The organism is Pseudomonas sp. B21-031, assembly GCF_024748985.1.
GTDB lineage: Bacteria > Pseudomonadota > Gammaproteobacteria > Pseudomonadales > Pseudomonadaceae > Aquipseudomonas > Aquipseudomonas kermanshahensis.
On record NZ_CP087181.1, the window covers coordinates 3,433,753 to 3,491,423 of the forward strand.

Below are 57,671 nucleotides of genomic sequence, written 5' to 3' on the forward strand. Positions count from 1 at the left end.
GCAAGCGAAAATGAATTCATTGAATTTATAAAAATTATCGATGAGATAGATGAAGCTTTTAAGCAAGCACAAAGGATGACATCCAACCCTGACAAAAAAAGCAAGCACTTATTAGGCGCCCCCCTCTACCACAGAGACTTAGTGTATCTAACGCCTAGAGCTCAGGAAGCTAGCAAATTTAAACCACAAGCACTTCGCGATCTTGCCACCGTACGTTCCGACATTAGAGCGCTGCAAGCCTCAATCAATCACGCCCCCTATTGAATCAGCTCCGTGCTTCATGAGCGTTGGAGGCAAGCGCATCTTCTCCCACTCAGTCATCAGAAACACTGAGCACCTTGGGCCAGCTTTGAAGGTGGAGGCTGGCCCGTGGTTGCCTGGGCGGCAGTTTCTTTATCGGTCTGGCGCCTGACGCCAGCACGGGGTACAACTGGACCTTTTAGGAGGCCACCATGCTCCGTGTGTTTGAACGACGGCTAGACCCCTTCCCACCCGACGAGGCCCCGCCGCCACCGGTCGGCCTGCTGCGTTTTCTTTGGGCCTGCACGCGCGGCGCGCGTGGTTACGTACTGGCGCTGGCACTGCTAAGCGCCGGTGTATCGATCTACGAAGCCTGGCTGTTTTCCTTTCTCGGCCAGGTCGTTGACCTACTCTCGACCTGGCAAACGGGCGGCGCTGAAGCGGCGCAGGAAAGCCGCGTGCTGTGGGGCATTGGCATCGTACTGCTGACCAGCATCGGGCTGGTGGCGCTGCGCACAATGGTGCAGCACCAGGTACTGGCGATCAATTTGCCGCTGCGGCTGCGCTGGGACTTCCATCGGCTGATGCTGCGGCAAAGCCTTTCTTTCTTTTCTGACGAGTTTTCCGGTCGCGTCACTACCAAGGTGATGCAGACCGCACTGGCCGTGCGCGAAGTGCTGTTCACCCTGATCGAAATCGCCCCCGGCATTGGCGTGTACTTCATCGCCATCATCGCGCTGGCGGGCGGTTTTGCCTTGAAGCTGATGCTGCCGTTCATTGCCTGGGTCGCGCTGTTTGGGCTGGCCTTGCTGTACTTCGTGCCGCGCCTGGGCAAAGTCGGCCAGGAACAGGCCCATGCGCGCTCATCGATGACCGGGCGCATCTCGGACGCCTACACCAACATCACCACCGTGAAGCTGTTTTCGCATTCCAAACGCGAAGCGCACTTTGCGCGGGCAGCGATGGAGGATTTCAAACAGACCGGCTTTCGCCAGATGCGCCTGGTCAGCCAGTTCGAAATCGTCAATCAGGCCTTGGTGGTCGGGTTGATCATCGGCGCTGGCGGCTATGCCCTGTGGCTGTGGCACCAAGGCGAAGTCGGCACCGGTGCGGTGGCAGCGATTACCGCCATGGCCTTGCGCATCAACGGCATGTCGCACTGGATCATGTGGCAGATGACCTCACTGTTCGAGAACATCGGCACCGTGCAGGACGGCATGGCCACCTTGACCCGCGGCCCCAAAGTACAGGACGCGCCGGATGCGGGGGTATTGGTGACGTCGGGCGGCGCGGTGAGCTTCGACAATGTCAGCTTCAACTACAGCGGTGAGCGGCAGGTGCTCGATGGCCTGAGCCTGAACATTCGCGCCGGTGAGAAAGTCGGCTTGGTGGGGCGGTCCGGTGCGGGCAAGTCGACGCTGATCAACCTGCTGCTGCGCTTTTACGACGTGGACCACGGCGCCATTCGCATTGATGGGCAAAACATTGCCCAAGTGACCCAGGACAGCCTGCGCAGCGCCATCGGCATGGTCACGCAAGACACCTCGCTGCTGCACCGCTCGATTCGCGACAACATCGCCTACGGCCGCCCCGACGCGACCGACGCGCAAATCCGCGAGGCCGCCGCCAATGCCCAGGCCGACGGGTTCATCAACCAGCTGAGCGACCGCCAAGGCCACAGCGGCTACGACACGCTGGTGGGTGAGCGCGGCATCAAGCTGTCCGGTGGCCAACGTCAGCGTATTGCCATCGCCCGGGTAATGCTCAAGAACGCCCCGATCCTGCTGCTCGACGAGGCGACCAGTGCGCTGGACTCCGAGGTCGAAGTCGCTATCCAGGAAAGCCTCAATGAGATGATGCACGGCAAGACCGTCATCGCCATCGCCCATCGGCTGTCCACCATCGCTGCCATGGACCGGCTGATCGTGATGGATGAAGGGCGCATCATCGAACAAGGCACCCACGCCGAATTGCTGGCCCGCAACGGCACCTATGCACGGCTTTGGCAGCACCAGAGTGGCGGTTTCTTGGGTGAGGACCAAGGCGTGGCAGAGGCCATGGAGTGAGCCTGCGGGGTGGCAGCCGGTTGCGGCTGCCACCTGCCCTGCGCTGTTTGCATCGGGTCAGCATCGGTTATACTTCTTAATCATTTTTTACCCTTACCGTCGCTGACACACGAGATCGCATGAACACATCCCCTGCACTGCAACCGGGCGCCGACAGCAGCGAGGCCACTGCGCCGACCGACCTGAATGATCTGGTGGGCTACGCCTTGCGCCGCGTGCAGATGAAGGTGTTTCAGCACCTTGTCGAGTGCCTGACGCCCTACGACCTGCGGCCTGCACAGTTTTCTGCGTTGGCCATTATCGCGCAAAACCCAGGCCCTACGCAGGCCGAGCTGGCCAAGGCGTTGAACATCGAGCCGCCCCAAGTGGTGCCGCTGCTCAACAAGCTCGAAGAAGCGGGCCTGGCCCTGCGCGTGCGCAGCAAGGCAGACAAGCGCTCTTATGGCCTGTACCTGAGCAAAGCGGGTGAGAAGCTGCTGAAAACGCTGTATGAGGTAGCTGAAGAGAGTGACCGTGCCGCTACTGCTAATCTGGATGATGACGAGCGGCGGCAGTTGCTTGCCCTGCTGCGCAAGGTCTATTAGGCCCTGTACGTCTGCGCCTTAACGCATCCCCAGTTCGGCATCATCCATCAGCGCCTTGGCCAAGGCGCTTAGATAATGTGAGGCCCAGATCAGCTGCGGGTTGTCGTCCATTACGCCGGCGATGGTCAGGTCTCGCACAACGCCCATCAGTTCTGAGGCTTGCTCACGGGCGTCTTGGCAAGGGATACCGGGCTCGATGCAGAACAGCGGCTGGGTCTTTTTTCGCCCTGGTAGAACTTGGTCTTGCCGACCGTGGTTGGGGCTTTTGCAATGTCCGTGGTCATTGTTCACTCTCTTCGAAGTTTTACAGCCGGGCCTCTTCGCAGCGGTCATGCGCGGTCCTGGTAGGAGCAGCCTTGTGCTGCGAAGAGGCCGGTGGCAGCCCTGAAGATTCCCGGTTTGGTCACCGGCCTCTTCGCAGCACAAGGCTGCTCCTACACTGGAATGCGTAAGCCGGGAGGATCAAACAACGCGTTAGCTGTGGCTTAGTGCTGAGTCCGTGGCTGATGCGCCGGCATCTGCACCTGGATCAACGCCGACTCCAGCAGCACACGCAGTGCCTCCAGCTCATGCATCGTCGCCATCATCAAGATCGACACGGGCGATTTGGGCTGGCTGCCTGGATGAGGGTGCCTTCGAGGCAATGGTAGTTGTGGGGTGGATCGGGGACTATTTTTAGCATCACTTAATCCTTTCATGGTGCCGCCACCTGCCTGCTGTCAAACAGAAGGGTGGCAGCTGTACGTGGGTTGACAGACCGGCGGATTAAGCAAAGTTCCGGCGCACGCAAGCGTGCCCGCACGTACAGCCGCCATTGAAGCGAGCAATATGCTTAATACCGTCGCGGCCTGTCAAAGCCGATCGCTGTTTTCAGCGACACGCCGAGACTAGAGCGCTGCCTGAACAGCCGCAACGGAAAAAAGGCGGCAGGAGTATGTTTGGGAAATGCCCTACAAGGAAGGGGTTAAATCTGATTTTCTCTCTCCGAAGTTTCACAGCGGGGCCTCTTCGCAGCGGTCATGCGCGGTCTGGGTAGGAGCAGCCTTGTGCTGCGAAGAGGCCGGTGGCAGCCCTGAAGATTCCCGGTTTGCTCACGGGCCTCTTCGCAGCACAAGGCTGCTCCTACACCAAAATGCGTAAGCCTGTTACAGGTCATCCACAAACGGCAGCGGCAGTTCGGCCAGTTGCAGGCACTGCAACCGGTACTCAAAACGCAACCACAGGTGGTCAAAGAAGTACGCCGCCGTCTGGCGTTTGCGCCGATAGAACGGTTGGTCCGACTGCAACAACGCCAAGCGTGCCGCCCGGGCCCAGGCATGGCCGAGCAACACCATCGCTAACGCTTGCAGGAAGTCACCCGCTGCCCGGTAGGCATATTCCCTGTCATCATGCCGCACAAGCCCACGCACCCAAGCGCGTAATCCGTCACTGGCGACGTGCAACTGCTGCGCCCAACGCCTGCCTTCGGCGTCACTCGCCAAGCCCGCATCTTCCAGCACGTGGTCGAGCAGCGCTTCCAGCGCCTCACCACGGTCGCCCAACACCTTGCGCACGAGCAGGTCGTTGGCCTGAATCTCGTTGGTGCCCTCGTAGATCATGGCCACGCGGCTGTCGCGCACGGTCTGCTCAATGCCCGATTCGGTGACGTAGCCGTAACCGCCAAACACCTGCAACGCGTCACTGGCCAGCTGAAACCCTTGTTCGGTGAAAAAGGCTTTGACCACGGGCGTGAGCAAGCCGATGCGGGCCTCCAGGGTGTGACGGGCCGCCCCTTGCGACTGCTCGGCAAGGTCGAGCAGATGGGCACTCCAATAGCCGATGGCGCGCATGCCTTCGGTCAGCGCCCGAGACTGCCACAACACCTGACGCACGGCCGGGTGGAAGGCCACCGGGTCCGCTGCGGCAGCTTGAGCACCTTCAGGGCGCACCACCGCACGCATTTGCACACGCGCCTGCGCATAAACCAAGGCACGCTGCCCGGCGCTTTCGGCATGGGCCAAGCCCTGCAGCCCGACGTAGGTGCGGGCACTGTTCATCATCACGAACAACGCAGCCAAGCCGCAATGGGGCTCGCCGATGAGCCAGCCTTGCGCCTGGTCAAAGCTGAGGCTGCAAGTGGCGCTGGCGTGAATGCCCATCTTGTGTTCGATGCCAGTGCAATGAACGCCGTTGGGCTGGCCTTGCTCAGTTAACTTGGGAACCAGGAACAACGACAGACCACGGCTGCCTGCAGGCGCATCGGGCAGCCGGGCAAGCACCAGGTGCACGATATTGTCGGTGAGGTTGTGCTCGCCCCCCGAAATGAACACTTTGTTACCCGTCAGCCGATAAGCCCCCGCTTCAGCCACCCGCGCCTGCGTGCGTAGCAGCCCCACATCGCTGCCGGCCTGGGGTTCGGTCAGGCACATGGTGGGCAGGCATTCACCGCTGACGATCTTGCCCAGCCAGGCCTGGCGCAGCTCGGCAGAGCCAAACGTGCGCAGGCACTCGTAGGCACCATGGGCGATGCCGCTGTACATGGCCCAGCCATGGTTACAGGCGTAGATCACTTCGTGCAGCGCAGCCCCGAGCAGCAGCGGCAGGCCCTGGCCGCCGTGCTCCACTGCGCAGGTCAACCCTGGCCAGCCGCCTTCCACGTAACGCTGGTAGGCCTGGCGGAAACCTTTCGGGGTGGTCACTTTGCCGGCGTGGAAGCTACAGCCTTCGCGGTCGCCACTCATGTTCAACGGCAGCAACTGGTGTTCTGCAAAGCGCGCGCCCTCCTCCAGCAGTTGGTGAGCCAGGGCGCTGTCGACGCCGGCGAATCGCTCGGATTCAGCCCAGGCCGCAGGCGCTTGCAGCCAGTGATCGATCACGAAACGGATGTCTTGCAGCGGAGCGCGATAGGTAGACACGTGAACCTCCTTTTCAGGTCTTGGCCAGTGGGTTTTCCAACAGCAAGGCCATGCCCTGGCCACCGCCGACGCAGGCCGATACAACGCCATAGCGCTGGCCACTGGCGCGCAATTGCCGCGCAACGCTGATCACCAGGCGCAGGCCAGTTGCGGCCAGCGGGTGGCCAAGGGCGATAGCGCCGCCACAGGCATTCAGCCGTTCTGGCGCAATGCCCAGCGATTGCTGCACCGCTACAATCTGCGCGCCCTGGGCTTCGTTGATTTCAAAGCAGGCGATGGCGTCCAGCGCCAGGCCTGCACGCTCCAGCAGCAAGCGAATGGCCGGCACAGGGCCTAGCCCCATCAGCTCAGGCGCCACGCCCACCACACTGCTGGCCCGCAACCAGGCCATAGGCGTGCGCCCAGCCAGCTGGTCTGCCGAACACATCAGCACCGCCGCTGCGCCATCCACCACCGCACAGCTATTGCCCGCGGTTTGCACCCCCTGCGGGTAAATCGGGGGCAGTTGCTGCAAACGCTCGAACGCAGTCGCGCGCGGGTGGCTGTCTTCGGAGACGGCTTCAACGCCACGCGGCAGGCGAATGCCGCGTGGCTGCAAGCCGGGCGCTTCGAACACTTCATTGCCAACACTGACGCACTCGTCGGCAAACCACCCTCGCGCCCGCGCAGCCATGGCCCGCGCGAAGCTCTGGGCCGCCCAGGTGTCTACTGCCGCCCGGGGGATGTGACAGTGCCGGGCGATGTTCTCGGCGGTCTGGATCATGCTGATGCCAACAGCGGGGTCGAACAGGGCTTCCCAGAGAAAGTCCTTGAAGCCGACTTCGCCGCCCAAGCGAAAACCGCCACGGTGGGTGTAGGCCACGATCGGATTGCGTGACATCGACTCCGCCGCCACACACAACACCGTGCCCGCCTCCCCCGCCTGGATTTGCTCACCCGCCTGGCGCAGCAATTCAAAACCGGTCGCGCAGATGCGTTGCACCATCAGCGCCGGCACCGCCTGGTCGACGCCACAGTACAGCCCGATATGCCGGGGCAGCATGTAGGCGTCGAAGTCGGCCTGGGCCATGGAGCCAGCCAATACGCTGTCGACAGCACGCCCCTCCAGCCCGGCGCGCTGCAACACTGCGCGGCCGGCCTTGATGCCCAGGTCGGTCGGCGAGACCAACCCGAATGCGCCATTGAGATCGACCCACGGGGTGCGGATGCCATCGAGCAACGCGGTCGCCGCAAAGGCGCGGAATTGCCCCCGCGCTGTCATGGCGCGTCTACACGTAACGGCCCCGGCCCGGCGTACAGGCTGTCGATCAGGCCCTGGCGCAGTTGCAGGACCGCACGCTGGTTGATCGAGCCTTTGTCGGTGATCTCGCCGCGGTCGATGGACGGCGCTTCATCGGCCAGGCCCGCGAACTGGATAAAGCTGGCGTTGCCCGTGGCGCCTCGGTTGAGGCTGGCCAACAGGCTCGACAGCCAGTCCCGCACGGCAGGCGATCCCAGCACCTGGGCATCACTGGCCTGGTCGCCAAGCCCGGCCAACTGCCGGCACTCTGGCAACCGCGGGAAGATCAGCAAGCCCAGGCATTCGCGGTCCGGGCCCAGTACCACGACGTCTAGCACATACGGGGCACCCTGCAGGATTACCTGGGTGCGCATGGGCCCGACGCTAACGAACACCCCGGAGGACAACTTGAAGTCCTCGGCAATACGCCCGTCGAACATCAGCCCAAGCTGCGGGTTGTCGGGGTCGCACAGGCGCACGGCATCACCGCTGCGGTAGAACCCTTCATCGTCGAACGCCGCTTCGGTTTGCTGGGATGAGCGCCAGTACCCCGGCATCACATGCGGCCCGCGAAACCTCGCTTCGAGTTTGCCGTCCACCGGCACCAGCTTGACCTCGCAGCCCGGGGCCGGCAGGCCGATGTAGCCGGCGACCGACAGCGGCCCAGTGGTGAATGTGCACGACGGCGAGGTCTCGGTCATGCCCAACCCCGCCATCATGCGGATGCGTTCGCCACAATGGGCCACGGCCACCGCGTCAAGCCGGTCCCAGATGGCCTGTGACAACCCGGCGCCGGCAAAAAAGAACAGCTTCATGCGTTGGAAAAAGCGTTCGCACAGGCTGCTGTCCTGCTCCAGCGCCTTGACCAGTTCTTCCCAGCCCTTGGGCACGGTCAGGTACGCCGTGGGGGAAATGTCCTTGAGGTTGTGCAGCGTCTGGGCAAAGCCTTGCGGCGTCGGCTTGCCATCGTCGATATACAGCGTGCCGCCGTTGTACAGCACGATGCCGACATTGTGGCTGCCGCCAAAGGTGTGGTTCCACGGCAGCCAGTCGACCAGCACCGGTGGCACTTCGGCGAATTCCGGAAAGGTCTGCAACAGCATCTGCTGGTTGGCGCAGAGCATGCCCTGGGTGGTGACCACAGCCTTGGGCAGCTTGGTGGAGCCGGACGTGAACAGGAACTTGGCCAGGCTTTGTGGGCGCAACGCGGCAAACGCTTGGTCGGCGCAAGGGTGTGCGGCGGTGGCCAGCAGTTCGGCGAACGGCGTGCTGGCCCGGCCTGGCAGTTCGCCCTCGCCCAGCACCAGTGTCACCGAGGGCTCGAACACCGCATCGATGGCTCTGCCATAGGCAGCGTCGGCCGCGAACACCAGGCCCGGTTGCAGGGTCTGGACGATATGGCGCAGCTTGCCAAAATCCTGAGACAGCAGTGAATAGGCCGGCGACACCGGGCAATACGGGATGCCGGCATACAGCGCGGCCGAGGCCAGTTGCACATGTTCAAGGTCGTTGCCCGAGAGGATCACCAGCGGGCGTTCGGCGCTCAGGCCTTGATCCAGTAACCAGGTGGCGATGCATCGAACACGCTGCAACATGGCGGCGTAAGTAATGTACTGCCACTCGCCATCGGCACCACGGCGGGCAACGAACGTTTGCTCGCCACGCTGTTCGGCCCAATGCAGCAAGCGCTCCATCAGCCGTGCCGGGTAAGCAGCAAGTGGTTCCACAGGGTCCAGGTAAAGGATGTCGCCTTGTTGGCGCACCTGTACCTGAGGCTGCCCGATCTTGACGGCGCGCAAGGGCGCACGCTGGGCAACGGAGAGGGTTTCGCAGACCATGAAGGCTACCTCTGCCTTAGTGCACCCGAGGGCCGAGAGGCCCCCAGGTGCATTCGCTATTGTTGTTGTGAGTGCGTGGGTTAGATCGGGTAGTGCCGGGCGCCCTGCTGCACGGTGACCCAGCGCAGCTGGGTAAAGGCGTCAATGGCCGCCGTGCTGCCGAAGCTGCCGTAGCCACTGGCCTTGACCCCGCCAAAAGGCATCTGCGCCTCGTCATGCACGGTCGGGCCATTGATGTGGCAGATGCCCGACTCCAGGCGCTGGGCAAGGGCCAGGGCGCGCTGGGTGTCACGGCTGAAAATCGCCGCGCTCAGGCCAAACTCGGAGTCGTTGGCCAGGGCCAGCAGCGCTTCGTCACCGCTGGCGCGCAGCACCACCGCGACGGGGCCGAACGACTCTTCGCGGTACAGCTTCATGTCGGCGTTGACCTGGTCGAGCAGCACCGGCTGCATAACGCTGCCCGTGCGCTCACCGCCCGCCACCAGGGTCGCGCCCTTGCTGACGGCGTCATCGACCAGCGCCTGTATGCGCTCACCGGCCCCGGCATCGATCAATGAACCCAGCGGCGCATCGGTTTGCGCAGGGTCCGCTGCGCGCAAGCTGCGGACTTTTTCACCGAGCTTGGCGACAAACGCATCGGCCACGGCCTGGTCGACGATCAGCCGCTCGGTGGACATGCAGATCTGGCCCTGGTTGAAGTAGGCACCAAACGCTGCGGCATCGACCGCAGCATCCAGGTCAGCATCGGCCAGCACCAGGAACGGCGCCTTGCCGCCCAGTTCGAGCACCGCGGGCTTCAAGTGACGCGCCGCCAGTTGCCCGACGATACGCCCCACGTGGGTAGACCCGGTGAAGTTCACCCGGCGCACCGCTGGGTGCGCGATCAGCCGTTCGACCACCGCCGGCGCATCGTGCGGGGCGTTGCTGATCACGTTGACCACGCCATCCCCCAAACCGGCCGCCTGCAACACCTGGCCGATCAGGCCATGTACCGCTGGGCTGGCTTCGGAGGCCTTGAGGACTACGGTGTTACCGCACGCCAAGGGCATGGCGATGGCGCGTGTGGCCAGAATCACCGGTGCATTCCACGGCGCGATGCCCAGCACCACGCCGCAAGGTTGGCGCAGGGCCATGGCAAAGCTGCCGGGCACGTCGGAGGGGATGACGCTGCCCTGGATCTGGGTGGTCATCGACGCTGCTTCGCGCAGGATGTTGGCCGCCAGCATTACGTTGAAACCGTACCAGTTGGCCTTGGCCCCCGTTTCCCCGGCCATGGCCAGGAATTCGTCACGCCGCGCGTCCAGCGCATCCGCCGCCTTCAGCAAGCGCGCGCGGCGCTCGCCTGGCCCCAGCGCAGCCCACGCGGGGAACGCCGCCTGGGCCGCTTCGACCGCCGCATCGGCGTCGGCCAGGGTGGCCGCAGCCACCACCGACACCACCTCGCCGCTGACCGGATGGCGACGCTCGAACGTGCCGCCGTCGCTGGCCGCACGGGCCTTACCGCCAATTAACAATGGCACCTCGAACATCGGGCATTCCTCTTTTCTGATTATTCGGGAATGAACGCCAAGATCACTCAGCGCTTGTAGGCTTGCAGGCCAGGCTTGATGCTCTTGTCGTCAAGGAACTGCTTCAAGCCCTGCGCACGCCCGTGCTCCGGGTCACGCAGTTGCGCCTGGTCGAGCTTGGCGTACAGGTAGTCTTCGTTCTGCTCCCAGGTCAACTCGCGGCAGCGCTTGAAGCCGTTTTTGGCGGCGCGCAGCACCACCGGGTTTTTGTCCAGCAGGTCCTGGGCCAGCAGTACCACTTCATCACGCAGTTGCGCCAACGGCACGCTTTTGTTGACCAGGCCCATTTGCGCGGCTTTCTGCCCGTCGAAGGTCTTGCCAGTCATGATGTAGTACAGCGATTCACGGTGGCCCACGGTGTCTGCCATGGCTTTGCTGACCAGGTTGCCCGGTGGGATGCCCCAGTTGATTTCAGACAGGCCGAAGGTGGCCTCATCGGCGCAGATGGCCAGGTCGCAAGCGACCAGCGGGCTGAAGCCGCCGCCGAAGCACCAGCCGTTGACCATGGCGATGGTTGGCTTGCTGTAGAAGCGCAGCAGCTTCCACTGCCATTCGGAGGCATCGCGGCGGATGCGCTCTTGAAGAATCTCCGGGCCGGCGTCCACCTCGCGGAAGTACTCCTTCAGGTCCATGCCGGCGGTCCAGGCGCTGCCTTCGCCGGTCAATACCAGCACACGGGCGTCGGCGTCCTGCTCGACGGTTTCCAGCACATCGCGCATTTCACGGTTGAGCGTAGGGCTCATGGCATTGCGCTTTTCAGGACGGTTGAAGCTGACCCAGGCGATGCCTTGCTCGACGGTGACTTTCACGGTCTGCCAGCGGTTATCGTATTGGCCCATCACACACCTCTTGTACTGATTGTTCGTTGTGGTTGGCCGAACATTAGCTCGGCCAATTAGTTAAGTCAATTAACCATTAACTAAATTATCTATTTAACTTCAAAGGCGTCGTAGACGACAGCATTGCCCAAGCGCATGGCACTGCCGACGCCCACCGTGCGGTTGAGCCAGCCGTACTGAGGGGCCGAGGTTTCAAAGCGCATCGTGATGCGGAACTGGTACAGGCTGGGGTCGACTTCCTCGCCGGCGGCGACTTTTTTCATCACCTCGGGCGGGCCGAAGCGGTAGCCTTCGGTACGCAGGTAGATCAACGCGCCGTCGTCGGTCTGCAGCAGGTAACGGGTGTCGATGATGGCGACGCCCTCGGGGGTGACCACCTGCCAGTCCGCGCCATTGTTGAGGATGGTGCCCTTGAGCCGGGGGCCCTCGAAATGCCCACCCGTGATGGGGATGATTCGCCGTTTGCCCTGCCCGCTGGTGGCGCCCAATTCCCAGATCGGTGCCACCAGGTCAACGCTGAAGCGCGCCAGCGGCTCGAGCTTGAGCGGCGGCGGTTCATAGCTGGCGGCCTGGGCCAGTGCGGCGCAGCTGCTCAAGCACAGGGCGATAAGCCCTTTACGCAGGTTCATGGCGCCACCCCTTGCGAAGCCGCGGCCTCGGTGTGCGGTGCACGCCGCCCCAGCAGCGCCATCGCCGCCACAGCCGCTACCACCAGGCCCGGCGAAGCGGCCAGCAACAAGCCCCCTACCCCGGCGCCAGCGGCGAGAATCTGCCCTGCCGCCAAGGGCCCGGCCATCGACCCCAGCCGGCCCACGGCCACCGACGCGCCCACCCCCGTGGCGCGCACGTGTGTCGGGTACAGCGTGGGGGCCAAGGCATACAGCACCAACTGGCCGCCGATGGCGCAATAGCCGGCGGTAAAACCGGCCAGCAGGATCAAACCGAAGGTGGTGGACAGGCCCAGCCCCGCCAGGGAAGCGAGCATGCCGGCGTAGGCGATCAACACCGCACGCCCAGCGTGCCCACGGTCCATCATGCGCCCGGTCAGGAATGACCCTGCCGCGCCGCCCAAGTTGAACAGGATTTGCACCGCGCCGGCCTGCGGCCGCGAATAGCCCTGGCCGATCAGCAGCGAGGGCAGCCAGTTCAGCAGCATGTACAGCACGGTCAGGGTGAAGAAGCATGCCAGCCACAGCAGCAGCGTGCGGCTCGCCCGACCAGGGCCGAACAGTTGCGCTGCCAGCCCGTTCTGCGTGCCGCTGGCGGCGGCCTGGGCGCGAAACGCCTGGGACTCCGGCAGCCAGACCATCAGCACGAAGGCAATCGCAATGGGCGCAAAACCGCCCACGTAGAACACCGTGCGCCAGCCCTCGCCCAGGCCCGCCATGCCAATCACCGAAGCGATGGCGCCACCCAGCGGTACGCCGCAGTAAGTCAGGCTGACCGCCGTGCTGCGCAGGCGCTCGTGCGCGGCTTCACTGGCCATGGCGATAAGGATCGGCAGCGCCGCGCCCAGCCCCAGCCCGGTCATCAGCCGCGCCACCAGCAGCGATGGGTAGTCCCAGGCATGCGCGGTGGCCAACGAGAACCCCCCGAACAGCAACACGGCCAGGATCAGGATGCGTTTGCGCCCCATGCGGTCCGCCAGCCAGCCGCCGACGAAGGCGCCCGGCAACAGGCCGAGCAAGCCGGCACTGAACACCCAACCCAGCATGGCGGGGGTCAAGGCGAATTCCTTGGCCATGTGGGGCGCGGCAATGCCGGTGGCTTGCAGGTCGAGCCCTTCAAGCAGCGCGACGAGAAAACACAGGCCGATCGTCAGTACCGGCCGGTGCGATGGTGCGATTGAACCACTCATGTGCAGCCCTCTTGTTGTTATGCGAATAGAAGTCAGAGCCTGAAGGTCGCACGTACCGACACCAGCGAGGCGTCGTCGCCCCCGGCATCGCGGATGGCGGCGCCTATGTCGTAGTACTTCAGGTCCAGGTCGAGCGTCAGGTTAGGCGTCGCCAACCAGCGGGTATTGACGCGGTAGATGGTGCCCACGTGTCGGCCGGTGTCGCGGGTGTTGGCGAGGATGCTCATGCCAGGCATGTATACGCCGTCATGGGTGTTCTGTTTCCACACCTCGAAGATACCGGGTTCGAAACGCAGGGTGCGCCAAGGTGAAAAGCCAAAGGTTGGGCCAATGACAATGATGTTGCTCAAGGTGGTCAGGCTGGCCTCGCCGTACACGCCGTTGCGCGGGTACAACGGGTCGAAGGTACCGACTTTGCCATCGCCCAGGTCGCTGTCACCGCTGGCCGCGTCCAGGCGCATGGCCAGGCGTGGGGCCCAGGGGTGGTTGAAGGTGTAGCCGGTGTCGCTGGACACCGCCCAGGCACGAATGGAGGCGTTGCCCAAGTGCCCACTCTGGCCGGCCAGGTCCCAACTCCAGTCGAGGGCCTGGTAACGGCCGAACAGGCGGGTACCGAATGTGTAGCGTTGTTCATCACCGGTTTCACCCGCCAGGGCACGGTCGTCGGTTTCCAGGCCAAAGGCGAACAGGTCGATGTTCCAGGCCTGGGTCAACGGTAGGGTGCCGTACAGGCCATAGAACTTGACCCCGTTGTTACTGCCGTCATCCCAGCTGTCCTCGCCGGTCTTCACCGGCCGTACCGCAAAGGCATCGAGCTTGCGCCCGTCCTTGAGGTTGAGGCTGGCGCGCAGGCCGTCGAAGGTCTGGCGGATGTTGGGGGAGTCGCGGTAGGTAACGAACACCTGGTTGCCGAACGCCATCTCCTGGCGGCCGACACGGGCCGTGTAGCGCCCGCCGTCAATGTCATGGTTCAGGTCGATAAAGGCCTGACGCACTTCGTTGCGGCTTTCGTCGTTCGGTGAGTACAGGTCCTTGCCGAACGCGCGAGTGTTCTCGACTTGCACAAAGGCACGCAGTGCGTCGTCGAACAGGTGCAGGTCGGCGTGGGCTTGCAGGCGCTGCATCAGGTAGGAATCGTCTTTGATCCCGCGCAGGCCGAAGAAGGGTTTGTCCAGTGAATCGGCGCGATAGCGCGCTTCCGCGCCCAGTTGCAGCCATGCGCTTTCGGACAGGCGATGGTAACGCAGGCCATCGAAAGGATCGCGGGCTTTAGCGGGGTCATCCAGAAAGCGGTAATCCTCGACCCAGCGCGGCGCGCCAGGCCGCCCTGGGCGGCTGTCTTCCAGGGGGCTCGCCGCTTGTGAAAGCTGGGCGATTGATAACAGCGCCAGGGACAGACATGCCCCCGTCAGCGGCTTAGTCATCAGAATATCCTTTCTTGTTGTTGTGAAAATGGATAACTCTGTTAACGATTATTTTGTTTAACGATGATGCCGTCAATAGCCGTCAGCGCTTATCGCATACAGCGAGGCGCGATCACTGTTCGCTGATCGAACAGTTTTTAAACCCGCTATTTAGGCGCATTGCCTGGATGAGCCCGGACAGAAGCGTTTCAGCCTGGATCGTCGCCGGCGTTCATTCCTTGACAAGATAATTAAATAAAAAAATTATGTAGTGCATCCAACCCACAATAATAAAGAGAATCCCATGATCCCCTCCAAGCCCTTGCTCGCTTTCAGCCTGCTGCTGCTCGGCGCCAGCCAAGCGTTCGCCGCCCCAACCGTTAAACAACCCAACATTTTGCTCGTGGTCGCGGATGACCTGGGGTTTTCCGACCTGTCTGCGCTGGGCAGCGAGATCGCTACCCCGCACCTGGACAAGCTGCTGGCCGATGGGCGTCTGATGCTTGACTTCCATGCCTCACCCAGCTGCTCGCCGACCCGCGCCATGCTGATGTCCGGCAACGACCCGCACCTGTCCGGGGTGGGCATGATGGCCGAGTCGCGTGGGCGCCTGCCGGCGGGCAGCGAGGTGCAACCGGGGTATGAAGGGGTGCTGGGCGCCAATGTGGCCACGCTCGCCGAGTTGTTGCGCGATGCCGGTTATCGCACCTACATCGCTGGCAAGTGGCACCTGGGCATGACGCCCGCGCAGCAGCCGCAAAACCGCGGCTTCGACCAGGCGTACGTGTTGCTCGAAGGCGGCGCGGCGCACTTCAAGCAAACCAACATGGGCCTGCTGCCAAACTACAGCTGGAGCTTTCGCCACAACGGCGAGCCAGTGGAACTGCCCAACGACTTCTACTCGACCCGCTGGTTCACTGACCGCCTGATCGACGTCATCGACCAGGGCAAGGCAAGCCAAAAGCCCTTCTTCGCCTTCGCCGCCTACACCGCACCGCACTGGCCGCTGCAAGCGCCCGACGCGTACCTGGCGCAGTACCGTGGCCGCTATGACCAAGGCTACGAACAGATCGCGCGCGAGCGGCTGCAGCGCCAGCGCAAGGCCGGGCTGGTGCCTGCGGACTTCCCGATGGAGCCACAACTCGAAGGTGTGCCCAGCTGGGCGTCGCTGACCCCGGAGCAACGGCAACAGTCAGCACGCACCATGGAGGTGTATGCCGCGATGGTGGCGGCACTGGACGCCGAGGTGGGCCGCCTGGTGGACCACCTGCGTGAAACCGGCGAGCTGGACAACACCCTGGTGTTGTTCATGTCTGACAATGGCCCGGAAAACGCCAACCGCGTCGACCCGGAATGGATCAAACGCAATTTCGATAACCGCCTGGACAACTACGGCCGGCCTGATTCGTTCCTGATGATCGGCTCGGCATGGGCCCAGGTCAGCGCCCTGCCCAGCCGCCGCTACAAAATGACCACCTACCAGGGTGGCATCCGCGTACCGGCCTTCGTCCACTACCCGGCCACGATAAAACCCGGGCGCAGCGAAGAACTGGCCAGCGTACGCGACATCATGCCGACCTTGCTGCAACTGGCCGGTGCGTCTCTGCCTGGCATCAAGTACCGCGACCGCGACATCGTGCCGCCGCAAGGCACCTCGGCCCTGGCTTACCTCGAAGGCCGGGACACGCAGATCCACCCCCGCGACGAGGCCATGGGCTGGGAAATCAACGGGAACGCCTCACTGCGCAAAGGCAACCTCAAACTGCTGTTCGACACCACCGACGCAGCACCGGCGTGGCGCTTGTTCGACTTGAGCAAGGACCCAGGCGAGCACCATGACCTGGGCGCACAACAGCCCCAGCAGGTGGCCGAACTGCTGCGCGACTGGAAAAGCTACGCCCAGCGCAATAACATCGTTATCACGACCGAGGGCCGGCCGGTTTCCCCCGCGCTGGTCAGCAAGCCATGACACCCCGGCTGCTCGGGGGCGCGGCACTCGCCCTCAGCGTGCTTGCCGCCGCCTATGCGGCATGGCCCGCAGCCCCTGCACCGGCGCTGCTGTGCAGCGGTTACAGCGGTGTGCCCGCGCCCCGCGAGGGGCCGTGGCGCGACGGCATGGTGCGGCTGCCCGGTGGCACCTTCAGCTTCGGCTCAAACCGCTTCTACAGTGAAGAAGGCCCACCGCACCCGGCCAAGGTTTCGGCCTTCTGGATCGACGTGCACCCGGTCACCAATGCCCAGTTCGCCCGCTTCGTACAGGCCACCGGTTACGTGACCCAGGCTGAACAGGGCATCGACGCGCAAGCGGCCCCTGACCTGCCCAGCACGCTGCGGGTGCCGGGGGCGATGGTGTTCAAACAGGGTGCCGAGGTATTGCGGCCGGGCTGGCAGTTCGTTGCCGGGGCGAGCTGGCGCCACCCGCTGGGGCCCGACAGCCACTGGCGTGAGCGGGCAAACCACCCGGTCGTGCAAGTGACCCTGCGCGATGCCCAGGCTTACGCCCAATGGGCCGGCCGCACACTGCCCACCGAGGCCCAGCTGGAATACGCCATGCGCGGTGGCCTGCAGGATACGGACTTCAGTTGGGGCGCTACCGAGCAGCCCACAGGCAAACCCATGGCCAACACCTGGCAGGGCCAGTTCCCGTATCACAATCAAGCGCTTGATGGGTTCACGGGCACCTCCCCGGTGGGCTGCTTCGTGGCCAATGGCTTTGGCGTGTTCGACGCGGGGGGCAATGTCTGGGAGTTGACCCGCAGCGGCTATCGCCCTGGGCATGATCAGGCCCGCGATGCCGCACTCGACCCACAAGGCCCGGCGCTGGACGACAGCTACGACCCTGCCCAACCCGGCACACCAGTGGCGGTGATCAAAGGCGGGTCTCACCTGTGCTCGGCGGACGCGTGCATGCGCTATCGGCCTTCGGCACGGCAACCGCAGACGGTGTACCTGGCCACGTCTCATGTCGGGTTTCGGACGGTGCGGCAAGCAGAGGGCGAGTGAAGCTGCCTATAGCGCTGCCGCCTGCGCCAGCCGCTGGGTGGCAAGGCGGATTTCATCCACATCCAACGAGGCAAACCCCAGCCGCAAGGCATTCTCGCGGTGGCCAAACGGTGAAAACTGGCCGCCGCCACGCACCACCAGGTCCAGCTCCAGCGCGTTGGCCGCTAACTGGTCGACGTCGAGGGTGTCGGCAAACTTCACCCAAAGCGCCAACCCGCCTTCCGGCTCCTGCACCGCTATCTGCTCGCCAAAGGCATCGCGCAGGCAACTCAACAGGGTTTCCCGTCGCCGCCGATACTCCGTGGAAACCCGGCGCAGGTGCTTTTTCAATTCGCCATCATTGATCAGGTCGGCCAGCATCCGCTGCATCACCGCATCGCCCTGCCCCAGGGTCAGCACCGCTGTGCGCTCAAGCACCTCGATCACATTCGGCGGCGCCACGATAAAGCTGCAACGGAAGGTGCTGCCCAACGACTTGGACAACGAGCCGATGTAGATCACATGGCGCTGCGAACGGTCACTGGCCAGCGGCAGATAAGGGCGCCCGGCAAAGTGGTACTCATGGTCGTAGTCTTCTTCGATCACACAAAAATCATGCAGCCGCGCCAACTCCAGCAGTTGCTGCCGACGTGCCGCATGCAGGCTGACTGTGGTCGGGAACTGGTGATGAGGGGTGAGGTACATCATGCGCACGTCGTGCACTCGGCACAGCGCGTCGATCTGATCGACCCGGCAGCCTTCCTCGTCCAGGTCGACGGTGACCAACCGCGCGCCCAGTTGGCGAAAAATCTCCCACGCCGGCGGGTAGCTCAGGCGCTCGACCAGCACCACGTCACCCGGCTTGAGCAAAGCGCTGGCCGTGAGGTACAGCGACATCTGCACGCCTTGGGTCAGGCAAATATGCTCGGCCCCCACATTAAGGCTGCGGTTGTGGCGCAGCATGTCGGCCAATGCACTGCGCAAGTACTGGCTGCTGCTTTCGCAGCCATGGCGCACGGTGTTGGTGGTGAAACTGTTGCGCAAGGCCTTGCGGTAATAGCGGTGCAGTACAGCCTGGGGCAACAGGCGGTGGTCACAGGCGCCATTATCGAAAAACAGCGCGCCAGGCCAATGTTGCAGCGCCGTCACCTGCTCGCTGTTGGTGAAGTAGGGAACGGCAGGCGCCTCGTGCAGCGCCAGGGCAAATGACGGCGGCGCGCTGTGGGCGGCCAGGGTGCCGGCAGCGAGCCGGGTGCTGACGAAGGTGCCCCGGCGTTGCACGCTCTCCAGCCAGCCTTTGGTAACCGCCTCTTCATAAGCGAGGATCACCGTCTTGCGGTTGACATCAAGCAGTTGCGCCATTTCCCGCGTGCCGGGCAACAGCGTGCCGGGGCGCAGGCGGCCCTCGACGATCGCGGTCACCAGGCCCTCGACGATCTTTCTGTACGAAGCCTGCGGATGAGCACCGTCGAGCTTGAGCAACGGCCGCCATTTGCGAAGCTGGACCATGTGAATTATCCAGAACTGGAGGTTCTTATGGTCCTAGTCTAACGCAACAATCAGGCCTCTCTCGCCCCCAATTCAGCCCTGAGGTGTGTATGCAGCAACGCTATGTCATTGAACTGTCGCCCTCGGGCAAACGCTTCGAAGCCGCAGAAGGCTTGCTGCTCGACGCCATGCTCGCCAGCGGCCTGTCGGTGCCCTTCTCGTGCCGCCGCGGGGCCTGCGGGTCGTGCAAGGTCCAGGTGGTTTCGGGCCAGTACCGGGACAAGCAGCGCAGCGCAGACATGCCCGCGCCCTGCTACCCCCTGGCCGCCAACGAGATGCTGCTGTGCCAGAGCCATGCCTGCAGTGACATGCGCCTGGAAATCCCCGGCTGGTCGCTGGACACGCCAACGCTGGCCATCACTGCCCATGTGCTGAGCCAGCGCGCGCTGAGCGTCGACATCATCGAACTGGTGCTGCAGCCCACCCAGCCTGTCGAAGTGCGCGCCGGCCAATACGTCAGGTTCTGCCTCGACAATGGCGACAGCCGCTGTTTCTCCATCGCTAACCTGCCAGCGCAGGACCAAGGGCGCTTGGTGTTTCATATGCGCAAGGTCAGCGGCGGGCTGTTTACCGACTGCGTGCTGCCTGCGCTGCAGGTGGGCGATGCGCTGCAGCTGGAAGGGCCGGTGGGCGCCAGCACCTGGCAGCACGAAGAACAACGCCCGGTCGTGCTGTTCGCCACCGGCACAGGCTATGCCGGCATCAAGCCGTTGTTGCTGACGGCGCTTGCGGGCCATGCCCCGGTTACGTTGTATTGGGGCGGTTCATCGCTGGCCGACTTTTATGACGGCGCGTTCCTCGACCAGGCCAGCCTGGACCATCCACACTTTCGCTGGCACCGCGTTCTGTCGGCCCAAGCCCGCGTGCAGCAGGTCGCGCTGACCCATGCCCACCGGTGGGCCGATACCCAGGTCTATGCCTGCGGCAACAGCGCGATGATTACCAAGGCCCGCGATCAGTGCCTGGCAGCGGGCGTGCAGGCTCACCGTTTTGTCGCCGAGGCTTTCGTTGCCAGCGGCGCATCGGCGCCAGCGGCTGCGTCGCTGAGCACGCTGGACCCGGTGCTGGAAAAAGTCGGCCCACGTTACTCGTTGGACGGCATGCTCGCGGCCCGCGAGCAATCGGTGCGGGCCCTGGCAGCCATCGTCAGCCAACTGAAAGTCGGCATGACCACTGGCGAGGCGTTGCAGATGGCGGCCGAGACGTTGCAGGCGATGGGCGCGTCGCACACCTGGCACCCGACCTATATCCGCTTTGGCGACGACACCGTGCGTACACCCCGCCAAGGCATCGACCCACAGCGCCAACTGCGCGCCAGCGACATCGCCGTGGTCGACCTCGGCCCGGTGTGGGATGGCTACGAAGGCGACTACGGCGACACCTTCGTGTTTGGCGAGCACCCGCTGTATCACGCCTGCGTCAAGGCCCTGCACGACGTGTTCGAAGAAACGCGCCAAGCCTGGTGCGCGGGGCTGACCGGCCGTGAGCTGTACGACTTCGCCGAACGCAGCGCTCTCGCCAAAGGCTGGCAGCTGGAGCGCAACCTGGCCGGGCATCGCATTGCCGACTTCCCGCATGCCCTGTTCGGGCAGGACAAACTGGCCGAGTTGGACATCGTGCCGAGTGAGATGGTGTGGGTACTGGAGATTCAGCTGTGCCACCCCACCGAGCCGGTTGGGGCGTTTTTCGAGGACATTCTGGTTGGCTGAAGCGACCCACCAACCGGGCAAGGTCAGCAGGCAGGCGTGGCTGGGCCGCGCCTGCCTTCAGTGACCTTTTAAGGACGAACTGCAGTCACTTCGATCTCAACGCGCCAGGCTGGGTGCGCCAAGCCTGCGATCTGGAACGCGGAACGTGCAGGCAGGACTGGCTGCTTGGCGTCTGGGCCGAAGAACTGGGTGTAGCCGGCCATGAAGCCGTCGAAGTCCATCTTGCCGCCGTTTTCAGGGCCGCCTACCAGGAATACCTGCATCTTCACCACATCCTTCAGGCCCAGACCGAGGTCTTTGAGCTGCTTCTGGATGTTCTCGAGCACATTGATGGTTTGTGCTTTGGTATCACCGAAGGATTCCAGCGAATCCTTGGCTGCCTCTGGGTGGATAGCCGACGGAACGGAGCCGCTCAGGTAAACGACGGTCTTGCCTGCGGGTACTTCGACAGCTGCCGAAATGGGGAAACTGCCTGCGCTGTGGCGCACGACATCCTGTGCATGAACGCTCCCGGCACCAGCAATTGTCAGGGCCAATGCAGCAACGGTCTTGAAAGCGACCTTCATGTGTTTCTCCTAATTGATTACCACGGGTGATGTGCACGCCTCGACGAGGCATGCACGGTCATTCCATTGTCGTAGCGGGGTTTAGAATCGATACAGGCTAAACGGTGTTGGGTCCAGCACTGGGGCTTTGCCCAGCAGCAGGTCGGCCGTCAACTCGGAAGACACCGGGCTTTCTGTCATGCCCCAACCGGTCGCGGTATTGATGACCAGGCCAGAGTATTCCTTGACGGTCGAAATGATCGGGTTTTCGTCCGGGGCGATCGCCATGGCGCCGCTCCACTGATCGATCAGTTTCGACTCGGCGAAGGCTGGGAATTCGACCTTCAGTTTTGCCAGCGAGGCATTGAGCTCTGGAAGATCAGGGGCCGCCGTCATCAGCCTGTTTTTCTCGAACGGCGACACTTCATCCAGCTTCCAGCTGGTTGGCTGAAGGAACGAATCGATCAACTGCTTGTTGAGCGAGACGTGAACCGGGAAGTCTGGGATGGCCAGCAGTGGCAGGTATTTGTAGCCATACATGAAGGACTCTTTGACCACCGGCGCAACCACGACGCGCGGCGAGGTGGCGTAGGTGCCGTCAGCCTGCTCGCGGAAGTAGATGTTCCCTGGCAACGCAACGTTACCGCCCGGAGCACGAGGTGCCGCGCTGATGATCTGCTGGGACTGGTAGGCAGGCAAGGTCGGTACATCGACCCCCAGGTTCTGCATGAACAGCCTGGACCAGGCACCGCCAGCCACGACGACGCGAGAGGTCTTGATGGCGCCCTTCTCGGTCACCACGTCGGAGATGGCACCTGCTTGGGTTTCCAGCCCACGCGCAGCGCAGTGGGTGTAGATGCGCACGCCCATTTTCTTGGCGTACTCGGCCATAACGTACGAGGCACGCTCGGCGTCCAGGCTGCCCGAGTCTTCCTCGAAGCCTGCGATCTTCCAGCTGGACGAGGCACCGCGCAGGCGCTGCTCAAGTTCAGTGCCTTGAATGATGCGGGTCTTGAAGGGGATGTCGGAGCCAACCTCACGGGTTTTGAGGTCGATCCACTTTCTGACGCCTTCCAGGTCTTCTTCATCGAAAGGCACTTCGACACGGCCTTGGGTGCGGTAGCTGGTGTCAGCACCAACCTTGGCATTCATCTCGCGCCAGCGTTGCTTGGCAAGGTGGTGCAACTGGAAGGTCGCATCCGGCATCTTGTAGGTCATGACCTGGCCATAGAACCGGCAGGACTGCTCGCCGGCAATGTCGCCTTTTTCAACGATGACGACCGACAGGCCACGCTCGACCAGGTTGATCGCGGTGGTCAGACCGAGAATGCCCGCGCCGATGACGACCACGTCTGCTTGCTTGGGCAGCACACCCTCGGTGCCTTCGACAAAACCGAACCGCGGTTTGCCGGGGATCAACCGACCCTCGCGCGTCAGCATAGGGGTAAGAATCCCCGCACCTGCCGCAGCTGCCACAACGCCGCCGCCAATCAAAAACTTACGCCTGGTCATTCCCATGACACTTTCCTTACCTAGCATTCAGTATCGGTTACATCAGCCCGAACAACGGGCGCATGCAAGGCCGACAGCCCACCTGGCCAACTATGCGGCCATTGTGTGAGGCTGACGGTTCAAATTGAGGGCGGCTATTCTGGTGATGCAGCACTGCGGGAGGAATCGCTGGGGGCAAATACTTAGTTCATGTATTTCGTAACTTTCATACAAAGGACATAAATAGTTGATATGGCGACGTGGCGACTGCGCAAGTGGCGCTGTCCAGACGTTGGCAATTAGCCGGTGACATCTTCTTTGAACTAATTGGTTAACCCTGCGCCCTAAGCCTGAGCAGCAAGACCATTGCCACTCACTAGGAAGGTTCGATCATTTATGAAACGTGAACAGATTGAAGGTGTTGCAGAGCAGGTAACCGGTAAAGCACAGAGCGCGGTGGGTCGGCTGATTGACGACCCTGCCCTGGAAGCTGAGGGTGATGGGCGCCAGGTCGCTGGCCAACTCACCAAAAGCTACGGTGACGCACTGAATAACGTGTCTACTTTTGTGAAAGAGAAGCCCATCGCAGCGCTGGCCATTGGTGCAGCCATCACGTTAGTTCTGAGCCGCCTGTTGCGGCGTTGAGCATGAGAGTTTACGGGCCTTTAATGCCAGTCAGTTAGGCGTTATCGCCGGTAATTGGGGCCGCGCAACGGCCCCCTTGGCCCTAACTGGCTGGCATCAGGTTGTGTTCTGGCATAATTCGGTATAGCCCTGCACTGACACCCAAGGAAGAAAGAATGTCGGAACATTCTGGGATGCTGGAACACCTCCTTCAACAACAACGCCAGCTGACATCAAAAAAACTGCTCTTCGTTTTACTAGGGGGTTTCTCGCTCACGCAAATACCCCACGCCTTCGCAGAAAACGCCAATGGCAAAAATCTCTACGTGCAACGATGTGCGGTATGCCACGGAGCAGATATCAAGGGAACCGGGGCGTTAGCCACTAAAAGCAACCCTCCCACACCTGACCTTACAACGGCTGCCTTCAAGAAACGCCTGAACGATTACCCAGGCGTTATTGTGACATCAGTGATACTTCGGCCAAATGGAAACTTGATTCCAAAGACGCTACAGGAGAACGGTGTGAAAATCCCGCCGCACGCCTGGAGCGTTCAGGATTTTCGCGATCTGAATCAATACATGACGGGTGTGATTTCAAGAACACGTTGATCTTGAGCGCACCGGCTAGCGTACTTAAAACGCCGGCACCACATCACCATGGTAGCGATCCAGGATGAACGCCTTCACCTGCGGCGAGTTCAACAGCGCCCCCAGCTTTTGCACCGCTGGGTCGTTGGCCTTGTCCCGGCGTACGTACAAGTAGTTGGCATACGGCGACTCAGCGCTTTCGATAAACAGCGCATCTTTGTGCGGCACCAGCTTGGCCTCCAGCGCGTAGTTGGCGTTGATCAGCGCCATGTCTACCTGGCCCAGTACGCGCGGCAGCATGGCGGCTTCAAGCTCCTTGAACTTCAGGTGCTTGGGGTTGCTGGTGATGTCGGCGGCGGTTGCCATGATGTTGCTCGGGTCCTTGAGGGTAATCAGCCCCTGCTTGGCGATCAAAAGCAGTGCGCGCCCGGAGTTGGTAGGGTCGTTGGGGATCGCGACGGTGGCGCCATCCTGCAGCTCGGCGACCGATTTTATCTTGCTGGAATAGGCACCGAACGGTTCGATGTGCACGGCCACGACCGGTACCTGATCGCTGCTCGGGCGGTCTTTCTGGTACGCCTCGTAATAAGGCTTGCTCTGGAAGTAGTTGGCGTCCAGTCGGCCCTCGTCAACCTGGCGGTCTGGCTGGATGTAGTCAGTGAACACCTTGACCTCGAGCTCCACCCCCTGCTTGGCCAATTCGGGTTTGAGGAACTCGAGGATTTCGGCGTGAGGCACGGGCACCACGGCGATCTTGAGCGTTTCGGCCTGTGCAGTACCGAGGGTGGCCGCCAACAGGGCAAGCGAAAGTGCAATGCGCTTCACGAGAGTGTTCCTTCGAATCGTTTGAGGGTGAAAGAGGACAGATCAAGGTCGGTGGAGCCGCGGGTGCACCACTGTGCAAAGGCTTCGCCCAAGGCAGCCGAGTGTTTGAAACCGTGGCCAGAACAGGCCGACACCACCAGGGTGTGCTTGAGCGTGGGGTGCTGGTCGATGATGAAGTGCCTGTCCGGGGTGACGGTGTAAGCGCACACGGCCGACTTGAGGACCTTGTCGGTAACCCCGGCAATACGGCCTTGCACTTGCTGCTCGTACATTGCGCGAGCTTGCTCGGCAGACACGCTGCGGTCGAGCAGGTCGGGCTGCGAAGCCGTGTGGTACTGGGCCGTGGCAATTTTCAAGCTGCCCTCGCCGGGCTGCGCAGGGAAGCCGTAGTTGATGTTGTTGTCGCCGCGCCCATGGGTGAGGATGAACGTGGGCGATGCGCCCTCCAGGCCTGCACCCGGCTCAAGCTCAAACCAGAACAGCATTTGCCGGTAGACACTCAGCAACCGGTCGAAGGGCTCACCCAACAACCCGCCCGCCCAGTTACCGGCGCTGAACACCAGCTTGCCGGCCTTGACCGTGCGCAGGTTGGTGGTAACCGTGACGCCGTGCTCATCCGAACTGATGCCGGTCACCGTTTCGCCAGTGTGCAATGTGGCGCCGTGCTGCGCTGCCAAGCGCAACTGCACCTCGATGCAGCGCTCGGGGCGCACGAAACCGCCACCGGGCTCGAAGTAGCCGATCGCGTCATCGCGCACGTGTGCGAATTGTGGGAAGCGCTGGCGGATTTGCTTGGCATCGAGCACTTCGTGTTCGATGCCATAGGCCTTGGCCAACCCGATGGTGCGCAGGGTGAAGTCGCTTTTATCGTCGGGGTCGAAGTCGGGGCTGGACGTCAGTGCGAGCAGGCCAGACTGTTCGAACAACGACTCGCCGGACAGCGCTTCCAGTTCTCGCCAGAGCTGCTGGGCCCGTTTGACGATGGGCACATACTGCGCGCCCTCGCCTACAGAAAGCCGGGTGATGCGTGTATCGCCGTGGCTTGAGCCAAGGGTATGCGGGGGGTGATAGCGGTCGATACCGACCACATCGACACCCGCCTTGGCCAACTGATACACGGTGGCGGCGCCCATGGCGCCCAGACCGATGACGATGACTTCACAGTGCTCCACGGGCAGCGCTCGCTCAAAAAGGCGCTAGTTGAAAGCAGGCAGGCTCGGGAGACAAAGAATTAAAGGGTATATCGTTATGCCTATGTGTTCTCTGGAAGGCCTGAGCCAGAGCGGGTCCAGACTTTCAGGAGCCGGCTTGCCGGCTCCCATAGGCCTCACCTGAATCAATTCTTGACCTTGGTGCCTTCAATCCAGGTGGTTGATGCACACCACCTTAGGCTGGGTCATGTCCTCATAGGCAAACCGCACCCCTTCGCGGCCCAGGCTACCGTATTTGAAGCCCCCAAACGGCATGGCGTCGAAGCGGTAATCGGAGGAGTCGTTGATCATCACACCACCGGCCTCGATCCGCCGTGCCAGCTTCAGCGCCGTCGACAGGTCTCGGGTGAATACCCCTGCATGCAGGCTGTATTCCGGGGCATTGGCCAGGGCAACGGCCTGGTCGAGGGTGTCGAACGGCTCCAGGATTACTACGGGGGCGAACACTTCCTGCAGCCAGATACGGCTGTCGTGGCTGACCCTTTCCAGTACCGTAGGTGCGTACAGAGCACCTTGCCGGCGATGACCGCAGAGCAGCGTCGCGCCCTGCCCCAGCGCTTCTTCTACAAGTTGCTCGGTACGGCGAGCCGCCTGCTCGGTAACCATAGGGCCGACATCCGTGTCCGGGCTGGCGGGGTCACCCAGCTGCAAAGCCCTGGATTGCGCGACGAACTGCTCGCGGAAGGCTTCGTACACCGCGCGCTGCACCAGAATCCGTTGCGTGCCGATGCAGTTCTGCCCCGCCGCCCAGAAGGCCCCAGAGACACAGGACTCCACGGTCGGCCCCAGGTCGCAGTCTTCCAGCACCAGTACAGGCGCATTGCCACCCAGGTCCATGGCGAGCTTTTTGAGCCCTGCGCTGCGGGCGATCGATTCGCCGGTGGCAAAGCCGCCGGTAAACGAAATCATGCGCACCTCACGCAACTCGACCAGCGCCTTGCCCAGTTCGACACCACCGGTTGCCGTGGTCACCACGTTTTCGCCAAGCCCGGCCTGCACCAGGCAATCGACCAGTTTCAACGCCGACAACGGCGCCAGCTCGGACGGTTTTAGGATCACCGCATTGCCCCCGGCAATCGCCGGGCCCAGCTTGTGCGCCACCAGGTTCAGCGGGTCGTTGTAGGGCGTGATCGCGACAATCAGGCCCAGCGGTTCGCGGCTGAACCAGCCTTGGCGGGCTTCGGACCCTTCATAGGCTTCGAACGGCACCACCTCGCCGGCATTGCGCCGGGCTTCTTCGGCGGACAGCTTCAGCGTGTTCACACATCGCTTCACTTCCTTCTGGGCCTGACGCAGGGTTTTACCGGCTTCGGCCACGATCAAGTTGGCGAACGCAGCCGCATCGGCTTCGACCAACCGCGCAGCTTCTTCAAGAATGCGCGCGCGACGGTGCCGGGGCATCGCTGCACTCTCAAGGCACCCCGCCCGTGCGCGTGCCAGCAAGGCGGGCACGGCCGTGGCGTCCAGATTGGGCACACGCCCCACCAGACGGCCGTCGAAAGGGCTGAACACGTCGATGTGGCTCGGCGCTACAGCGTGAACACTGGCCATGCGAGATACGCTCATAAAGGCTCCGTTACTGACGCGGGGTGGTGTGCAGGGCGATGATGTCGGAGAGCAAGGCATAGGCGGTTTCGATACGCCCTGCGCCCGGCCCGGACACCGTGACCGCTCCCAGCAGCGCGCTGTTGAACGACACCGCATTGACCGCGCCATTGATGCCGGCAAGCGGATGATCGAGCGGCAACAAACGCGCTTCGACACTCGCGGACACCGTGCCGTCAGTGCCCTTGCTGGCAGCGCCGATCAGTTTCCAGCACTGCCCCGTGGCATGCGCCTTGACGATATCCGACGCACTGATGCCGCTGATGCCCGAGCACACCACGTCGCTGACGCTCAAGCGCGCATCCAGCAACTCGTTGGCCAGGATCACCACTTTCAGGCGCACATCAAAGCCTTCGACATCTGCCGTCGGGTCGGCCTCTGCGTACCCCAGTTGCTGCGCCTGGGCCACCGCCTCCGCGAACGACATGCCGTCTTTCATGCGGGTCAGCACGTAGTTGGAGGTGCCGTTCAGAATGCCTTCGAAGCCTTGAATCTGCGCACCTGCCAGGGCCTGCTTGGCCAAGCGGATCACCGGGGTGCCGCTCATGACCGCGCCTTCGTATTCGAACGCGACATTGTGGCGGCGCGCCAGCGCCTTCAGCTCGGCGCCGTGCAATGCAATCGGCCCCTTGTTGGTGGTTACCACATGGATGCCGCTCTCCAGCGCCCAGCGGCAGAAGGTGGCCGCCGGCTCGCCATCGACCGGGTTAGTGAAGGTTGCCTCGGCGATGATATCGGCGCCGGACTGCTTGATGACGGTCTCGTTGAACGCCTCGGCAGTGCCCCCTGCAATCAGGGCGAGCGCGCCCTTTTCGGCGGGCAAGGCTGCCAGCGCGGCAGCGTCCAGGCCATTGCGGTCGACCACCGAACCGAGGTACAGGTCGGTGACGCCGACGATCTTCAGGCTGAAGCCGAGGGTGCCCTGCCAGCTGTCATTATGGGTTGCGATCAACTGGGCCAGGCCTCTGTTGACACCGCCAAAACCGACCAGGGCAATGTTGTATTCAGTCACGAAGGCATTCCTTTTTGCTGTTGTTTGATGGGCCTAGCGTACGAGCCGGCTACGGGCAGTTGAATAGGCCAAAGTGCCGTATTTATTGGGCGATCTGCCCACGGTGCGAAATGGCCGCCGCCGAGAAAACCCTCAGTGCTTTAGTGAGCAGGTGCGCATCATTTATCAGCGAAAATAGCCAGCCAACGATCCGGCGGGCGAACAGGTCAATAACTGCCGTCATGTGACCAAATCACTTAGTAAAGCCCGAAGAAATGAAATAAGTGCTAACACTTTTATTGAGAACAACGCTCAACGACCTGCGATAAATAATTGAACAGCGCGCACCACCTCACTGCAATCAAACCGTGAGCCTGTAAGAACTTTCTTACACATCATCCCGATCACTGCTTACTGATTCGGACAAGCACCTTTAGTTAGAGCACTCAACACAACATATATTACGTTTAAAGAGTGCGAGGTCGAGCTGCAGTTATTCAGCGACGTGATGCCCCACTTTTGGCGTTGTACGCCAGCAGCAATGCCTTTCATCCACTCGAAATCGTCAACACCGCCAACGCAACCCGCCAGCTATGGCCCGCGCGGACCGGGCGGCAACCGGTAATGTGACCAGGAGATCTACTTATGAAGAGCGTGCCCGAACAGGCCTACGCAAAAGGGCATGTCGATGCCCAAGAATCGCCTTCACTGAGCGAGCTATTCCCGCAAGTCGATGCCCTGGGATTCGACACCCGCTCGAACACAGGCAACCCCATCCACGACATCGCCTCGCCGCTGCTCGGCCTGGTCATTCGCATGGAAGGTACCGAGCAGTATGGCCATGTCGAGCAGCTGTACGCTCATGTCAAAACCATGATCCATGGAATGGTCGAGGAAGTGCGCCAACTTGAGCACTGCGATGAAGGTGACCGTGTAGTGTTCTCCTACTGCCTGTGCTGCGTGGTGGACGAAGCGGTGATGGCCACACCGTGGGGACGCGAGTCGCCCTGGAAGGCGCAGTCCTTGCTCAGCGCCATCCATCAAGAGACCTGGGGCGGCGAGAAATTCTTCAGTGTGCTCGAACGCCTGCTAGAGGCGCCGGAGAATCGCTATGACCTGTTCGTGTTCCTGTTCTGGTGCCTGGCATTGGGCTACCGAGGCAAGTATGCCAACCAAACCAACGGCGATCAGGAGCTGGATATCTGGATGAATCGCTTGCACGAGCGAATCATTGAGCTGCGCGGCAGCCGGCCTACCGCCGAACGTTTGACCGATCCTTTCACCAACGTGGCACCCCGGCACTATCGCATGAACCGTCAACTGCCCTGGTGGACACCGTGGGCGGTCATGGGCGTGTGCTGCACCGGCATCTATCTGTACTTCACCACCAAACTCAACGGCATTACCCAACAGGTGTTGGCATCACTGCAGACCATGCTCCAGCAATAACTTCAGCAAGGCTGTCTTGATATGACTCAACAGCCACCGTACCTATAGGCACGGCGAGTACGGTTATGCCAATAAAAATAAATAGCGCCGCATTTAGAGAAACTTCCTACAACTTTTTAGGACGTGATAACGGCGACCTGGAATGGATTCCTCGCTACGGTCTTGAGTGCACTGATGCCGCGCGTTCTATATACGCGTTCGGCCCCATGAACCTGCCCGAAAGGATGAACAGCAGGAGTTCGCATGAGCAACTTGAATGATGTGCAATTCACCTTCAGCACACCCGCCGATGAGGCAATAGCGTTTGATGTGGTGTCGTTCGAACTGACCGAAGCAGTCAGCGAGTTGTACCGCCTGGAAGTCGAACTGGTCAGCTTCGCCGACGACGCCGACTTCGCCACCCTTCTCGACCAACCCGCCGTGCTGACCATCTGGCAACAGCAGCAACCCGTGCGCCATGTCCACGGCCTGATCAGCAGTTTCGAACAAGGCAAAACCGGCCACCGCCGCACTCGCTACCGCGCCGTGATCGAGCCACAACTGGCCCGCGCAGGCCTGCAGTCCGATTGGCGCATCTTCCAGCACCGCCCGGTCCCGCAGCTGTTAGAGGAACTGTTCCGCGAGCGCCAGTGGGGAACACTGACGCAGTACGTGATCAACCCACACCAGAACCGCGAATTCTGCGTCCAGGCCGGCGACCTGGACCTGGGTTTCTTCTGGCGCCTGTCGGCCGAGGAAGGCTTGATCTGCACCTTCGAGCACAGCGCAGCCAACCACGTGGTGATCCAGACGGATCACATCAGCAATTTCGGTAGCCTGGAAGGCGAGCCAGTATTGTATGTCGCCAACCGCGGCGGCATGGAGCAGCAACCCTGCCTGCGCCACTTCGCCTACCGCGAACAGGTACGCACCAGCAAGCAGGTCCAGCGCGACTACACCTTCACCCACCCACGCTACAACCATGAGCACACCATGTTCCCTCAGGACATGGGCAATCAAAGCAACGACTACGAACGCTACGACTACCCTGGCCGCTACAAGCACGACAATGCCGGTAAGCCGTTCACCCAGACCAAAGTCACTGCCCTGTTCGGCGATGCCCGCGTGGCCGAAGTCGAAGGCGATGATGCTCGCCTGCAACCGGGTATTGCATTCGAGCTGACCGGCCACGCCCGCGAGGACATGAACATCCTCTGGCGCCCCCTGCGCATTACGCACAAGGGCCGCCAGTTTGCGGCACTGGAAGAGGATGCTGCCGAAGCCGAAGTCGGCACGTCCTACACCCTCACTGCGACCTTGATCCCGGCAGTGGTCGAATGGCACGCCCCTGCCCGCCCCAAACCGGTAATCGAAGGCCCGCAGATGGCCAAGGTAGTCGGGCCACCCGGTGAGGAAATCTACTGCGACGAGCACGGCCGTGTGCGCGTGCAATTCCCCTGGGACCGTCTCGGCCAGGACGATGAGAAAAGCTCGTGCTGGGTGCGGGTCACTCAAGCCTGGGCCGGCGCCACCTGGGGCCACATGGCCATTCCCCGGATTGGTCAGGAAGTGGTGGTCAGTTTCCTCAACGGCGACCCCGATCAGCCGATGATCACCGGGCGCAGTTATCACATCGTCAACCGCCCGCCGTACCGGCTGCCTGAGTTCAAGGCACTCAGTCCGATCCGCAGCAAGGAGCACCACGGCAAGCGCCACAACGAACTGCGCCTGGACGACACCACCGGGCAGATCAGCGCGGCGTTGATGAGTGACCACGACCACTCGGCACTGAACCTCGGTTACCTCACCCATCCTCGTCTCTTTGGCGGCAAGCCGCGTGGGCAAGGTTTCGAGCTGCGCACTGATACCCACGGCGTGCTACGCGCCGGCGGTGGCCTGCTGCTGACCACCGAGATGCGTGCTCGCGCCAGTGAACACCATACGGACCTCGTCGAAACCGCCGAGCGCCTGAAGGTCGCCCAGGAGTACCACAGTACCTTCGCCAGTGAAGCCCGCGATCACCTGGCCCAGGAAGGCGGCGATCAGGATGAGGTGGGCGAAGCCCTCAAGGCCCAGCACGACGCCATTCGCGGCAGCGGTGGCAACCCTGAAGCCAACCGCTTCCCCGAGCTGGCCGACCCGCAACTGGTGATTGCCAGCCCAACCGGCATCGCCACTACCACACCGCAATCCACCCACATCGCCAGCGGCGAACACCTGGGCCTGAGCACCGGCGGCCACACCAGCATGGCCATTGGCAAACGCCTGCTGATCAGTGCCAGTCGGGGCGTACGGCAGTTCGTACAGAGCATGGGCTGGCGACTAGTCGCGGCCTCCGGCGACATAGACCTGAAAGCGCTCAAGGACAACATCAACCTCCTAGCCAAGCTCAAGGTCAGCGTCACCGCCGAACGCATCACCCTCAGCGCCAAGGAGGAGTTGGTCATCCAGGCCGGCGGCAGCAGTACGACCTACAACGCGGGCGGGATCCTGCACGCCACAGCCGGCGAGTACACGGCTCATGCCACCGGCTTCATCTACAAAGGCTCGAAAAGCGAAGCAGCAGCGTTTCCCGAAGAGCCGAAAGCAGGCAAGGGCAATCTGGAGCTGTTTCAGCATTATGCGAGCCGCCATGCCTACGAGATGGCGGACTACCGCGTCGAAGATGCACTCGGCAGGGTGTTCACAGGAAAACTGGACAGCGAAGGCTTCGCCAGCGTGGCAGGGCTCGCCTCCGGACCGGCCAAGGTGACGCTGGGGAAGGACCCGACTGACACCTGGTCGCCAGCGAGTGAAATCAAAGAAGCCAGCGAAACCGCTTCGAGCTCAACAACCGCTGAGCTTGCAACCAAGGCAGTTGAGCAGGTTGCAAAAGCGATTCTCTCGAACGCTGCCGCACTCAATTCCTCAGGCGCCGATGGACTGCTCAGTCAATCCCTGAAGAACCCCGTCACTGACGAGCTGAAAACCTCGGCCACCGCCACCTTGGGGAAACCAAGACTATGACTACGGCACCAGCTGCTCGTCCGCACGAAACGGCCGTCGCCCCTATCAGAGAAATTCCCCCGGAAGACATAGAAGAGGGAGCAAATACTGTCGACCTCTGGCTAAGGCAACTCAGCGAAAACAGACTGACCCTCGCTGATCTGAAAACCGTCGCAGAGTTCATCCCTATCGCCAACAACATCATGGCGGCGGTAGACGCCGTTGGCGACATTATCGTACTCACAGAAAGCAAGGACAAAAACGTACTCGACTGGGTCAGCCTCGGGATAAATCTGATTGGAATAATCCCAATTCCACCCACAATGGCCTTTGCTAGAAAAAGCCTCAGACCTGCCCTGCACCTGGTCAAACAGCAGGTCAAGGCCAACCCCAAAGCAGCACTCGGTGAAGCACTGATTACCGTACTAACCGGGCACCTCAACGCGACAATCCTCGGCGAACTGGAAAATTTCGTCATGCATGCTCAAGCCGCATTGTCTGAGCTACTTGCGGAATGCGGGAAAAGAGGCAAGGCAATCATGCTTACGATTGCCAGCGGCGTTGACGACTTCCTGAGGGGGCAGCTGAAGCACAAGCCAGCCGCCAAAGGCGAGGACCTTTCCTTACTGGAGCAGCTTGCAAAGCATGCAACGCTACCCATTGAAGTGGCTACCGTTGCCACTCTCAACCAGTTATCCCAGATCATACCGCCCTACATAAAAGCCATTGGCTTCAAGTACGTTGGACTACTCAGGCAACTGGCTACCGAGGTTGAGCAAAGCCTCAAGAACCTCGGTAATGCAAACACCGAGCATAGCATTGCCTATCTGTTGACCATGCTGGCCAAGGCCGCTCAACGCAAGCGCACCCACCTCAACAGCAGCGTTCCGCCAACTGGAATCAGACAAGCCAAAGGTGTTAGCCGCCAACATGAGCTGGGTGCGGTCAACAGACAGCCTGGTCCGAGGAATGAGCCAAAACCCGCGAAGAACGGCACATGCCCTTGCACGGGAAAAAGCATCACGTTTGCAAAGGGCTCGGAACAGCTTATCCATACCGACTTTACTCTCCCTGGACCGTTTCCAGTTTCGTGGGTGCGCAACTACCGATCCAGTCAGTCTGCGCTCGATAGCGGCCCACTGGGTGCACGGTGGATATCCCCCTTCACCGTGCACTTTGAAATCACCGATGACGCCCTTTGCTATCAGGCTTCCGATGGCCGTTCGCATAACTATCCGCTGCCCAAAGTCGGAAAATTCCATCATGACCCTATTGAGGAAATAGTACTCGTCCGTACCAGCGAACGGACCCTGTCGCTGGCCTGTGGGCATCGGGTTGAAGAGCAATATGAGCGCATCGGCAACGTCTTCCGTCTTATCGCAATACGCCACCGTGGCGGCGCTAGAATCGCTCTCCATTACGAGCACTTTCACAAGGGTACTCATGTCCTGTCGGACCTACTGACCTATCAGAACGACCAGGTCCATCAGCACATCCATACCCGTCTTGATCCAAGCGGACGCATTGCCAGCCTATGGCTGATGAACGACGGCGAATCGCTACGGCAATTGGCCGAATATGACTACAGCGCAGACGGTGATCTCGTATCCGCACGCGATGAGCATGGCAGACAGTGGGGCTACACCTATCAACACCACCTGATCACTCGATACACCGACCGTACTGGGCGGGCCATGAACCTAGAATGGCTCGGCGAGGGGGCTGACGCCAAAGCCATTCACGAGTGGGCAGACGATGGCAGCCACGAAGTACGACTTGAGTGGGACAAGAACATCCGTCTTACCTACGTGACGGATGCGCTTGGCAACGAAACCAAGCACTACTACAACCTTCAAGGCTACACCTACCGCATCGTCCACCCCGACGGCAACGAGGAGTGGTTCTTCCGCGACGATGCGATGAATGTGGTCCAACACGTACATCGCGACGGCAGTATCGACCACTATGCCTACGATGAGCGCAGCAACCTGCTGCAGCACACCCGACCGGACGGCACGTCGATCCACCATGCCTACGATGATCTCGACCAGCGCTTCAAAACACGAGATCCAGAGGGTGGGCTATGGCGCTATGACTACGATCAGCGCGGCAACATCATCGAAGCCATCGACCCACTGGAGAACAAAACCCAGTACACCTACAACAGCGACAATCTGCCCATCGCCATCATTGATGCCAACGGCGGTGAGAAGAAGCTGGCGTACAACGGCGACGGACAGCTGGCCAGCTACACGGACTGCTCGGGCAAGACCACACAGTGGAAGTACGACACGTTCGGGCAACTGGCCAAGCTCACCAACGCTGCCAGCGAGGTAACCGAATATCACTATGAAGCGGGCAACCTGAGCCGTGTGGTATATCCCGACAAGACTCAGGACCGCTTCGACTATGACGCCGAAGGCCGACTGCTCAGCTTCACCGACCCGCTGAATCGGCGTACCCGCTGGGACTACAACGAAGGCGGACTGCTTCATCAGCGCCACAATGCCAACGACACCACCCTCACCTACCACTGGGACAAGCTCGGCCAGCTTGTACGTCTGCGCAACGAAAACAACAGCGAGGCCAGTTTCAAGTACGACCCCGTGGGCCGCCTGATCAAGGAGACCGGCTTCGACAAGCAGGTCACCGACTACCTCTACGACAACAGCAGCGACCTTCCCACCCGCCGCCTCGACGGTGACCGTATCACTCAATTCGAGTACGACCCCATGGGTCGGCTGGTCGAAAGCAACGCGGGCCAACGCGGTGGCAAGGTATGGGAGACCGAAACGTTCGCCTACGACGGCAATGGCAGGTTACTGCTCGCCGAGAACAAGGACTGCAAGCTGCAGTGGTTCTATGACCTGGCGGGCAACAACACCCGCGAGCATCAGCACTTCAAGTACATGAAGCAGCCGAAGGTCGCCGTGTTCACCCACGAGTACGACGCACTCAACCTGCGGATTGCCACCACACGGCCTGATGGCCATCGCGTCAGCTGGCTCACCTATGGCAGCGGTCATTTGCTCGGCCTCAAGTTCGATGAGCGTGAACTGATCAGCTACCAGCGTGACGACTTGCACCGCGAGATTGGCCGAGAGCAAGGCAATGGCCTGATTCAGCGTCAAACCTGGAGCCCGAATGGGCAACTGCTAGAACAGACCCTGGTACACCGTGGTGCCACTAAGCGCATTGCAGCTCGCAACTACCGATACGACGAAAGTGGCCAACTCACCCGCGTCACCGATCTGAATCGGGGTGACACACACTACCGCTACGACCCGGTGGGCCGGCTCCTCGAAGCCACCCACAACTACAACAAGGAAATTTTCGCCTTCGATCCAGCGAGCAACCTGCTGGACCCCGAAGCGCCGCCGGGACCGAACCCGCACTCCCCCCGCAAGGTCAACGACAACGTGCTGCGCAGCTACTGTGGCACGCAGTACCGCTATGACGAGCGCGGTAATTTGCTGGAGCGGATCGAAAACGGCAAGAGCGGCCACTTCGTGTGGGACCTCTACAACCGGTTGCGGTGTTATGAAGACGACCGCTTGATTGTCGATTTTGCCTATGACGCATTAGGCCGACGCCTGTACAAACACTCACGCTCCAAGTACCGGGATCGCCCCCAAGCAGGACCAATGTGGAACGAGAATGCTCGGCGACAGCGGGACGAAGAGCTGGGGTGTGGCTTTACGTGGTTCACGTGGGATGGCGATACGCCTGCCACGGAGTGTCGTGATCGAGAGGAACGGGGTGGGAGTACCACTCACTACGTGTTCGAGCCGGGGACGTTCGTACCGGTAGCCCAAGCTGTAGCCAACGCTGTTATGGACCTGCTACCTCAGCCCCTCTATGGCGATCATTACAGTGTTGACCTAGACCCAGTGTGGCAGCACAAACCAATACCAATGCCAATTGATACCTTCGCTTGGTATCAGTGTGATCAGTTGGGCACCCCTATGGAGGTTACCGACTCATGTGGTGACACCGCTTGGCTGGGGACGTATAAAAGCTGGGGCATGGCTGAAGAGAAAGTAAGCAAAAATGGAAAAAATGCAGAAATTCGCAACCCATTGCGCTTTCAAGGCCAATACTTTGACACTGAAACAGGACTACACTACAACCGACATCGCTACTACGATCCAAAACCCGGAAGATACTCCGGAAAGGATCCTATCGGTTTCTCGGGCGACATTAATCTCTACACTTATTCGCCCAACCCCATCAGCTGGATCGATCCACTCGGACTCCAGCGCAAGCCATGTCCATGCGAGGGCCAAATTAGAACTGACGATGGGCGCCTTCGAAACGCAGACGGAACCTTTGCATTCGACGGAGGCCCCAAACGATCAGCTTCAAATACGACTCACGGCAACAGCCGAGACAGCACAGCCCCTGCGACTCTATATGCACTCTACGACAGAGACGACAACTTTAGGAAGTGGGGAATATCCCAAGACCACAACACAAGATATACTTCAGCCGAGCTAAACGGGGGGAAAATAAGACCACTTCGCAGCGGCCCCCGTGCAGAGATGATAAATAGAGAGCGAAGGCTCGTAGAGCGATTCCCAGGTCCAGACAATAAGGAACCCTGGGCCGGCAAAAGACGAAAATAGAGGAATTATCATGAAGATTACCATAGGCGCACAGTATGGCGATTCGGCCTCGGATAAAAAGGTTCACCCCATCAAGAGGAACCTAACCGACTGCCTCACAAATTCTTTACAGGGTGAGTATTTCCAGAAAATTGAGGAAATCGGCCTAGTCCTGAGAACGTCCGGCTCAATATGGAAGTTCGAACCACCAGGGGTGAGCAAAGTCAGACACTCCAGCAAACACAACTCAATAACGGCAGACATTGTAATAGCCGAAAGCGAATGGAAGAACCAAACAACCGACGAAATAAAAACAACCATCGCCAAATATATACGCGAATGCTTTCTACTAATACTCGAAAGAGCCGAAAAAAACAAAGAAATAACAAGCAAGGAAAGATACCTGAACGACCTATCAGCTGGGCTAGATGATTTTTTAAGCCCAAAAAATCCACAACCGACAATTGAAAATACATAGGGAGAACTTACATCTTGACCAGAATCGTTCGACGAGGCGACCAAACAAGCCATGGCGGCATGGTTATTTAATCTATCCCACACACGAACCTTAACGGCAAACCAATGGCAGGCAAAGGCAACATGGTCTTCTGCCCTCTATGCAAAAGCGAGTTCCCAATCATCGAAGGCAGTGACACATACCGCGTCAATGGCATCCCCGTTGCGCTCGACGGCATGAAGACCGCGTGCGGCGCCAGCCTGATCGCCAGCGCTTCACACGGCAGCGTCCATCGCTGAGTCAAACGACCCAGCGAGGGTAGGCGAACAACAGACATCCCAGCAGTATGTCTGTTGCCGCCACTCCCAACCTAAAATTGAGAGCTGATCAGGCTGTTCTCCATAGCGGCAATGTACGTGTACCGATGGAGCGCGGCACGAGAATGGGCTTCAAACGGAAGGTATGGGACCCGAACATCCGCCTGACCCACATCGTAGATGCCAACGGCAATGAAACCCAGCATTTCTGTGACATCCTTGGCTATCCCTATCGCATCAGCCATCCCGACAAGAACGAGGAATGGTTCTTCCGCGATACCGCCAAAAACGTTGTACAACACGTCCATCGCGACGGTAGCACTGACCGCTTCGCCTACGATGAGCGCAGCAACCTGCTGCAGCACACCCGACCGGACGGCACATCGATCCATCACGCCTACGATGATCTCGACCAGCGCTTCAAAACACGAGATCCAGAGGGTGGGCTATGGCGCTATGACTACGATCAGCGCGGCAACATCATCGAAGCCATCGACCCACTGGAGAACAAAACCCAGTACACCTACAACAGCGATAATCTGCCCATCGCCATCATTGATGCCAACGGCGGTGAGAAGAAGCTGGCGTACAACGGCGACGGACAGCTGGCCAGCTACACGGACTGCTCGGGCAAGACCACACAGTGGAAGTACGACACGTTCGGGCAACTGGCCAAGCTCACCAACGCTGCCAGCGAGGTAACCGAATATCACTATGAAGCGGGCCACTTGAGCCGTGTGGTTTATCCCGACAAGACTCAGGACCGTTTCGACCATGACGCCGAAGGCCGACTGCTCAGCTTCACCGACGCGCTGAATCGCCGAACCCGCTGGGACTACAACGAAGCCGGACTGCTTCATCAGCGCCACAATGCCAACGACACCACCCTCACCTACCACTGGGACAAGCTCGGCCAACTCGTACGTCTGCGCAACGAGAACAACAGCGAAGCCAGTTTCAAGTACGACCCCGTGGGCCGCCTGATCAAGGAGACCGGCTTCGACAAGCAGGTCACCGACTACCTCTACGACAACAGCAGCGACCTTCCCACCCGCCGCCTCGACGGTGACCGCATCACTCAATTCGAGTACGACCCCATGGGTCGGCTGGTCGAAAGCAACGCGGGCCAACGCGGTGGCAAGGTATGGGAGACCGAAACGTTCGCCTACGACGGTAATGGCAGGTTACTGCTCGCCGAGAACAAGGACTGCAAGCTGCAGTGGTTCTACGATCTTGCGGGCAACAACACCCGCGATCACCAGCACTTCAAGTACATGAGACAGCCGAAGGTTGCTGTGTTCACCCACGAGTACGACGCCCTCAATCTACGGGTTGCCACCACACGGCCTGATGGCCATCGCGTCAGCTGGCTCACCTATGGCAGCGGTCACCTGCTCGGCCTCAAGTTCGATGATCGTGAACTGATCAGCTACCAGCGTGACGACTTGCACCGCGAGATTGGCCGTGAACAAAGCAATGGCCTGATTCAGCGTCAAACCTGGAGCCCGAATGGCCAACTGCTAGAACAGACCCTGGCACACCGTGGTGCCACTAAGCGCATTGCAGCTCGCAACTACCGATACGACGAAAGTGGCCAACTCACCCGCGTCACCGATCTGAATCGGGGTGACACACACTACCGCTACGACCCGGTGGGCCGGCTCCTCGAAGCCACCCACAACTACAACAAGGAAATTTTCGCCTTCGACCCGGCGAGCAACTTGCTGGACCCCGACGCGCCACCGGGACCGAACCCGCACTCACCGCGCAGGATCAACGACAACGTACTGCGCAGCTACTGCGGCACGCAGTACCGTTACGACGAGCGCGGCAACCTGGCCGAGCGGATCGAGAATGACAAAAAGGGTCGATTTGTATGGGATCTCTATAACCGTCTACGGCGCTATGAAGACGACCGGCTGAGTGTCGATTTCGCCTACGACGCACTGGGTCGTCGCCTCTACAAACACTCACGCTCCAAGTACCGGGACCGCCCCCAAGCAGGGCCTGTGTGGAACGAAAATGCGCGGCGGCAGCGGGACGAAGAGCTAGGCTGTGGTTTTACGTGGTTCACGTGGGATGGCGATACGCCTGCCACGGAGTGTCGTGATCGAGAGGAACGGGGTGGGAGTACCACTCATTACGTATTTGAGCCGGAGACGTTCATACCTGTAGCCCAGGCTGTTACTAACTCAACGCTGGAGCTTCTGCCACAGCCCATCTATGGTGATCATTACAGCATTGATCGGGATCCGGTCTGGCAACACAAACCAACACCACGGCCGATTGATACGTTTGCCTGGTACCAGTGCGATCAGCTGGGCACCCCCATGGAGCTTACTGATGCAAATGGAGAAATTACTTGGAAAGGAATCATTAAAGCGTGGGGGCTGTCCGAACCGATTCCAAGCAGCAAAGAACCAGCACCAGCGGCTCAGAACCCACTTCGCTTCCAAGGCCAGTATTATGATACTGAGACCAGATTGCACTACAGTCGTTACCGCTTCTATGACCCTGCAGTGGGTCGATTCATAAGCAAGGATCCAATTGGCCTCGTTGGCGGAACTAATCTTTATCAGTATTCTCCAAATCCTGTTCACTGGATTGATCCGTTAGGGCTGGCACCACGCGGGCCGGTCCCAGGCGGGAAAGGTCCACATAACGAAGTCATCGCGGCGTGGGGTAGAGAAGTCAGAGCCAACGGAGGTAGAGTTCTCGCAGGCGGAGGCGTTCTCAAGGAGACTCTGATTCCCACCCCAGGTGGACACAAAGGCGGAAGGCGTGCTGATATTATCTTTGAAGAGGGTGACGGCAAGCTAATCTATGGCCAGGTGGGCCGAACCTACGTCAATGGCGAACCAGTTAAGCGCGAGGCTCTAGCGATGGATGATTTGCGCAGTAAAACACAGGGCGCTGACGTTCCAGTCGAAGTCCAATTTCGCGCATACTGTCCCTGCAAGGATAAGAAGTGATGGACATCAACATTTTCATAAAGCTTAACGAGCTCATTCACCTCAACAAAGAGCTAATCAAGAGCACCAACCTGACGCTTTATGGTGCATACAGCCCTGAAGCCAGGTACCAACCACTCTCCATGGACAATGATAACTCGTGGATAGCAGCTTCAAAACTGGACCTATTACTTGGGCATAAGTCAAACGACTCAAAGATCCGGGAATTACAACAATCCGAAGTACTAAGAGAGCAGCGCATAAATTTCGTAACAATACAGTTTGGAGGGGAAGATGAATTTGCCCTCGGAGCAAGTCGCTACAGCGCAGACCCCTCCCCGACTTCCAGGATAGTCAATAAAGAGTTAAGAAAGCTACTCAATAAACTTGCACACACTGGAGTTAAGACTTGCCACGGAGACATCATTGAAAACCACTTCTGGACGGATGGCGCTCTTGCCTGCGGGAAGCAATGGCACCGTTTCCTAAGGACAGGAATTTACCAGAAAAAAAATAGTGAAGATGGCTACAGGCCCGCATTATGAAAATGACACCAAGCCACCAACGTCCAAGCTGATAGCACACCAGCTATTGAATGGGAGTTCCTTATCATGAAAGCCGTCGCAAGACTTGGAGACACAACTGACCATAACGGAAAAATTCTTGGTTCCATCCCTCACACCAACCTCAACGGCAAACCTATGGCCGGCAAAGGCAACATGGTTTTCTGCCCTAGATGCAAAGGTGAATTCCCCATCATTGAGGGCAGTGATACCTACCGCGTCAACGGAGTGCCCGTCGCGCTCGACGGTATGAAGACTGCCTGCGGGGCAAGCTTGATTGCCAGCGCATCACACGGCAGCGTCCATAGCTGAGCCAACTCGGCAAATGGAGCGGCGGCAACAGACATCCCTGCAGTATGTCTGTTGCCGCCGCTCCGACCTGCGATCAAAGCCTGATTGGCCTGTACGGCGTTACGTCAGTACTCGTGCTCCGATGGAAGGCGACACGACGATGGACTTCAAACAGAAGAGTATCTGTCCTACGGTGCGCCGAAAGCTTGGAGCCATTGGCCTGCAAGATCCGCCATCTTCACCGCCGCCTACCTGCCGAATACACAGATATCAGCGCCTTCGCTTTCCAAGCCTAGGTCCGCCGACCGCCATCTTTCTGGCTGCTCCGAGACGTTGAGCGCATCCGCTCCACAATGTCATGCTTTGCAGCGCAGGCAGCCGTCCACCTGCACTCATCGCAGCCGGAGCAACATGTTCGTAGTCAAGCCGCCTTCCAAGGCCACTCTCAGCAACCATTCCCACAAAGACCGTTCAAGCTATGCGCGTCCTCTCCAGTGGTTGCTGCTTTCTGGAGGCGCACAATGAACCCGCGTCAGCTCCAATGCTTCCTCGCCGTCGCCGAAGAACGCCACTTCACTCGTGCCGCCGATCGCCTCCACATAGAGCAATCCCCGCTCTCCCGAACCATCCGTGACCTAGAACACGACCTCGGCGTCACTCTGTTCGAACGTGGCGCCGGCATCGGTACGCACCTGACACCTGCTGGTACCGCTTTGGCGGAATCAGCCCCACGCATCTTCGCCTTGGTGGGTCAGGCGCGCAGCAGCGCACAAGCCGCCGCTGCCGGGTCATTGGCGACACTGCGCATCGCCCTGTCCGATGGCATCCTGCCCAAGCGCCTGGCGGCGCTTTTGGCCTGCTGCCGTGAGGAAGAGCCCGACATCCACCTGCAGCTGTGCGAAGTCCCTCTGGCCGAACAATTCAAAGGCCTGCAACACAACCTGTTCGATGTCGGCTTTGCCTGTTTGCCTGGCGAACCGCAATGGCCTTTCGAGCGAACCGCTGTGGCAGACCGAACTGGTTGTCGCCCTCCCGCCCCGGCATCCACTGCTGGCCCACAAGCATGTGCCCTTGGCCGAGCTGTCGGCCTGCCCCCTTGTGCTGTTCCATCCCGAACTTCAAAGCGGGCTGCATCAGCAGGTCTCGTCGTTGCTGGCCGGCACTGGATCACCACTAACGGTGGCCGCACAGGCCAGTAGCCAGGAAATGCTGATCTCGCTGGTCGCGGCGGGTTATGCCGTGGGACTTAGCTGCGCGGCGCAGCTGGGTGCTCGTGACACCCAAGGCATCGTGCTGCGTCCACTCGCTGGCGAACCTGTCCGGGTATCGAAGCATCTTCTCTATGCAGCGTACGAACCCGATACACCCCTGGCGCGTTTTATCCATCGAGCGCAGCGGATTGCAGCCACGCCACACTGAATCTTTGCAGTAATCCGAGGGTATAGGTCTGCCGCAGACCGAAGCAGCATCGTGGATGAAACCTCTTGCGACAACTGTTCACGGGATTCAATGGAAGCGTCTTTCTCCACGGATGCTGCCGGTCAGACAATTGGTATCTGGTTCAAACCAATTGCGTCTGAGCGTGGGCCGTTGCCGGAGTAAGCATCGAACATGCCCTTTTTGTCTTGCCGCGTTTTGGGTCTCGGCGCTCGATAGAACCTTCGTCGCTGGATTGCGGCGCACTCATGCCAGAAGACTACGGGACTAGTTGTAGGGGATTTCTGCTTAACGTCTTGTGAGCACGGCGCGGTCATCAATCCGGTGAGGGCGTGTTCCGCATTGTTTGCTGCGCTTGTGCTGCTGCGAGCGCTGAATGCGGGCACATCCTCAATCGACGCCAACGGACGTCCAGGAGTGGTTTTTCCGCGACGATGCGATGAATGTGGTCCAACACGTACATCGCGACGGCAGTATCGACCACTATGCCTACGATGAGCGCAGCAACCTGCTGCAGCACACCCGACCGGACGGCACGTCGATCCACCATGCCTACGATGATCTCGACCAGCGTTTCAAAACACGAGATCCAGAGGGTGGGCTATGGCGCTATGACTACGATCAGCGCGGCAACATCATCGAAGCCATCGACCCGCTGGAGAACAAGACCCAGTACACCTACAACAGCGACAATCTGCCCATCGCCATCATTGATGCCAACGGCGGTGAGAAGAAGCTGGCGTACAACGGCGACGGACAGCTGGCCAGCTACACGGACTGCTCGGGCAAGACCACACAGTGGAAGTACGACACGTTCGGGCAACTGGCCAAGCTCACCAACGCTGCCAGCGAGGTAACCGAATATCACTATGAAGCGGGCCACTTGAGCCGTGTGGTTTATCCCGACAAGACTCAGGACCGTTTCGACCATGACGCCGAAGGCCGACTGCTCAGCTTCACCGACCCGCTGAATCGCCGAACCCGCTGGGACTACAACGAGGCCGGCCTACTCCATCAACGCCACAACGCCAACGACACCACCCTCACCTACCACTGGGACAAGCTCGGCCAACTCGTACGCCTGCGCAACGAGAACAACAGCGAAGCCAGTTTCAAGTACGACCCCGTAGGCCGCCTGATCAAGGAAACCGGCTTCGACAAGCAGGTCACCGACTACCTCTACGACAACAGCAGCGACCTTCCCACCCGCCGCCTCGACGGTGACCGTATCACTCAATTCGAGTACGACCCCATGGGTCGGCTGGTCGAAAGCAACGCGGGCCAACGCGGTGGCAAGGTATGGGAGACCGAAACGTTCGCCTACGACGGCAATGGCAGGTTACTGCTCGCCGAGAACAAGGACTGCAAGCTGCAGTGGTTCTACGATCTTGCGGGCAACAACACCCGCGATCACCAGCACTTCAAGTACATGAGACAGCCGAAGGTTGCTGTGTTCACCCACGAGTACGACGCCCTCAATCTACGGGTTGCCACCACACGGCCTGATGGCCATCGCGTCAGCTGGCTCACCTATGGCAGCGGTCACCTGCTCGGCCTCAAGTTCGATGATCGTGAACTGATCAGCTACCAGCGTGACGACTTGCACCGCGAGATTGGCCGTGAACAAAGCAATGGCCTGATTCAGCGTCAAACCTGGAGCCCGAATGGCCAACTGCTAGAACAGACCCTGGCACACCGTGGTGCCACTAAGCGCATTGCAGCTCGCAACTACCGATACGACGAAAGTGGCCAACTCACCCGCGTCACCGATCTGAATCGGGGTGACACACACTACCGCTACGACCCGGTGGGCCGGCTCCTCGAAGCCACCCACAACTACAACAAGGAAATTTTCGCCTTCGATCCGGCGAGCAACCTACTGGACCCCGAAGCGTCGCCGGGACCGAACCCGCACTCCCCCCGCAAGGTCAACGACAACGTGCTGCGCAGCTACTGTGGCACGCAGTACCGCTATGACGAGCGCGGTAATTTGCTGGAGCGGATCGAAAACGGCAAGAGCGGCCACTTCGTGTGGGACCTCTACAACCGGTTGCGGTGTTATGAAGACGACCGCTTGATTGTCGATTTTGCCTATGACGCATTAGGCCGACGCCTGTACAAACACTCACGCTCCAAGTACCGGGATCGCCCCCAAGCAGGACCAATGTGGAACGAGAATGCTCGGCGACAGCGGGACGAAGAGCTGGGGTGTGGCTTTACGTGGTTCACGTGGGATGGCGATACGCCTGCCACGGAGTGTCGTGATCGAGAGGAAGGGGGTGGGAGTACAACTCACTACGTGTTCGAACTGGGGACGTTTGTACCAGTAGCCCAGGCTGTGACCAACACTGTCTTGGACCTTCTGCCACAGCCCCTTTATGGCGAGTATTACAGCATTGACCGGGACCCGGTCTGGTTGCACGAACCCAAGCCAGAACCGATTGACGTGTTCGCCTGGTACCAGTGCGATCAGCTGGGCACGCCGATGGAGCTCACGGATGTAGATGGGGAAATTGCTTGGAGTGGAACCTTTAAAGTGTGGGGGATGGCAGAGCAAAATTGCAGTGATAAAGCAATGCAGAAAAATATTTGCAACACGTTGCGCTTTCAAGGGCAGTATTCTGACATAGAGACTGGCCTGCACTACAACCGCCATCGTTATTACACCCCACAACTAGGCCGCTTTATCACTAAAGACCCAATCAAGTACGCAGGCGGCTTAAACCTTTATGCTTACGCGCCCAACCCCATTTACTGGTCAGACCCATTTGGCTTAGCAAAAAACAGAGGGCGCATTCAGGCGCAAGGGGCTAAACTAGAAGAGTCGGTTTCTTGGAACCAAGACACACCCGTAACCGGAGCTGATGGTCAAAGAATGTTGAGAGAATTGAAAGGCAAATTAAACAATCGAGATCTAGATATTAGAAGCGGCGCTTTTGAAAAAGCTGAACGCTATATTTACGATGCATGCAAATGTGGCGGAGTCAGCGCGCAAGTAAGCCAGTCGTTCAAGGTAAAAAATACTAAAGGTGAGCGAGTAGATATAGAAATCATCACTGGCAGCGCCTTTGAGGAGTAAATGCAAATGTATGACGACTTCCTTTCAAACATCGAGACTTACACTAAACTTGAGGAGCTTTTCAAAAGCGCATTTGCCGCTCACACAAAAACAACAAGCAGCACATCGCACTACATAACTCCTTTTTATAATACAACCTTTAAAAATGGCCAACCCTTTAGAAATGCAAACCCCATCTTCTCGGCATTAAACTTAAAATCCAAAAAACTGATTCGGATAATAATCGAAGAAAATGAGCATGATATATCAGTTGTTGAAAAAAAAACAGACCACGGAACAGAAACCATTATTTTCGGAGGAACAACAAACCTAAGTGAAATTTTAATCAAGATGCAAGAGTGGATTACACTGTCTGAACAACAATCAAAAACAGCGCACTCCGACCACCCTCCACCCAGCTAAAAACATTTACTCAAGATCAGCCCTATCAAAGCCAGTAAGTACCAACGTATGCTCTTTAAAAACAGATCGAAATTTCTACCTAGCCGGGAAACGAGCGCAAGATCAGCCATACCTATTTCACAGTCAAGTCCACGCAATGGAAATACAACGACTTTTGGCAATTGGCCAGGCTGACCAACGCTATCGGCGATGTGACTAAATAGCAGTACGGGCCGGGCTAGCTCGTACCGCTCGCCCACCCGGACAAGACCAAGGAACGCTTCAAGCGCGATGCCGAAGGCCGACTGCTCAGCTTCACCGACCCGCTGAATCGGCGTACCCGCTGGGACTACAACGAGGCCGGCCTACTCCATCAACGCCACAACGCCAACGACACCACCCTCACCTACCACTGGGACAAGCTCGGCCAACTCGTACGCCTGCGCAACGAGAACAACAGCGAGGCCAGTTTCAAGTACGACCCCGTAGGCCGCCTGATCAAGGAGACCGGCTTCGACAAGCAGGTCACCGACTACCTCTACGACAACAGCAGCGACCTTCCCACCCGCCGCCTCGACGGTGACCGCATCACTCAATTCGAATACGACCCCATGGGTCGGCTGGTCGAGAGCAACGCAGGCCAGCGCGGTGGCAAAGAATGGGAGACAGAAACCTTCGCTTACGACAGCAACGGCAGGCTGCTGCTCGCCGAGAACAAGGACTGCAAGCTACAGTGGTTCTACGATCTTGCGGGCAACAACACCCGCGATCACCAGCACTTCAAGTACATGAGACAGCCGAAGGTTGCTGTGTTCACCCACGAGTACGACGCCCTCAATCTACGGGTTGCCACCACACGGCCTGATGGCCATCGCGTCAGCTGGCTCACCTATGGCAGCGGTCACCTGCTCGGCCTCAAGTTCGATGATCGTGAACTGATCAGCTACCAGCGTGACGACTTGCACCGCGAGATTGGCCGTGAACAAAGCAATGGCCTGATTCAGCGTCAAACCTGGAGCCCGAATGGCCAACTGCTAGAACAGACCCTGGCACACCGTGGTGCCACTAAGCGCATTGCAGCTCGCAACTACCGATACGACGAAAGTGGCCAACTCACCCGCGTCACCGATCTGAATCGGGGTGACACACACTACCGCTACGACCCGGTGGGCCGGCTCCTCGAAGCCACCCACAACTACAACAAGGAAATTTTCGCCTTCGATCCGGCGAGCAACCTACTGGACCCCGAAGCGTCGCCGGGACCGAACCCGCACTCCCCCCGCAAGGTCAACGACAACGTGCTGCGCAGCTACTGTGGCACGCAGTACCGCTATGACGAGCGCGGTAATCTGCTGGAGCGGATCGAAAACGGCAAGAGCGGCCACTTCGTGTGGGACCTCTACAACCGGTTGCGGTGTTATGAAGACGACCGCTTGATCGTCGACTTTGCCTATGACGCATTGGGCCGACGCCTGTACAAACACTCACGCTCCAAGTACCGGGATCGCCCACAGGCAGGGCCTGTGTGGAACGACAATGCGCGTCGGCAGCGGGACGAAGAGCTGGGGTGTGGCTTTACGTGGTTCACGTGGGATGGCGATACGCCTGCCACGGAGTGCCGTGATCGAGAGGAACGGGGTGGGAGTACCACTCACTACGTGTTCGAGCCGGGGACGTTCATTCCAGTGGCGCAGGCAGTGATCAACACCAGCTTGGATCTGCTGCCGCAACCGACGTATGGCGACCACTACGATATTGATCGGGATCCGGTATGGCTACATAAGCCGACACGCAGACCTATTGATGCCTTCTCTTGGTATCAATGTGACCAGCTAGGCACCCCTATGGAGCTAACTGATGGAGGTGGGGAAATTGCCTGGAGCGGAACGTATAAGACTTGGGGCTTAGCTAAAGAGACACAGAGCGATAAGGCTAAGTGGGCAAATATCGGTAATCCACTGCGTTTTCAGGGGCAATATTTCGATGTTGAAACCAAGCTACACTACAATCGACATAGGTATTACGATCCTATAACAGGACGTTATGGCACGAAAGATCCAATTGGCTTCGATGGCGGTCACAATTTTTATCTTTACGCAAGCAATCCTGTTCAATGGACAGACCCCATAGGGCTGGCTGGAAGGAAGCAACCTAAACCGTGGATACCCGCCGGCAACTCAAAAGAAGGATGGCAACATATTGATGAAAGGCACATCAGCGGGACCAACGCTCTTAATGGAGCGGGCGATTTGTTCCCTTCTGGAACAACGCAAGACCAAATCCAAACTGCTTGTGAATGCCTAGTTAAACAAGGCACTAAAATTAGCGCCCCCGAACGAAGAATACAAACCTATGAGAAAAGAATGAAAGTCAACGGAAAAAGAGACAGAGTACGCGGCGTATTCGACTCTAGCGATAATAATCGCACTATAACTGTCTTTCCCGTTAGGAGCGAGTAGTCATGATGGTTTTCACTTTAAGTCGTATCAACAACAATTGTCTTGCGGACGAATTAGATCAAGGAATAATATCCCTCACCCTAGACAACAAGAGCATAGCGTCAGGAAAATGTATGCTTTACATCTCCATAACCTCCTTGATAGACGGGGTAATTGAGTTATCTAAAAATAATAAAAAATTTGAATTCATACCTACTGAAGCCTCCCCCTTCATAACCTTACGGAAAGACCAAAAAAATATAAGCATAATTCACAAAAACAAGATCATCCACCAGACAAAAATATCGACAATCGCTTTAGCCATAAAAAACAGTCTTGATATTTTATTTTCTAACCCTAATAACTTGCCAAAAAAAACTGGTGCAATAATGCTTGACCTGAATGACGCACAACTGTCATTAGAAAATTTAATAACCCCTACCCCAACAACCATTTCAAAAGAACAAATATAAAATCTTTAAAAACAAAATAGCGGCTAGGACAGGTTTCTGAAGTAACTGTTGAGATAAACACGAAAACACACCACCGTATCCATGGTTATCGCATCACAGCCTTCGAATACGACGAAATTGGCCGTCTAATCAGAAGTGATGCTGGCGGCCATGATTTCGGAAAAACAATCCTCAAAACCGTGGCGCTCACTTCAACGACCAGGATAATGGCCACTATAACTATTAAAAAAACAACAGAAATCACCCCAATGTATACGACAAAAAATAACATTTTAAATATCACCTCCATTTCATCCGATTACAATCAAGACGGATCCATTCACGACAAAGGCAAAGGGGACGTCACATTTTCAAGAAAGGCGATAGAATGGCTAAACGATCATGGGTGGAGAATTGAAAAGCGATGAACTTACAAGACACATTCAACGAAATAGTCAAAAATGAACCTTGGAACGAAGTAAGTGTATTTTTTGACGATTACGAGTTATTTGAAGAGATCCCTCTTGTATCTCGATACAAAAAAACATCAATACTAATCCGAAAATTACAGATCACAGACATTATAGACATATTAATAAATGCTGCCTTCTTCACTTTAAATTCGGCAATGCTATACGCTCTAAAAAACAATATTTGCACCGAAAGTCGATTTCTCGCATTAAGCTTTACTGACTTCAACCTGTCGAACCCTGAAGAGCCCCCAATACCACATTTTTTCATACATGCAAGAGAGTCAAGAGCAAGCTTCTTGAAACGACTGCACTCACATAACGTACAAAAAAACTCGCCAGAGATGAATACAATCAAAGAAGCATTTAAGAAATGCCATTTAGACTCTATATTCTCATTCTACGAAAGTCGCTTTTTTGATGAGGCGTGCAATGAAGACCTAGTTAGAGTTTTTGCGGTTCTTAAATAGCCACATCTGCTTTGAACGGAGCATCAAGATGATGCTCCACCATTGAAGGCACTGAACCTACACTCGCTCATACCCTACGATCCATATCAATATGAAACGACAGCAAGCGAAATACATTACTAGCAAAGCCTGAAGAGAACCGTAGTGAGCTGCATACGAAGAATATCGTTAGTACTGGCACCGGACAGAACTAGGGTTAAAAAACAGCGGAGAGCACAAACGAGGTAACGGTGTTTTCAACACCCGGCATGCCGGCGATTTCTTTCCAGACGGCGTGGACCCGTTCCGGGGTCGCCGCAGCAACCCTCAGCATCAGGTCGAACTCGCCGCTAAGCACTTCGCACTGGATCACTTCAGGTAAGGTGCGCAATTTGGCCAGCACGTCGTCCCCGCGCATGCGGTCGTAGCGATAGACGAAAATCGCCGCGCTGATCAACGATGAAGGGCGGCGGGAATCACCCAGCCGAACGGTGTAGCCCTGTATCGCGCCATCGCGCTCAAGCCGTTCGATACGCTGGCGCACCGCATTGCGCGAGAGGTTCACCTTGGCCCCGAGTTCGGCATGGGCGATCCGCGCATTGGCAGTCAATTCGGCAAGAATGCGCTCGTCCAGCGGGTCGAGGATGCGTTTCATGCCGGCCTCGACTGCGCTGCCAGCAGGGCCTGGCACAAGCCATCCAGGTCCCCTCTACACAAGGCTGGCGGCCCGTCTTGCACCACGGGCTGCGGTGCAAGCTCACCCTCCCACACGCCCAACTGCGCCAACAGCGCAGCCGACTTGGCCGGCGCAATCTGGCCCAGGGTCACCATCGGTGCGCCCAGGCTGCGTCGATGCATGCGGCCGGCCAGCGCGCCGACAGCCGTGTGCGGGTCGACCAGCGCTGCGGCTTGCGTGCGCAGTTTGATGACTTCGCGGCGCACCTGGGCTTCATCCACCGCATAAGAGTCGAACAACACCCGTGCCTGAAGCCATTGCGCATTGCCGATGCTTAATTCACCGCAAGCCTCGAACTGCGCCATCAGTGCCGCGACACTGCTGCCACTGCGCTCGTACAGCTCCCAAATGAAGCGCTCCAGGTTCGAATAGAGCGAGAAGTCCATGGCCGGCGACAATGTGCGCTGGCTGGCATGCGGCGCGTAGCGATTGCGGTGCAGAAACCGGTGAAGGGCATCGTTGCTGTTGGTCGACACGATCACCTGGTTGATCGGCAGGCCCATTTTCTGTGCAATGAAGCCGGCGTAGATCTCCGCGAAACTCGCTGCGGGCACACTGAACCCGACCGGGCGGGTGCCGCCCCCCAGTTGCAGCGCCGCATGGAAGTAGAACACGATCTGGGCAAGTACCCCGACCCAGTTGGTGGAGTTGAAACACACCGGTATCAACCCTTCCAGCGGCCAAGCACGGAACAGCCGCGCCACCAGGGTCTGGCAGTCATCGAAACTGCCATCGACGGGTATCAGTTGAACACTGGCGGGGTCACCCGCCTGCAAGGCGGCCAGGCGGTCTGCCGGGATCTCGTTGCGGGGGTAAAGAATCGCCAGGCGCACCTTCGGCCTGGAGGCGAAGGCTTCGATGGCGGCAATGCCGGTATCGCCATTGGTGGCCCCGACCACCAGCGCCGCTTCGCCCGATTGCTCGAGAAAGTGGCTGACCAGCCGCGCCTGAAGCTGTGCGGCAAAGTCCTTCGAGGTGTGGGTCGGGCCATGAAACAGCTGCAGGATCCATTCGTTATGGCCAATCTGCTGCAGCGGCGTGATGGCACGATGGCTGAAGGCCTTGTAGCTGTCGCTGAGCAGCGCACGCAAGGCTTGATCATCGATGGCATCGCCGACGAAGGGCGCGATCACCCGCCAGACCAGCTCATCGAACGGCAGCCATGACCAACTGGCAATCTCCTCCGGGCTGATCACCGGCAAGTGTGCTGGCACATACAGCCCGCCATCAGCGGCAGGCCCCGACAGCACCACCTCACGGAAGTCCGCCCGTACATCACCGTTGCGGGTACTTACGTAGTGCATGAAAACTCCACAGGGTTACGAAGGCCGGTGCGCGTGTGCCACCAGCCAGGAAGAAAACAGCGCGGCATCGGGCGGCAATGGGCGGCCCTGCTCGCGTACCAGGTAAAACGACTCGCTCGCTTCGATGCGCTGGCTGAACGGCGCGACCAGTTGGCCGTCCCTGAGCAGGTCCTCGACCACCGAGGACCGCGCCAGCGCCACCCCCTGCCCCAGCTCGGCCATGCGGATAGTCGACACCAGGGTGTCGAACTGCAGCCCGCGCGAATAATCGACATCGTCCGCGCCCACCCGCTTGAGCCAATACCCCCAGCCCTCCTCATAGCCCAGCACATGCAGCAGCGGGTGGTGCCTGAGGTCGCGTGGTTCGCGAATGGCCGAGCGCGCCATCAGTGCCGGCGAACACACCGGCACCAACACGTCCCAGGTCAAGCGTTGGGCATGCAGGCCAGGCCATTCGCCATTGCCCCAGCGCACTTCCAGGTCGTCCTCGCCATCGGGCGCCTTGACCCAGAGGTTGCTGATGTAGCGGATATCGATCTGCGGGTGCTGGCGGCTGAAGTCCGGCAGCCGCGGGGCAAGCCAGTACTGCAGAAACGACAGGCTGCCACGCACCTTCACGGGGCCGCGCTTGTGCTGGCCGAAAATCTCGTTGGTGCCCACCGCCAGGCGGCTGATTGCATCCTGCACCACCGGCAGGTACGACTGCCCTTCTTCGGTCAGGCCCAAGCCCCTGGGCAAGCGCTTGAACAAGGCCACGCCCAGGTGGCTTTCGAGTTGCCGAATCTGCTGGCTTACCGCGCCTTGGGTAAGGTGCAGTTCCTCCGCCGCGTGGGTAAAGTTCAAGGCGCGTGCCGACACTTCGAACGACCGCAGCCAGTTGAGCGGCGGCAGGGATTTTTGCTTCATCGACACGACCTCGTTCACAGTTGAATCCGTGCATCATGAACCGGTTTGTTCAGGTCGCGCCAACACCCGCGCCTGCCGATGCCGCAGCCGCCAGGCGCTGTGCACGTTTGTTGCGGGTTACCCAGTAGACGAAGTAGCACCAGGCAATGAACGGGATACCGAAATACAGGGCAACACGCTGCTCCGGGTCGAAGGCAATGCCGACACACGCCAGCACGCAACAGGCAATCGCGCCCAGCGGCACCCACGGGTAGCCACGCACCCTGAAGTGCAGGTCTTCGACCCGGCCGCCATTGGCCACATAGTGCCGGCGGAAGGCCATCTGGCTGGCGGCGATGCTCATCCACACCACCACCACCGCCAGGCCGGAAATCGACACCAGCGCCAAGTACACCGTGTCTGGCGCCAGCACGCTGCTGAGCAACGACGCCGCGGCGCCGGCCATGCTCAGCATGATGGCGTTGACCGGCGTGCCGCGTGGCGACAGGCGGGCGAAGCACTTGGGCATATGGCCCTGGTCACTGAGCGTCCACAGCATCCGCGAGGCCGCGTACAACCCGGAGTTGGCGGCCGACAGCAGCGCGGTGAGGATCACGAAGTTCATGATGTCTGCCGAGTACGGAATGCCGATCAGGTCGAAGACCATGACGAATGGGCTTTCGACCAAGCCTGCCTGTTCACGTGGCAGCAAGGTGGCCAGGACGATGATGGTGCCGACGAAGAACAGCGCCAATCGTACTACCGTAGTACGTATCGCCTTGGGCACGCTGTCCTGTGGGTCTTTTGCCTCACCGGCGGCAATGCCGATGAGTTCGGTGCCGGAGAAGGCGAACGACACCGCCAGCAACGTCATCGCGATCGGCAGCAAGCCAGTCGGGAACAAGCCTTCGCGGGTGAAGTTGGACAGCCCGATGCCCTGCACGTGCTGCACATCGAGCAGGCCAAAAATCGCCGCGCCGCCGATGGCGATGAAGGCGATCACCGTCAGCACCTTGACCAGCGACAGCCAGAATTCGGTCTCGGCAAACAGGCGTACCGACACCACGTTGCTGACCAGTACCGTGATCGCGAACAACGCGCTCCAGATCCACACCGGCGTGTCGGGGAACCAGCGCACCATCAGGATACCCGCCGCGGTGAACTCCGAGCCGATCGCCACCGTCCAGGTCAACCAGTACAGCCAGGCCACCGTGTACCCGGTGCCAGGCCCCAGATAGCGGGTTGCATAACTGCTGAACGAGCCAGTTTCGGGCATCTGCACCGCCAGTTCACCCAGGCAGACCATTACCAGGTAGACCATGACCGCGCCGACGATATAGGCGATGACCGCGCCCAAGGGCCCGGCCTGGTTGACCGTGTAGCCTGAGGTCAGAAACAGGCCAGTGCCGATCACGCCGCCCAGCGCCAGCATGACGATGTGGCGCGTGTGCATCTCTTTCTTGTACCCGGCCGGGTGGCCCGACGCCGCGTTTGAGTGTTCGGTGGACATAGTTGAGTTCTCATGAAGTGGCTGGCACAGCAGCCGGCAGTCGACCCTGAGGCCGCCACCGTCGCTGTGTCAGCGGCTGTTATTGTTATGGCTTTCATGAATCATGAAGGGCGTGACCGACGCCTCAGGTGGACACTTCGACGTGCCGGCCACAGGTGTCGCTGCCCTGCCCCTGCGCGCGTTCGACCTGCACAGCGGCGAACGCCTGGCGCAGGTCTTCCAGCAGGTCGGCGGTATCCTCGATGCCGACCGACACCCGCACCAGGCCTTCTGAGATGCCCAGTGCCTGGCGCTCTTCCAGGGTGTTTTCCACGTGGCTGGTTGTCCGTGCCGGCCCGTAGATGGTTTCCACCGCACCCAGGTTGCCGGCGCGGTGGGCGTAGCGCAGCTTGGGCAGCAACTTGACGACGGTGTCCATCCCGCCTACCAGCACGAAACTGACGATGGCGCCAAAGCCGCGCATCTGCGCACTGGCAATCGCGTGGCCTGGGTGCCCAGGCAACCCAGGGTAGTTGACCGACTCGACCAACGGCTCATTGCACAGGTACTCAGCCAGGGCCTGGGCGCTCGCCTGCTGCTGACGCAGGCGCAGCGCCAGGGTCTTGATGCCGCGAATGATCAGGTACGCGGAAAACGGGTCAAGTGAAGCGCCGTTGATTTCACGGTAATGACGCACCTGCGCCATCAAGGCTTCGCTGCCGCAGACCACCCCGCCCAACACATCGCCATGGCCGGAAAGGAACTTGGTCGCACTGTGCACCACCACATCCACGCCCAGCAGCAGCGGGTTCTGGTTCAGCGGCGTGGCGAAGGTGTTGTCGGCAACGACCAAGGCGCCCACACGCTTTGCTGCGGCCACCAAGCGGCGGATGTCGAGGATTTTCAGCGTCGGGTTGCTCGGGGTCTCCAGGTAGACCACATCGCAACCCCGGGCGATTTGACGCTCCATGGCGTCGGTGTCGAGGGTGTCGCACAGCGTCACTTCGACGCCCTGACGGGGCAGGAATTCTTCGAAAATCTTGTTGGTGCCGCCGTAGCTGTCGCGGGTCGAGACCACGCGTTTGCCATTGCACAGGAAGGTATGCAGCACACCGCTGATGGCCGCCATACCGGTGCTGAAGGCCACGGCCGACTCGGCGTGTTCTAGTGCGCAGAGCTTGTCCTCGAGGACCGCAACCGTCGGGTTGCTCATGCGGCTGTAGATGAAGCCCGGCTGCTTGCCCAGCGCGATGTCGTACCAGGCGTCGATATCCTGGTAGCCGTAGGCGGCACTGGCGATGATCGGGGTTTGGGTGGCATTGAAGGGGTGCTCGACTTGTTCCCCCTCCCACACCACCCGCGTCCCGATACCCGGCTGCACGCCGTTAGCGACCTTTGCTTGGTTATTCATGTCATTGTCTCGCATCGATGAAACACGGCGGTGTTTCGACTGGTCTGCGAGGACTATAGAGCGCACCTGCACCCATGAAAAACGATGCAATTGGGCCCTAAGGGGCGCTTATTTTAATGGCTTACCAGACCGCCTGCGCCGGGCAAGCCATTCGGTGTTTACGCATGACCCGGTAGGAGCAGCCTTGTGCTGCGAAGAGGCCGGTGATAGCAACGAAGATTGACTGTGCCTGCACCGGCCTCTTCGCAGCGCAAGGCTGCTCCTACACAGATTTGGGGCGCAGCGCCACTGCACGGGACCTGCTGTTTGCGACAAGCTTTAATGGCTTGGAAAGCCGCCTGCGCCGGGCAAGCCATCCGGGGTTTACGCATGACCCGGTAGGAGCAGCCTTGTGCTGCGAAGAGGCCGGTGATAGCAACGAAGATTGACTGTGCCTGCACCGGCCTCTTCGCAGCGCAAGGCTGCGCCTACACAGATTTGGGGCGCAGCGCCACTGCACGTGACCTGCTGTTTGCGACAAGCTTTAATGGCTTGGAAAGCCGCCTGCGCCGGGCAAGCCATCCGGGTTTACGCATGACCCGGTAGGAGCAGCCTTGTGCTGCGAAGAGGCCGGTGATAGCAACGAAGATTGACTGTGCCTGCACCGGCCTCTTCGCAGCGCAAGGCTGCTCCTACACAGATTTGGGGCGCAGCGCCACTGCACGGGACCTGCTGTTTGCGACAAGCTTTAATGGCTTGGAAAGCCGCCTGCGCCGGGCAAGCCATTCGGTGTTTACGCATGACCCGGTAGGAGCAGCCTTGTGCTGCGAAGAGGCCAGTGATAGCAACGAAGATTGACTGTGCCTGCACCGGCC

At 59.7% G+C, this 57,671-nt stretch carries 44 protein-coding genes and 3 pseudogenes (1 of these 47 running past the window's edge); 23 read left to right on the forward strand and 24 right to left on the reverse strand.

Features of this window, described 5'->3' with window-relative positions:
• From LOY53_RS15095 to LOY53_RS15105, 3 genes are all read left to right on the forward strand, one after another.
• Window positions 1-264, forward strand: the final stretch of a protein-coding gene (locus LOY53_RS15095) for an RHS repeat-associated core domain-containing protein (RefSeq protein ID WP_258702875.1). Its footprint begins 666 nt before the window's first position; the window shows 264 of its 930 coding nt (coding positions 667-930); the start codon falls outside the window, past its left edge; its stop codon occupies window positions 262-264.
• A 188-nt stretch (window positions 265-452) separates the two neighbouring features.
• Window positions 453-2,306: an ABC transporter ATP-binding protein gene (locus LOY53_RS15100; protein ID WP_258702876.1), complete on the forward strand. Its 1,854-nt coding sequence runs from the start codon at window positions 453-455 to the stop codon at window positions 2,304-2,306.
• A 119-nt stretch (window positions 2,307-2,425) separates the two neighbouring features.
• Window positions 2,426-2,890, forward strand: a complete 465-nt coding sequence (locus tag LOY53_RS15105; protein ID WP_252824640.1) for a MarR family winged helix-turn-helix transcriptional regulator — start codon at window positions 2,426-2,428, stop codon at window positions 2,888-2,890.
• 18 nt (window positions 2,891-2,908) lie between these two features.
• Here the strand turns inward: LOY53_RS15105 and LOY53_RS15110 are convergent.
• From LOY53_RS15110 to LOY53_RS15155, 10 genes and pseudogenes are all read right to left on the reverse strand, one after another.
• Window positions 2,909-3,174: pseudogene (locus LOY53_RS15110) on the reverse strand (DUF3077 domain-containing protein).
• Between the two features lie 201 nt (window positions 3,175-3,375).
• Window positions 3,376-3,572 (reverse strand): annotated as a pseudogene (locus tag LOY53_RS15115) (hypothetical protein).
• Window positions 3,573-4,035: 463 nt separating this feature from the next.
• The gene (locus LOY53_RS15120) at window positions 4,036-5,784 is read right to left on the reverse strand and encodes an acyl-CoA dehydrogenase family protein (RefSeq protein ID WP_258702877.1); all 1,749 of its coding nucleotides are present in this window, start codon (window positions 5,782-5,784) and stop codon (window positions 4,036-4,038) included.
• 13 nt (window positions 5,785-5,797) lie between these two features.
• Window positions 5,798-7,045: a thiolase family protein gene (locus tag LOY53_RS15125; protein WP_258702878.1), complete on the reverse strand. Its 1,248-nt coding sequence runs from the start codon at window positions 7,043-7,045 to the stop codon at window positions 5,798-5,800.
• A complete protein-coding gene (locus tag LOY53_RS15130) occupies window positions 7,042-8,901 on the reverse strand; it encodes a feruloyl-CoA synthase (RefSeq protein ID WP_258702879.1) in 1,860 nt (619 codons plus the stop codon). Before LOY53_RS15130 ends, LOY53_RS15125 begins: the two co-directional genes overlap by 4 nt.
• Before the next feature lie 80 nt (window positions 8,902-8,981).
• Window positions 8,982-10,430: an aldehyde dehydrogenase gene (locus LOY53_RS15135; RefSeq protein WP_238211463.1), complete on the reverse strand. Its 1,449-nt coding sequence runs from the start codon at window positions 10,428-10,430 to the stop codon at window positions 8,982-8,984.
• A 47-nt stretch (window positions 10,431-10,477) separates the two neighbouring features.
• Window positions 10,478-11,308, reverse strand: a complete 831-nt coding sequence (locus LOY53_RS15140; protein WP_033698578.1) for a p-hydroxycinnamoyl CoA hydratase/lyase — start codon at window positions 11,306-11,308, stop codon at window positions 10,478-10,480.
• Window positions 11,309-11,397: 89 nt separating this feature from the next.
• Window positions 11,398-11,937, reverse strand: a complete 540-nt coding sequence (locus tag LOY53_RS15145; protein ID WP_258702880.1) for a DUF3237 domain-containing protein — start codon at window positions 11,935-11,937, stop codon at window positions 11,398-11,400.
• The gene (gene mhpT, locus LOY53_RS15150; protein ID WP_099453790.1) at window positions 11,934-13,166 is read right to left on the reverse strand and encodes a 3-(3-hydroxy-phenyl)propionate transporter MhpT; all 1,233 of its coding nucleotides are present in this window, start codon (window positions 13,164-13,166) and stop codon (window positions 11,934-11,936) included. Before mhpT ends, LOY53_RS15145 begins: the two co-directional genes overlap by 4 nt.
• Before the next feature lie 32 nt (window positions 13,167-13,198).
• On the reverse strand, window positions 13,199-14,590 hold the full coding sequence (locus LOY53_RS15155) for an alginate export family protein (protein WP_252824647.1): 1,392 nt from the start codon (window positions 14,588-14,590) through the stop codon (window positions 13,199-13,201).
• A gap of 283 nt (window positions 14,591-14,873) precedes the next feature.
• Here LOY53_RS15155 and LOY53_RS15160 point away from each other — a divergent pair, with 283 nt between their 5' ends.
• A complete protein-coding gene (locus LOY53_RS15160; RefSeq protein ID WP_027596360.1) occupies window positions 14,874-16,538 on the forward strand; it encodes an arylsulfatase in 1,665 nt (554 codons plus the stop codon).
• Entirely contained in the window at window positions 16,535-17,572 is a 1,038-nt protein-coding gene (locus tag LOY53_RS15165) for a formylglycine-generating enzyme family protein (protein WP_258702881.1), read from the forward strand. Before LOY53_RS15160 ends, LOY53_RS15165 begins: the two co-directional genes overlap by 4 nt.
• 6 nt (window positions 17,573-17,578) lie before the next feature.
• Here the strand turns inward: LOY53_RS15165 and LOY53_RS15170 are convergent, their stop codons facing one another.
• On the reverse strand, window positions 17,579-19,060 hold the full coding sequence (locus LOY53_RS15170) for a PLP-dependent aminotransferase family protein (RefSeq protein ID WP_258702882.1): 1,482 nt from the start codon (window positions 19,058-19,060) through the stop codon (window positions 17,579-17,581).
• Between the two features lie 89 nt (window positions 19,061-19,149).
• On the opposite strand from LOY53_RS15170, the gene LOY53_RS15175 reads away from it, so the two are divergent.
• On the forward strand, window positions 19,150-20,808 hold the full coding sequence (locus tag LOY53_RS15175; protein WP_258702883.1) for an NAD(P)H dependent flavin oxidoreductase family protein: 1,659 nt from the start codon (window positions 19,150-19,152) through the stop codon (window positions 20,806-20,808).
• Window positions 20,809-20,876: 68 nt separating this feature from the next.
• Here the strand turns inward: LOY53_RS15175 and LOY53_RS15180 are convergent, their stop codons facing one another.
• Both LOY53_RS15180 and LOY53_RS15185 read right to left on the reverse strand, forming a co-directional pair.
• Window positions 20,877-21,374 carry a RidA family protein gene (locus LOY53_RS15180; RefSeq protein ID WP_033694339.1) on the reverse strand — a complete coding sequence of 166 codons (498 nt, stop codon included), beginning with the start codon at window positions 21,372-21,374 and terminating at the stop codon, window positions 20,877-20,879.
• Between the two features lie 81 nt (window positions 21,375-21,455).
• Window positions 21,456-22,847: an FAD-binding oxidoreductase gene (locus LOY53_RS15185; protein ID WP_202883856.1), complete on the reverse strand. Its 1,392-nt coding sequence runs from the start codon at window positions 22,845-22,847 to the stop codon at window positions 21,456-21,458.
• Between the two features lie 393 nt (window positions 22,848-23,240).
• Between LOY53_RS15185 and LOY53_RS15190 the strand changes: the two genes are divergently transcribed.
• Both LOY53_RS15190 and LOY53_RS15195 read left to right on the forward strand, forming a co-directional pair.
• Window positions 23,241-23,489 carry a CsbD family protein gene (locus tag LOY53_RS15190; RefSeq protein WP_027596354.1) on the forward strand — a complete coding sequence of 83 codons (249 nt, stop codon included), beginning with the start codon at window positions 23,241-23,243 and terminating at the stop codon, window positions 23,487-23,489.
• A 173-nt stretch (window positions 23,490-23,662) separates the two neighbouring features.
• A complete protein-coding gene (locus LOY53_RS15195) occupies window positions 23,663-24,079 on the forward strand; it encodes a cytochrome c (protein ID WP_258704173.1) in 417 nt (138 codons plus the stop codon).
• Between the two features lie 24 nt (window positions 24,080-24,103).
• On the opposite strand, the gene LOY53_RS15200 is transcribed toward LOY53_RS15195, so the two are convergent.
• From LOY53_RS15200 to LOY53_RS15220, 5 genes are all read right to left on the reverse strand, one after another.
• Entirely contained in the window at window positions 24,104-24,883 is a 780-nt protein-coding gene (locus LOY53_RS15200) for a MetQ/NlpA family ABC transporter substrate-binding protein (protein WP_186682440.1), read from the reverse strand.
• Window positions 24,880-26,055 carry an N-methyl-L-tryptophan oxidase gene (solA, locus tag LOY53_RS15205; protein ID WP_186682442.1) on the reverse strand — a complete coding sequence of 392 codons (1,176 nt, stop codon included), beginning with the start codon at window positions 26,053-26,055 and terminating at the stop codon, window positions 24,880-24,882. The genes LOY53_RS15200 and solA overlap by 4 nt, the downstream gene beginning before the upstream one ends.
• Before the next feature lie 186 nt (window positions 26,056-26,241).
• A complete protein-coding gene (locus tag LOY53_RS15210) occupies window positions 26,242-27,660 on the reverse strand; it encodes an aldehyde dehydrogenase family protein (protein ID WP_258702884.1) in 1,419 nt (472 codons plus the stop codon).
• Between the two features lie 10 nt (window positions 27,661-27,670).
• On the reverse strand, window positions 27,671-28,711 hold the full coding sequence (locus tag LOY53_RS15215; protein ID WP_258702885.1) for a homoserine dehydrogenase: 1,041 nt from the start codon (window positions 28,709-28,711) through the stop codon (window positions 27,671-27,673).
• Window positions 28,712-28,793: 82 nt separating this feature from the next.
• Entirely contained in the window at window positions 28,794-28,934 is a 141-nt protein-coding gene (locus LOY53_RS15220) for a hypothetical protein (RefSeq protein ID WP_252824658.1), read from the reverse strand.
• 401 nt (window positions 28,935-29,335) lie between these two features.
• On the opposite strand from LOY53_RS15220, the gene icmH reads away from it, so the two are divergent.
• From icmH to LOY53_RS15280, 12 genes and pseudogenes are all read left to right on the forward strand, one after another.
• Entirely contained in the window at window positions 29,336-30,139 is an 804-nt protein-coding gene (gene icmH, locus LOY53_RS15225) for a type IVB secretion system protein IcmH/DotU (RefSeq protein ID WP_258702886.1), read from the forward strand.
• A gap of 243 nt (window positions 30,140-30,382) precedes the next feature.
• Window positions 30,383-33,124, forward strand: a complete 2,742-nt coding sequence (locus tag LOY53_RS15230) for a type VI secretion system Vgr family protein (protein ID WP_258702887.1) — start codon at window positions 30,383-30,385, stop codon at window positions 33,122-33,124.
• Window positions 33,121-37,728, forward strand: a complete 4,608-nt coding sequence (locus LOY53_RS15235) for an RHS repeat-associated core domain-containing protein (protein WP_258702888.1) — start codon at window positions 33,121-33,123, stop codon at window positions 37,726-37,728. Before LOY53_RS15230 ends, LOY53_RS15235 begins: the two co-directional genes overlap by 4 nt.
• Before the next feature lie 10 nt (window positions 37,729-37,738).
• Window positions 37,739-38,185, forward strand: a complete 447-nt coding sequence (locus tag LOY53_RS15240) for a hypothetical protein (RefSeq protein ID WP_258702889.1) — start codon at window positions 37,739-37,741, stop codon at window positions 38,183-38,185.
• Window positions 38,186-38,259: 74 nt separating this feature from the next.
• A complete protein-coding gene (locus LOY53_RS15245; RefSeq protein ID WP_258704174.1) occupies window positions 38,260-38,463 on the forward strand; it encodes a PAAR domain-containing protein in 204 nt (67 codons plus the stop codon).
• Between the two features lie 47 nt (window positions 38,464-38,510).
• Window positions 38,511-41,453 (forward strand): RHS repeat-associated core domain-containing protein, encoded by a 2,943-nt coding sequence (locus tag LOY53_RS15250; protein ID WP_258702890.1) that lies wholly within the window; start codon window positions 38,511-38,513, stop codon window positions 41,451-41,453.
• Window positions 41,453-41,977 (forward strand): hypothetical protein, encoded by a 525-nt coding sequence (locus tag LOY53_RS15255; protein WP_258702891.1) that lies wholly within the window; start codon window positions 41,453-41,455, stop codon window positions 41,975-41,977. The genes LOY53_RS15250 and LOY53_RS15255 overlap by 1 nt, the downstream gene beginning before the upstream one ends.
• Window positions 41,978-42,043: 66 nt before the next feature.
• Entirely contained in the window at window positions 42,044-42,307 is a 264-nt protein-coding gene (locus LOY53_RS15260; RefSeq protein ID WP_258702892.1) for a PAAR domain-containing protein, read from the forward strand.
• Between the two features lie 500 nt (window positions 42,308-42,807).
• Window positions 42,808-43,200: pseudogene (locus tag LOY53_RS26910) on the forward strand (LysR family transcriptional regulator); the annotation flags it as partial.
• 34 nt (window positions 43,201-43,234) lie between these two features.
• The gene (locus LOY53_RS15270; protein WP_258702893.1) at window positions 43,235-43,705 is read left to right on the forward strand and encodes a LysR family substrate-binding domain-containing protein; all 471 of its coding nucleotides are present in this window, start codon (window positions 43,235-43,237) and stop codon (window positions 43,703-43,705) included.
• Between the two features lie 394 nt (window positions 43,706-44,099).
• Entirely contained in the window at window positions 44,100-46,802 is a 2,703-nt protein-coding gene (locus LOY53_RS15275; RefSeq protein ID WP_258702894.1) for an RHS repeat-associated core domain-containing protein, read from the forward strand.
• A 6-nt stretch (window positions 46,803-46,808) separates the two neighbouring features.
• Window positions 46,809-47,204 (forward strand): hypothetical protein, encoded by a 396-nt coding sequence (locus tag LOY53_RS15280; protein ID WP_157765560.1) that lies wholly within the window; start codon window positions 46,809-46,811, stop codon window positions 47,202-47,204.
• Window positions 47,205-47,548: 344 nt separating this feature from the next.
• Here LOY53_RS15280 and LOY53_RS15285 read toward each other — a convergent pair whose 3' ends face one another.
• Window positions 47,549-47,779, reverse strand: coding sequence for a hypothetical protein (locus LOY53_RS15285; RefSeq protein ID WP_172960366.1), 231 nt, complete (start codon window positions 47,777-47,779; stop codon window positions 47,549-47,551).
• Between the two features lie 15 nt (window positions 47,780-47,794).
• Between LOY53_RS15285 and LOY53_RS15290 the strand changes: the two genes are divergently transcribed.
• The 3 genes from LOY53_RS15290 (at window position 47,795) to LOY53_RS26915 (ending at window position 51,013) form a co-directional block, all read left to right on the forward strand.
• Window positions 47,795-49,642, forward strand: coding sequence for an RHS repeat-associated core domain-containing protein (locus tag LOY53_RS15290; protein WP_258702895.1), 1,848 nt, complete (start codon window positions 47,795-47,797; stop codon window positions 49,640-49,642).
• 2 nt (window positions 49,643-49,644) lie between these two features.
• Window positions 49,645-50,094: a hypothetical protein gene (locus LOY53_RS15295; RefSeq protein ID WP_258702896.1), complete on the forward strand. Its 450-nt coding sequence runs from the start codon at window positions 49,645-49,647 to the stop codon at window positions 50,092-50,094.
• 403 nt (window positions 50,095-50,497) lie between these two features.
• Window positions 50,498-51,013, forward strand: coding sequence for an Imm15 family immunity protein (locus tag LOY53_RS26915; protein WP_408981304.1), 516 nt, complete (start codon window positions 50,498-50,500; stop codon window positions 51,011-51,013).
• 196 nt (window positions 51,014-51,209) lie between these two features.
• On the opposite strand, the gene LOY53_RS15300 is transcribed toward LOY53_RS26915, so the two are convergent.
• The 5 genes from LOY53_RS15300 to LOY53_RS15320 all read right to left on the reverse strand — a co-directional run bounded on the left by LOY53_RS15300 (window position 51,210) and on the right by LOY53_RS15320 (window position 56,817).
• Window positions 51,210-51,647, reverse strand: coding sequence for an Lrp/AsnC family transcriptional regulator (locus tag LOY53_RS15300; RefSeq protein ID WP_027596349.1), 438 nt, complete (start codon window positions 51,645-51,647; stop codon window positions 51,210-51,212).
• Window positions 51,644-53,032: a threonine synthase gene (gene thrC / locus LOY53_RS15305; RefSeq protein WP_258702897.1), complete on the reverse strand. Its 1,389-nt coding sequence runs from the start codon at window positions 53,030-53,032 to the stop codon at window positions 51,644-51,646. The genes LOY53_RS15300 and thrC overlap by 4 nt, the downstream gene beginning before the upstream one ends.
• A 15-nt stretch (window positions 53,033-53,047) precedes the next feature.
• Window positions 53,048-53,938: a LysR substrate-binding domain-containing protein gene (locus LOY53_RS15310; RefSeq protein WP_252824665.1), complete on the reverse strand. Its 891-nt coding sequence runs from the start codon at window positions 53,936-53,938 to the stop codon at window positions 53,048-53,050.
• A gap of 49 nt (window positions 53,939-53,987) precedes the next feature.
• Complete coding sequence (locus LOY53_RS15315; RefSeq protein ID WP_027596346.1) at window positions 53,988-55,427, reverse strand: amino acid permease; 1,440 nt, start codon at window positions 55,425-55,427, stop codon at window positions 53,988-53,990.
• A 124-nt stretch (window positions 55,428-55,551) separates the two neighbouring features.
• Window positions 55,552-56,817 carry a cystathionine gamma-synthase family protein gene (locus LOY53_RS15320; RefSeq protein ID WP_252824666.1) on the reverse strand — a complete coding sequence of 422 codons (1,266 nt, stop codon included), beginning with the start codon at window positions 56,815-56,817 and terminating at the stop codon, window positions 55,552-55,554.
• Between the last annotated feature and the right edge of the window lie 854 nt (window positions 56,818-57,671).

What these genes read in the sequence shown, in the direction of transcription:
- LOY53_RS15100 (WP_258702876.1), top strand. Translation starts at nt 453, where the DNA reads ATGCTCCGTGTGTTTGAACGACGGCTAGACCCCTTCCCACCCGACGAG.
- LOY53_RS15105 (WP_252824640.1), top strand. Translation starts at nt 2,426, where the DNA reads ATGAACACATCCCCTGCACTGCAACCGGGCGCCGACAGCAGCGAGGCC.
- LOY53_RS15125 (WP_258702878.1), bottom strand. Translation starts at nt 7,045, where the DNA reads ATGACAGCGCGGGGGCAATTCCGCGCCTTTGCGGCGACCGCGTTGCTC.
- LOY53_RS15130 (WP_258702879.1), bottom strand. Translation starts at nt 8,901, where the DNA reads ATGGTCTGCGAAACCCTCTCCGTTGCCCAGCGTGCGCCCTTGCGCGCC.
- LOY53_RS15135 (WP_238211463.1), bottom strand. Translation starts at nt 10,430, where the DNA reads ATGTTCGAGGTGCCATTGTTAATTGGCGGTAAGGCCCGTGCGGCCAGC.
- LOY53_RS15140 (WP_033698578.1), bottom strand. Translation starts at nt 11,308, where the DNA reads ATGGGCCAATACGATAACCGCTGGCAGACCGTGAAAGTCACCGTCGAG.
- LOY53_RS15145 (WP_258702880.1), bottom strand. Translation starts at nt 11,937, where the DNA reads ATGAACCTGCGTAAAGGGCTTATCGCCCTGTGCTTGAGCAGCTGCGCC.
- mhpT (WP_099453790.1), bottom strand. Translation starts at nt 13,166, where the DNA reads ATGAGTGGTTCAATCGCACCATCGCACCGGCCGGTACTGACGATCGGC.
- LOY53_RS15155 (WP_252824647.1), bottom strand. Translation starts at nt 14,590, where the DNA reads ATGACTAAGCCGCTGACGGGGGCATGTCTGTCCCTGGCGCTGTTATCA.
- LOY53_RS15160 (WP_027596360.1), top strand. Translation starts at nt 14,874, where the DNA reads ATGATCCCCTCCAAGCCCTTGCTCGCTTTCAGCCTGCTGCTGCTCGGC.
- LOY53_RS15165 (WP_258702881.1), top strand. Translation starts at nt 16,535, where the DNA reads ATGACACCCCGGCTGCTCGGGGGCGCGGCACTCGCCCTCAGCGTGCTT.
- LOY53_RS15170 (WP_258702882.1), bottom strand. Translation starts at nt 19,060, where the DNA reads ATGGTCCAGCTTCGCAAATGGCGGCCGTTGCTCAAGCTCGACGGTGCT.
- LOY53_RS15175 (WP_258702883.1), top strand. Translation starts at nt 19,150, where the DNA reads ATGCAGCAACGCTATGTCATTGAACTGTCGCCCTCGGGCAAACGCTTC.
- LOY53_RS15180 (WP_033694339.1), bottom strand. Translation starts at nt 21,374, where the DNA reads ATGAAGGTCGCTTTCAAGACCGTTGCTGCATTGGCCCTGACAATTGCT.
- LOY53_RS15190 (WP_027596354.1), top strand. Translation starts at nt 23,241, where the DNA reads ATGAAACGTGAACAGATTGAAGGTGTTGCAGAGCAGGTAACCGGTAAA.
- LOY53_RS15195 (WP_258704173.1), top strand. Translation starts at nt 23,663, where the DNA reads ATGCTGGAACACCTCCTTCAACAACAACGCCAGCTGACATCAAAAAAA.
- LOY53_RS15210 (WP_258702884.1), bottom strand. Translation starts at nt 27,660, where the DNA reads ATGAGCGTATCTCGCATGGCCAGTGTTCACGCTGTAGCGCCGAGCCAC.
- LOY53_RS15220 (WP_252824658.1), bottom strand. Translation starts at nt 28,934, where the DNA reads ATGACGGCAGTTATTGACCTGTTCGCCCGCCGGATCGTTGGCTGGCTA.
- icmH (WP_258702886.1), top strand. Translation starts at nt 29,336, where the DNA reads ATGAAGAGCGTGCCCGAACAGGCCTACGCAAAAGGGCATGTCGATGCC.
- LOY53_RS15230 (WP_258702887.1), top strand. Translation starts at nt 30,383, where the DNA reads ATGAGCAACTTGAATGATGTGCAATTCACCTTCAGCACACCCGCCGAT.
- LOY53_RS15235 (WP_258702888.1), top strand. Translation starts at nt 33,121, where the DNA reads ATGACTACGGCACCAGCTGCTCGTCCGCACGAAACGGCCGTCGCCCCT.
- LOY53_RS15240 (WP_258702889.1), top strand. Translation starts at nt 37,739, where the DNA reads ATGAAGATTACCATAGGCGCACAGTATGGCGATTCGGCCTCGGATAAA.
- LOY53_RS15250 (WP_258702890.1), top strand. Translation starts at nt 38,511, where the DNA reads ATGTCTGTTGCCGCCACTCCCAACCTAAAATTGAGAGCTGATCAGGCT.
- LOY53_RS15255 (WP_258702891.1), top strand. Translation starts at nt 41,453, where the DNA reads ATGGACATCAACATTTTCATAAAGCTTAACGAGCTCATTCACCTCAAC.
- LOY53_RS15260 (WP_258702892.1), top strand. Translation starts at nt 42,044, where the DNA reads ATGAAAGCCGTCGCAAGACTTGGAGACACAACTGACCATAACGGAAAA.
- LOY53_RS15270 (WP_258702893.1), top strand. Translation starts at nt 43,235, where the DNA reads ATGTCGGCTTTGCCTGTTTGCCTGGCGAACCGCAATGGCCTTTCGAGC.
- LOY53_RS15275 (WP_258702894.1), top strand. Translation starts at nt 44,100, where the DNA reads ATGCGGGCACATCCTCAATCGACGCCAACGGACGTCCAGGAGTGGTTT.
- LOY53_RS15280 (WP_157765560.1), top strand. Translation starts at nt 46,809, where the DNA reads ATGTATGACGACTTCCTTTCAAACATCGAGACTTACACTAAACTTGAG.
- LOY53_RS15290 (WP_258702895.1), top strand. Translation starts at nt 47,795, where the DNA reads ATGGGTCGGCTGGTCGAGAGCAACGCAGGCCAGCGCGGTGGCAAAGAA.
- LOY53_RS15295 (WP_258702896.1), top strand. Translation starts at nt 49,645, where the DNA reads ATGATGGTTTTCACTTTAAGTCGTATCAACAACAATTGTCTTGCGGAC.
- LOY53_RS26915 (WP_408981304.1), top strand. Translation starts at nt 50,498, where the DNA reads ATGAACTTACAAGACACATTCAACGAAATAGTCAAAAATGAACCTTGG.
- LOY53_RS15300 (WP_027596349.1), bottom strand. Translation starts at nt 51,647, where the DNA reads ATGAAACGCATCCTCGACCCGCTGGACGAGCGCATTCTTGCCGAATTG.
- thrC (WP_258702897.1), bottom strand. Translation starts at nt 53,032, where the DNA reads ATGCACTACGTAAGTACCCGCAACGGTGATGTACGGGCGGACTTCCGT.
- LOY53_RS15310 (WP_252824665.1), bottom strand. Translation starts at nt 53,938, where the DNA reads ATGAAGCAAAAATCCCTGCCGCCGCTCAACTGGCTGCGGTCGTTCGAA.
- LOY53_RS15315 (WP_027596346.1), bottom strand. Translation starts at nt 55,427, where the DNA reads ATGTCCACCGAACACTCAAACGCGGCGTCGGGCCACCCGGCCGGGTAC.
- LOY53_RS15320 (WP_252824666.1), bottom strand. Translation starts at nt 56,817, where the DNA reads ATGAATAACCAAGCAAAGGTCGCTAACGGCGTGCAGCCGGGTATCGGG.